Source organism: Streptomyces sp. NPDC003393 (assembly GCF_053589015.1).
Map to the genome: position 1 here is coordinate 1 of NZ_JBSFRB010000019.1, position 55189 is coordinate 55189.

50 protein-coding genes and 4 pseudogenes are annotated in these 55189 nt (G+C 72.8%); 15 read left to right on the top strand and 39 right to left on the bottom strand.

Annotation, left to right across the window (positions count from 1 at the left end):
* Positions 1 to 632 (bottom strand): cellulose-binding domain-containing protein (locus tag ACWDUZ_RS19625; protein ID WP_451633057.1); only part of this gene is annotated, 632 nt, incomplete at its 3' end.
* A 41-nt stretch (positions 633 to 673) separates the two neighbouring features.
* A pseudogene (locus ACWDUZ_RS19630) lies at positions 674 to 1541 on the bottom strand (cellulose binding domain-containing protein).
* Positions 1542 to 1898: 357 nt separating this feature from the next.
* Here ACWDUZ_RS19630 and ACWDUZ_RS19635 point away from each other — a divergent pair.
* Positions 1899 to 4811, top strand: a pseudogene (locus ACWDUZ_RS19635) (glycoside hydrolase family 48 protein).
* Between the two features lie 85 nt (positions 4812 to 4896).
* Here ACWDUZ_RS19635 and ACWDUZ_RS19640 read toward each other — a convergent pair.
* A complete protein-coding gene (locus tag ACWDUZ_RS19640) occupies positions 4897 to 5649 on the bottom strand; it encodes a class I SAM-dependent methyltransferase (RefSeq protein WP_451633058.1) in 753 nt (250 codons plus the stop codon).
* A 25-nt stretch (positions 5650 to 5674) separates the two neighbouring features.
* Positions 5675 to 5980, bottom strand: coding sequence for a 4a-hydroxytetrahydrobiopterin dehydratase (locus tag ACWDUZ_RS19645; protein WP_451633059.1), 306 nt, complete (start codon positions 5978 to 5980; stop codon positions 5675 to 5677).
* A 276-nt stretch (positions 5981 to 6256) separates the two neighbouring features.
* Here ACWDUZ_RS19645 and ACWDUZ_RS19650 point away from each other — a divergent pair, with 276 nt between their 5' ends.
* The 3 genes from ACWDUZ_RS19650 to ACWDUZ_RS19660 are packed head-to-tail and all read left to right on the top strand — an operon-like array spanning position 6257 to position 8889.
* The gene (locus ACWDUZ_RS19650) at positions 6257 to 7099 is read left to right on the top strand and encodes an MmyB family transcriptional regulator (protein WP_451633060.1); all 843 of its coding nucleotides are present in this window, start codon (positions 6257 to 6259) and stop codon (positions 7097 to 7099) included.
* 52 nt (positions 7100 to 7151) lie between these two features.
* On the top strand, positions 7152 to 8015 hold the full coding sequence (locus ACWDUZ_RS19655; protein ID WP_451633061.1) for a helix-turn-helix domain-containing protein: 864 nt from the start codon (positions 7152 to 7154) through the stop codon (positions 8013 to 8015).
* 58 nt (positions 8016 to 8073) lie between these two features.
* Complete coding sequence (locus ACWDUZ_RS19660; RefSeq protein WP_451633062.1) at positions 8074 to 8889, top strand: SAM-dependent methyltransferase; 816 nt, start codon at positions 8074 to 8076, stop codon at positions 8887 to 8889.
* 190 nt (positions 8890 to 9079) lie between these two features.
* On the opposite strand, the gene dnaK is transcribed toward ACWDUZ_RS19660, so the two are convergent.
* The 4 genes from dnaK to ACWDUZ_RS19680 all read right to left on the bottom strand — a co-directional run bounded on the left by dnaK (position 9080) and on the right by ACWDUZ_RS19680 (position 14564).
* Positions 9080 to 10951, bottom strand: a complete 1872-nt coding sequence (dnaK, locus tag ACWDUZ_RS19665) for a molecular chaperone DnaK (RefSeq protein ID WP_451633063.1) — start codon at positions 10949 to 10951, stop codon at positions 9080 to 9082.
* A 230-nt stretch (positions 10952 to 11181) separates the two neighbouring features.
* Positions 11182 to 11607 carry an OsmC family protein gene (locus ACWDUZ_RS19670; protein WP_451633064.1) on the bottom strand — a complete coding sequence of 142 codons (426 nt, stop codon included), beginning with the start codon at positions 11605 to 11607 and terminating at the stop codon, positions 11182 to 11184.
* Between the two features lie 245 nt (positions 11608 to 11852).
* Positions 11853 to 13991 carry an alkaline phosphatase family protein gene (locus tag ACWDUZ_RS19675; RefSeq protein ID WP_451633065.1) on the bottom strand — a complete coding sequence of 713 codons (2139 nt, stop codon included), beginning with the start codon at positions 13989 to 13991 and terminating at the stop codon, positions 11853 to 11855.
* Between the two features lie 135 nt (positions 13992 to 14126).
* Positions 14127 to 14564 carry a hypothetical protein gene (locus ACWDUZ_RS19680; RefSeq protein ID WP_451633066.1) on the bottom strand — a complete coding sequence of 146 codons (438 nt, stop codon included), beginning with the start codon at positions 14562 to 14564 and terminating at the stop codon, positions 14127 to 14129.
* Between the two features lie 85 nt (positions 14565 to 14649).
* Between ACWDUZ_RS19680 and ACWDUZ_RS19685 the strand changes: the two genes are divergently transcribed.
* Both ACWDUZ_RS19685 and ACWDUZ_RS19690 read left to right on the top strand, forming a co-directional pair.
* On the top strand, positions 14650 to 15432 hold the full coding sequence (locus tag ACWDUZ_RS19685) for an MBL fold metallo-hydrolase (RefSeq protein ID WP_451633067.1): 783 nt from the start codon (positions 14650 to 14652) through the stop codon (positions 15430 to 15432).
* Positions 15405 to 16070 (top strand): DedA family protein, encoded by a 666-nt coding sequence (locus tag ACWDUZ_RS19690; RefSeq protein WP_451633068.1) that lies wholly within the window; start codon positions 15405 to 15407, stop codon positions 16068 to 16070. Before ACWDUZ_RS19685 ends, ACWDUZ_RS19690 begins: the two co-directional genes overlap by 28 nt.
* Before the next feature lie 18 nt (positions 16071 to 16088).
* On the opposite strand, the gene ACWDUZ_RS19695 is transcribed toward ACWDUZ_RS19690, so the two are convergent.
* From ACWDUZ_RS19695 to ACWDUZ_RS19710, 4 genes and pseudogenes are all read right to left on the bottom strand, one after another.
* The gene (locus ACWDUZ_RS19695; protein ID WP_451633069.1) at positions 16089 to 17186 is read right to left on the bottom strand and encodes an MBL fold metallo-hydrolase; all 1098 of its coding nucleotides are present in this window, start codon (positions 17184 to 17186) and stop codon (positions 16089 to 16091) included.
* Positions 17183 to 18439 (bottom strand): aminotransferase class I/II-fold pyridoxal phosphate-dependent enzyme, encoded by a 1257-nt coding sequence (locus ACWDUZ_RS19700; protein WP_451633070.1) that lies wholly within the window; start codon positions 18437 to 18439, stop codon positions 17183 to 17185. The genes ACWDUZ_RS19695 and ACWDUZ_RS19700 overlap by 4 nt, the downstream gene beginning before the upstream one ends.
* Before the next feature lie 202 nt (positions 18440 to 18641).
* The gene (locus ACWDUZ_RS19705) at positions 18642 to 19484 is read right to left on the bottom strand and encodes a hypothetical protein (RefSeq protein WP_451633071.1); all 843 of its coding nucleotides are present in this window, start codon (positions 19482 to 19484) and stop codon (positions 18642 to 18644) included.
* A gap of 156 nt (positions 19485 to 19640) precedes the next feature.
* Positions 19641 to 20069 (bottom strand): annotated as a pseudogene (locus ACWDUZ_RS19710) (sigma-70 family RNA polymerase sigma factor); the annotation flags it as partial.
* Positions 20070 to 20155: 86 nt separating this feature from the next.
* Here ACWDUZ_RS19710 and ACWDUZ_RS19715 point away from each other — a divergent pair.
* The 3 genes from ACWDUZ_RS19715 (at position 20156) to ACWDUZ_RS19725 (ending at position 21657) form a co-directional block, all read left to right on the top strand.
* Positions 20156 to 20557 carry a DUF2795 domain-containing protein gene (locus tag ACWDUZ_RS19715; protein WP_451633072.1) on the top strand — a complete coding sequence of 134 codons (402 nt, stop codon included), beginning with the start codon at positions 20156 to 20158 and terminating at the stop codon, positions 20555 to 20557.
* A gap of 61 nt (positions 20558 to 20618) precedes the next feature.
* Positions 20619 to 21062 carry a CBS domain-containing protein gene (locus ACWDUZ_RS19720; RefSeq protein WP_451633164.1) on the top strand — a complete coding sequence of 148 codons (444 nt, stop codon included), beginning with the start codon at positions 20619 to 20621 and terminating at the stop codon, positions 21060 to 21062.
* A gap of 52 nt (positions 21063 to 21114) precedes the next feature.
* Complete coding sequence (locus ACWDUZ_RS19725) at positions 21115 to 21657, top strand: type 1 glutamine amidotransferase domain-containing protein (protein WP_451633073.1); 543 nt, start codon at positions 21115 to 21117, stop codon at positions 21655 to 21657.
* Between the two features lie 166 nt (positions 21658 to 21823).
* Here the strand turns inward: ACWDUZ_RS19725 and ACWDUZ_RS19730 are convergent, their stop codons facing one another.
* Positions 21824 to 22102 (bottom strand): DUF6158 family protein, encoded by a 279-nt coding sequence (locus ACWDUZ_RS19730; protein WP_451633074.1) that lies wholly within the window; start codon positions 22100 to 22102, stop codon positions 21824 to 21826.
* Between the two features lie 57 nt (positions 22103 to 22159).
* Between ACWDUZ_RS19730 and ACWDUZ_RS19735 the strand changes: the two genes are divergently transcribed.
* Positions 22160 to 23275 (top strand): baeRF2 domain-containing protein, encoded by a 1116-nt coding sequence (locus ACWDUZ_RS19735; RefSeq protein ID WP_451633075.1) that lies wholly within the window; start codon positions 22160 to 22162, stop codon positions 23273 to 23275.
* 9 nt (positions 23276 to 23284) lie between these two features.
* Here ACWDUZ_RS19735 and ACWDUZ_RS19740 read toward each other — a convergent pair whose 3' ends face one another.
* The gene (locus tag ACWDUZ_RS19740; protein WP_451633076.1) at positions 23285 to 24937 is read right to left on the bottom strand and encodes an ABC-F family ATP-binding cassette domain-containing protein; all 1653 of its coding nucleotides are present in this window, start codon (positions 24935 to 24937) and stop codon (positions 23285 to 23287) included.
* A gap of 86 nt (positions 24938 to 25023) precedes the next feature.
* A complete protein-coding gene (locus ACWDUZ_RS19745) occupies positions 25024 to 25716 on the bottom strand; it encodes a histidine phosphatase family protein (RefSeq protein WP_451633077.1) in 693 nt (230 codons plus the stop codon).
* 88 nt (positions 25717 to 25804) lie between these two features.
* Here ACWDUZ_RS19745 and ACWDUZ_RS19750 point away from each other — a divergent pair, with 88 nt between their 5' ends.
* The 3 genes from ACWDUZ_RS19750 (at position 25805) to ACWDUZ_RS19760 (ending at position 28497) form a co-directional block, all read left to right on the top strand.
* Positions 25805 to 27298, top strand: a complete 1494-nt coding sequence (locus ACWDUZ_RS19750) for a phosphatase PAP2 family protein (protein WP_451633078.1) — start codon at positions 25805 to 25807, stop codon at positions 27296 to 27298.
* 140 nt (positions 27299 to 27438) lie between these two features.
* On the top strand, positions 27439 to 28266 hold the full coding sequence (locus tag ACWDUZ_RS19755) for a class I SAM-dependent methyltransferase (RefSeq protein ID WP_451633079.1): 828 nt from the start codon (positions 27439 to 27441) through the stop codon (positions 28264 to 28266).
* A 60-nt stretch (positions 28267 to 28326) separates the two neighbouring features.
* Positions 28327 to 28497: a hydrophobic protein gene (locus ACWDUZ_RS19760; RefSeq protein WP_451633080.1), complete on the top strand. Its 171-nt coding sequence runs from the start codon at positions 28327 to 28329 to the stop codon at positions 28495 to 28497.
* A 47-nt stretch (positions 28498 to 28544) separates the two neighbouring features.
* On the opposite strand, the gene ACWDUZ_RS19765 is transcribed toward ACWDUZ_RS19760, so the two are convergent.
* The 13 genes from ACWDUZ_RS19765 to ACWDUZ_RS19825 all read right to left on the bottom strand — a co-directional run bounded on the left by ACWDUZ_RS19765 (position 28545) and on the right by ACWDUZ_RS19825 (position 38519).
* A complete protein-coding gene (locus ACWDUZ_RS19765; protein WP_306187836.1) occupies positions 28545 to 28826 on the bottom strand; it encodes a gas vesicle protein K in 282 nt (93 codons plus the stop codon).
* A complete protein-coding gene (locus ACWDUZ_RS19770) occupies positions 28823 to 29020 on the bottom strand; it encodes a gas vesicle protein (RefSeq protein WP_451633081.1) in 198 nt (65 codons plus the stop codon). The genes ACWDUZ_RS19765 and ACWDUZ_RS19770 overlap by 4 nt, the downstream gene beginning before the upstream one ends.
* Positions 29017 to 29793, bottom strand: coding sequence for a GvpL/GvpF family gas vesicle protein (locus tag ACWDUZ_RS19775; protein ID WP_451633082.1), 777 nt, complete (start codon positions 29791 to 29793; stop codon positions 29017 to 29019). Before ACWDUZ_RS19775 ends, ACWDUZ_RS19770 begins: the two co-directional genes overlap by 4 nt.
* On the bottom strand, positions 29790 to 30134 hold the full coding sequence (locus ACWDUZ_RS19780) for a gas vesicle protein (RefSeq protein ID WP_451633083.1): 345 nt from the start codon (positions 30132 to 30134) through the stop codon (positions 29790 to 29792). Before ACWDUZ_RS19780 ends, ACWDUZ_RS19775 begins: the two co-directional genes overlap by 4 nt.
* Positions 30131 to 31327, bottom strand: coding sequence for an SRPBCC family protein (locus ACWDUZ_RS19785; RefSeq protein ID WP_451633084.1), 1197 nt, complete (start codon positions 31325 to 31327; stop codon positions 30131 to 30133). The genes ACWDUZ_RS19780 and ACWDUZ_RS19785 overlap by 4 nt, the downstream gene beginning before the upstream one ends.
* Entirely contained in the window at positions 31324 to 32097 is a 774-nt protein-coding gene (locus ACWDUZ_RS19790; RefSeq protein ID WP_451633085.1) for a hypothetical protein, read from the bottom strand. The genes ACWDUZ_RS19785 and ACWDUZ_RS19790 overlap by 4 nt, the downstream gene beginning before the upstream one ends.
* Positions 32094 to 32357, bottom strand: a complete 264-nt coding sequence (locus ACWDUZ_RS19795; protein WP_451633086.1) for a gas vesicle protein GvpG — start codon at positions 32355 to 32357, stop codon at positions 32094 to 32096. Before ACWDUZ_RS19795 ends, ACWDUZ_RS19790 begins: the two co-directional genes overlap by 4 nt.
* A gap of 4 nt (positions 32358 to 32361) precedes the next feature.
* Positions 32362 to 33132, bottom strand: a complete 771-nt coding sequence (locus ACWDUZ_RS19800) for a GvpL/GvpF family gas vesicle protein (protein WP_451633087.1) — start codon at positions 33130 to 33132, stop codon at positions 32362 to 32364.
* Positions 33129 to 33560, bottom strand: a complete 432-nt coding sequence (locus ACWDUZ_RS19805) for a gas vesicle structural protein GvpA (RefSeq protein ID WP_451633088.1) — start codon at positions 33558 to 33560, stop codon at positions 33129 to 33131. Before ACWDUZ_RS19805 ends, ACWDUZ_RS19800 begins: the two co-directional genes overlap by 4 nt.
* 70 nt (positions 33561 to 33630) lie before the next feature.
* Positions 33631 to 34071 (bottom strand): gas vesicle protein GvpO, encoded by a 441-nt coding sequence (locus tag ACWDUZ_RS19810; protein WP_451633089.1) that lies wholly within the window; start codon positions 34069 to 34071, stop codon positions 33631 to 33633.
* Between the two features lie 52 nt (positions 34072 to 34123).
* Entirely contained in the window at positions 34124 to 35068 is a 945-nt protein-coding gene (gene ligD / locus ACWDUZ_RS19815; RefSeq protein WP_451633090.1) for a non-homologous end-joining DNA ligase, read from the bottom strand.
* Positions 35065 to 36912, bottom strand: a complete 1848-nt coding sequence (locus tag ACWDUZ_RS19820) for a transketolase (protein WP_451633091.1) — start codon at positions 36910 to 36912, stop codon at positions 35065 to 35067. Before ACWDUZ_RS19820 ends, ligD begins: the two co-directional genes overlap by 4 nt.
* The gene (locus tag ACWDUZ_RS19825) at positions 36909 to 38519 is read right to left on the bottom strand and encodes an NAD(P)/FAD-dependent oxidoreductase (protein WP_451633165.1); all 1611 of its coding nucleotides are present in this window, start codon (positions 38517 to 38519) and stop codon (positions 36909 to 36911) included. Before ACWDUZ_RS19825 ends, ACWDUZ_RS19820 begins: the two co-directional genes overlap by 4 nt.
* A 222-nt stretch (positions 38520 to 38741) precedes the next feature.
* On the opposite strand from ACWDUZ_RS19825, the gene ACWDUZ_RS19830 reads away from it, so the two are divergent.
* Positions 38742 to 39698, top strand: a complete 957-nt coding sequence (locus tag ACWDUZ_RS19830; RefSeq protein ID WP_451633092.1) for an LLM class F420-dependent oxidoreductase — start codon at positions 38742 to 38744, stop codon at positions 39696 to 39698.
* A 37-nt stretch (positions 39699 to 39735) separates the two neighbouring features.
* A complete protein-coding gene (locus tag ACWDUZ_RS19835) occupies positions 39736 to 40083 on the top strand; it encodes a VOC family protein (RefSeq protein ID WP_451633093.1) in 348 nt (115 codons plus the stop codon).
* A 21-nt stretch (positions 40084 to 40104) separates the two neighbouring features.
* Here ACWDUZ_RS19835 and ACWDUZ_RS19840 read toward each other — a convergent pair whose 3' ends face one another.
* The 11 genes and pseudogenes from ACWDUZ_RS19840 to ACWDUZ_RS19890 form a co-directional block, all read right to left on the bottom strand.
* A complete protein-coding gene (locus tag ACWDUZ_RS19840) occupies positions 40105 to 42060 on the bottom strand; it encodes a DUF5107 domain-containing protein (protein ID WP_451633094.1) in 1956 nt (651 codons plus the stop codon).
* 40 nt (positions 42061 to 42100) lie between these two features.
* Positions 42101 to 42664, bottom strand: coding sequence for a GNAT family N-acetyltransferase (locus tag ACWDUZ_RS19845; protein WP_451633095.1), 564 nt, complete (start codon positions 42662 to 42664; stop codon positions 42101 to 42103).
* A 34-nt stretch (positions 42665 to 42698) separates the two neighbouring features.
* Positions 42699 to 42956: pseudogene (locus ACWDUZ_RS19850) on the bottom strand (peptidase S15); the annotation flags it as partial.
* A 149-nt stretch (positions 42957 to 43105) separates the two neighbouring features.
* Complete coding sequence (locus ACWDUZ_RS19855; RefSeq protein WP_451633096.1) at positions 43106 to 44029, bottom strand: S66 peptidase family protein; 924 nt, start codon at positions 44027 to 44029, stop codon at positions 43106 to 43108.
* Complete coding sequence (locus tag ACWDUZ_RS19860; protein ID WP_451633097.1) at positions 44026 to 46101, bottom strand: dipeptidyl-peptidase 5; 2076 nt, start codon at positions 46099 to 46101, stop codon at positions 44026 to 44028. Before ACWDUZ_RS19860 ends, ACWDUZ_RS19855 begins: the two co-directional genes overlap by 4 nt.
* 4 nt (positions 46102 to 46105) lie before the next feature.
* Positions 46106 to 47410, bottom strand: a complete 1305-nt coding sequence (locus ACWDUZ_RS19865; protein ID WP_451633098.1) for a M20/M25/M40 family metallo-hydrolase — start codon at positions 47408 to 47410, stop codon at positions 46106 to 46108.
* A complete protein-coding gene (locus ACWDUZ_RS19870) occupies positions 47403 to 48236 on the bottom strand; it encodes a M55 family metallopeptidase (protein ID WP_451633099.1) in 834 nt (277 codons plus the stop codon). The genes ACWDUZ_RS19865 and ACWDUZ_RS19870 overlap by 8 nt, the downstream gene beginning before the upstream one ends.
* Before the next feature lie 225 nt (positions 48237 to 48461).
* Positions 48462 to 49331, bottom strand: coding sequence for a class II glutamine amidotransferase (locus ACWDUZ_RS19875; protein ID WP_451633100.1), 870 nt, complete (start codon positions 49329 to 49331; stop codon positions 48462 to 48464).
* Between the two features lie 15 nt (positions 49332 to 49346).
* Positions 49347 to 50777, bottom strand: coding sequence for a glutamate decarboxylase (locus tag ACWDUZ_RS19880; RefSeq protein WP_451633101.1), 1431 nt, complete (start codon positions 50775 to 50777; stop codon positions 49347 to 49349).
* A gap of 167 nt (positions 50778 to 50944) precedes the next feature.
* A complete protein-coding gene (locus tag ACWDUZ_RS19885) occupies positions 50945 to 52075 on the bottom strand; it encodes a glycosyltransferase (protein ID WP_451633102.1) in 1131 nt (376 codons plus the stop codon).
* A complete protein-coding gene (locus tag ACWDUZ_RS19890; RefSeq protein WP_451633103.1) occupies positions 52072 to 54948 on the bottom strand; it encodes a bifunctional glycosyltransferase/CDP-glycerol:glycerophosphate glycerophosphotransferase in 2877 nt (958 codons plus the stop codon). The genes ACWDUZ_RS19885 and ACWDUZ_RS19890 overlap by 4 nt, the downstream gene beginning before the upstream one ends.
* Positions 54949 to 55189 lie beyond the last annotated feature (241 nt).

Genomic DNA, 55189 nt, shown 5'->3' on the forward strand with positions numbered 1-55189 from the left:
GCGGCGATCCGGTCGAGCCACACGGCGGTCGGCTGGTCGGCGATGGCGCTGCCGCCCGGCTCGGCCGCGGCGTGCGCCGACCACTCCGGGTTCACATAGGCCTTGGCTCCGACGTAGGGGTTGTCGGCCTTGCCGCCGGGGGGCGGGGTGGTGGGGGGCGGTGTGGTCGGGGGCGGGGTGGTCGGGGGCGGGGTGGTGGGATCGCCGCCACCGCCGTCGACGTTGCAGGTGACGCCGTCGAGGGTGAAGGTGGCGGGAACGGCGTTGGTGCCGCTGTAGGTGCCCTGGAAGCCGAAGCTGGTCGAGGCGCCGGTGGCGAGGGTGCCGTTGTAGCTCTCGTTGGTCGCGGTCACGGCGGTACCGCTCTGGGTGATCTTCGCGTTCCAGCCGCTGGTGACCTTCTGGTCCCCGGCGTAGGACCACTTCAGCGACCAACTGGACTTGGCGGCACTGTTGTTGGTGATGGTGACGGCGGCGGTGAAGCCGGTGTTCCACTGGTTCTGCACCTGGTAGTCGACGGTGCAGGGCGCGGCGGAGGTGCCGGCGTCGGCGGGTGCGACGGCGAGGGCCATGCCCGTGCCCCCGGCGACGAGGGTCAGGGCGGCGAGCATCGCTGTTCTTCTGCGGCTCATGATGGGGGGTTTCCTCCTGTTGGGGAACGTGCCTCGGTGACTTACGGGTTGAGGGCGCGCAGATGGTCGCGCAGCCCGGCGCCGTACGCCGTGGGCGTACCGTCGTAGTCGGAGATCAGGGACGGACCCGAGGAGCAGTCCCAGGTGTTCCAGGTCCATCCCAGGTAGGACAGGTCGTGGTCGTCGAACCACTTCATGACCTGGTCGACGAACCCGTGCGAGCAGGTGTTCTCGCCGATCTCCCCCGCGACCAGCGGCACCTGGGCCGCGACCGGGGCGATCATGGAGTTCCAGCAGCTCTCGTTCGCACGGGTGTTGAAGTTGTAGACGTGGTAGGCGGCGACGAGATTGCCGGCCGGGTCGGTCGGCTCGTACGTCAGCCATTGGCTCAGGTCGTTGGAGTACGCGAGCCCGCCCGGTTGACGCCGAGCAGCCGGCGGTTCCTGCCGTCGGCGTCCACCAGCTTGTCGCCCGAGACGTGCAGCGCGGGGGCCGCGCCGTTCGCCGGGGGTCCGGCGGCGGCGTCGACGAGGGCGGTGTCGTCGGCTCGACATCCACGTTGCACGAGGTGCCGTTGAGCCGGAACGCCGCCGGCACGGCGCCGGCGCCGGCGCCCGACCAGGAGCCGAGGAAACCTCCGCCGACGCTCGCGCCGGTGCCGAGGGAGCCGTTCCAGCTCTCGTTGGCCGCGGTCACCGTCGTGCCGGACTGGGACCACTCGGCGTTCCAGCCCTGGGTGACCTTCCGGCCGTCGGCGAGATCGAAGGTCAGGCTCCCACCGTCGCGCGGCGCACGGTTGTTGGTGATGTTCACCGCGGCCTGGAAGCCGGTCGACCACTGGTTGGTGACGGAGTACTCCACCGTGCAGGCGGGCGTGGCTCCCTGTGCCGTGACCGCCGGAACCACCACGCTCCCGAGGAGCGCGACCGGCGACGGCTAAAAGTACTGAACGCGGGGGGTGTCGCATGAGCGACTCCTTGCAGTTCGGGCGCGCCGTGACGGACGCGTCGACTGATGGAACCGCTCCCACTGGTGCGACCGAAGGTAGCGCCAAGTGACGGCGAAGAACAGGGGGTCACGAATTTTCGCCGGCCTTTCCGTCAACCGTGCAGCACAGGAGGGGGTCGGCCGGCGGGCGAATCATTTCGACCTTTCAAGTACTTGACCGACCCCACCCCCGTCCGCACTATGGGAGCGCTCCCACTGGTTCACGGCTTGTTGCTCCTCCCCCACCTTCTTCTCCGAGCCGCAAGGAGGAACCAGCACATGCACTCACGACGCAGACGCCGCGTGACGCGGTGTCTGTGGACCGCCGTCGTGGCGGCCCTCGCGCTTCCGACGACCATGCTGGCCACGGGTTCCACCGCCGCCCACGCGGCGGGACTCCAGTGCAGCGTGGACTACAGGACCAACGACTGGGGCTCCGCCTTCACCGCGGACCTCACCCTCACCAACCGCGGTACCGACGCCATCAACGGCTGGACCCTGACGTACGACTACGCGGGCAACCAGAAGCTGTCGAACGGCTGGAACGGCAGCTGGTCGCAGTCCGGGCAGTCGGTCACCGTGAAGAACGCCTCCTACAACGGGACGATCGCGGCTGGGGCCGCCGTGAACACCGGCGCCCAGTTCAGCTACAGCGGCACCAACACCGCGCCCACCGATTTCGCGGTCAACGGCACCACCTGTGCCGGGGCGCACCAGCCGCCGATCACCTGCTGACCAGCCCGACCGCGGGCGCCACCTACTCCCAGGGCGAGGCGGTGCCCCTGGCGGCGACCGCGGCGGCGGCCGACGACGCGACCATCAGCAAGGTCGAGTTCTACGACGACACCACTCTGCTGGGCACGGACACCAGCGCGCCGTACACGTTCTCGGCCTCTGGCTTGACCGTGGGCAGTCATTCTCTGGTGGCGAAGGCGTACGCCAGTCTGGGCGCCTCCGCGGAGTCCACACCGGTCGGCATCACGGTCGCCTCGGGTCCCGCCGTGGTGCCTCGCCCACCCAACTGGGCGTCCAACAGGGCACGTCGGGCACCTTCGACGTGAAGCTGTCGACGCAGCCGAGCGCGGACGTGACGGTGACCGTGGCCCGCACGGACGGCAACACCGGCCTGTCCGTGACCGGCGGCTCCTCGCTCACCTTCACGCCGTCGAACTGGAGCACCGCGCAGAAGGTGACCATCACCGCCGACTCCTCCGGCACCGGCGCGGCGACCTTCACGGTCTCGGCCCCGGCCACTCCGAGGCCACGGTCACCGTGACGGAACTGGCCGCCTCCAAGGCGTACGACGCCCGCTTCCTGGACCTCTACGGGAAGATCACCAACCCGGCGAACGGCTACTTCTCGCCGGAGGGCATCCCGTACCACTCGGTGGAGACGCTGATCGTCGAGGCGCCCGACTACGGGCATGAGACCACCTCGGAGGCCTACAGCTACCTGCTCTGGCTGCAGGCGATGTACGGCAAGGTGACGGGTGACTGGTCCAAGTTCAACAACGCCTGGGGAATCATGGAGAAGTACATGATCCCCACCCACGCGGACCAGCCGACCAACTCCTTCTACGACGCCTCCAAGCCGGCCACGTACGCGCCCGAGGAGGACACCCCGGACCAGTACCCGGCCAGGCTCGACACCTCGGTCCCGGTAGGTTCCGACCCGATCGCGGGTGAGCTGAAGTCCGCCTACGGCACCGACGACGTCTACGGCATGCACTGGATCCAGGACGTCGACAACGTCTACGGCTACGGCGACGAGCCCGGCGCGTGCGAGGCGGGCCCGACGGCCACCGGACCGTCGTACATCAACACCTTCCAGCGCGGCCCGCAGGAGTCGGTCTGGGAGACGGTGCCGCAGCCCACCTGCGACGCCTTCAAGTACGGCGGCACGAACGGCTACCTGGACCTGTTCACCGGCGACTCCTCCTATGCCAAGCAGTGGAAGTACACCGACGCCCCGGACGCCGACGCGCGCGCCGTGCAGGCGGCGTACTGGGCGGACGTGTGGGCCAAGCAGCAGGGCAAGGGCGGCGACGTGTCGGCCACCGTCGCCAAGGCGGCGAAGATGGGCGACTACCTGCGCTACGCGATGTACGACAAGTACTTCAAGAAGATCGGCAACTGTGTCGGGGCCTCCGCCTGCCCGGCCGGCACCGGCAAGGACGCCTCGCACTACCTGTTGTCCTGGTACTACGCCTGGGGCGGCGCCACGGACACCTCGGCCGGCTGGGCCTGGCGCATCGGCTCCAGCCACGTCCACGGCGGCTACCAGAACCCGCTGGCCGCGTACGCCCTGAGCTCCTACGCCGACCTGAAGCCGAAGTCGGCGACGGGCGCGACCGACTGGAACACGTCGCTCCAGCGGCAGCTGGAGTTCTACCAGTGGCTCCAGTCGTCCGAGGGCGCCATCGCGGGCGGCGCGACCAACAGCTGGCAGGGCCGGTACGCCACCCCGGCGTCCGGCACGCCGACCTTCTACGGCATGTACTACGACGAGGCGCCGGTCTACCACGACCCGCCGTCCAACCAGTGGTTCGGCTTCCAGGCCTGGTCGATGGAGCGGGTCGCCGAGTACTACCAGCAGACCGGGGACACCAAGGCGAAGGCGGTCCTCGACAAGTGGGTGACGTGGGCGCTGTCGGAGACCACCGTCAACCCCGACGGCACCTTCCGGATCCCCTCCACCCTCCAGTGGTCGGGCAGGCCCGACCACTGGAACCCCTCCTCCCCCGGCTCCAACAGCTCCCTGCACGTCACGGTGACCGACTACACCGACGACGTCGGCGTGGCGGCGGCCTACGCCAAGACGCTGACGTACTACGGCGCCAAGTCGGGTGACGCGCAGGCCAAGGCGACGGCCAAGGCGCTGCTGGACGGCATGTGGGACAACGACCAGGACAGCCTGGGCGTGGCCGTCCCGGAGACCCGCACCGACTACAGCCGGTTCGGCGACAGCGTGTACGTGCCGAGCGGCTGGACCGGCACGATGCCGAACGGCGACAGGATCGACTCCTCCTCGACCTTCTCCTCCATCCGGTCCTTCTACCAGAACGACCCGGCCTGGTCGAAGATCGAGTCCTACCTGAAGGGCGGAGCCGCGCCCACGTTCACGTACCACCGGTTCTGGGCCCAGGCGGACATCGCCCTCGCCGTGGGCTCCTACGCGGAGCTTCTCGAATAAGTCCCCGCTGCTTCGCGTAGCGCGCCGGGTGGATTCCGGGCAGGGCCCGGGTCCACCCGGTCGTCGCGTCCGGCGAAGGGCGGGGTCAGGCGCCGCCCGGCCTGCGGAACGCCCGCAGGGTGAACACCGGGTCGGGGCGCGGGCGGTCCTGATCGGGGAGGGCCGCGAGGCGTGCGGCGATGGTCTCGGCCAGGGGTTCGCCGGGCGGCAGCGAGACGAACCAGCCGCGGCTGAGGTCGGCGATGGTACGGCGCGGGCTGCGGCCCTGCCCGAGGCCCGTGAAGCGGGCCTGCCCGGCCGGAACCAGACCGTGCTCGGCGGCGTATCCGGCCACGCGGTCCGCGGCGTCGCGGGCGGCCGGGCTGGGCGGCCGGGCGGAGAGGACGACGTCGACGTCGCTGCCGACGTTGTGCGCGGCGGCCTTGTCGACCGTCGTGACGTACACGCCGCCCGGCCCGAGCACCCGGGCGCACTCGGCCACGACGGCCCGGGCGTCGGCGGGAGTGGGTGCCAGATGCAGCAGCCAGACACTGGTGACCGCGTCGAACCGGCCGTCGGGGAAGGGCAGGCGGCGGCTGTCGGCGAGGACGACGGCACCGGGCAGCCGGGCGCCGGCCCGCCGCGTCATCTCGGGGGCCCGGTCCACGCCGGTCACCCGCAGTCCGGCACGGGCGGCGGCCAGGCGGCGAGTGACGATACCCGTGCCGCAGCCGACGTCCAGCAGTTGCCGCGTGCCCTCGGGCAGCAGGCCGAGCACCGCCTCGGCCGCGGCGGCGGCGCGGGGCTCGCCGCCGCGGGAGGCGTCGTAGCGTTCGGCTTCCTTGTCGTAGTCCAGCACGCGGGCTCCCCCCTACGGGCGCGGCTCAGCTCGCCCCGTGGACCCCTGCCAGGTCCTGGACGCGGCGGGCCAGTTCGAAGTCCTTGTCGGTGACGGCGCCGCCCGCGCTGTGCGTGTTCACGGCCAGGGCGACGGTGTCGTACCCGAGGGTGAGGTCGGAGTGGTGGTTCAGCTCCTCCTGCACCTGCGCGATGTGCACCACCATCGCGGTCGCCGCGAAATGCGAGCCGAGCCGGAAGGAACGGGTGAGGCGGTCGCCCTCCACGGACCAGCCGGGCAGCTCGGCCAGACGGTCCTCTATCTCCTTCTGCGACAGCGGTTCCACGGGCATGGGCGCGTTTCCCTTCCTGGACGTCATGGCACCTGCGCGGTTTCGTTCAGACTGCCACAGGACCGGCGGGGCGTCGCCCGCCGGAGGGGCCGCCTCCCCCTCGGGGCGCGGTCGGGCGCGCATTCGGCGGCCAGGTCGTCCGCCGGTGCGGTGACCCGGTCCAGGCCCACGGCCGGCCGCACCCGGACGCGGGGCGGGCCGCGGTCGCCGGGCCGGGCCGAGTCCGGCGCGTTCACGCGCGCCCTCGTCGACGGGTGTTCGACTACGGTCGTCCTCATGACCACGACCACTGTCGCGACCGGTGCCCCCGTGCCTCCCACCACCCCCGCCGGTCAGGGCGTGGGCCCGCTGCTGCGGGCCTGGCGGGAGCGGCGGCGGGTCAGTCAGCTCGAACTCGCCCTGCGCGCCGACTCCTCGGCCCGGCACATCAGCTTCATCGAGACCGGCCGGTCACGGCCCAGCGAGGAGATGGTGCTGCGGCTGGCCGAGCACCTGGACGTGCCGGTGCGGGAGCGCAACGCGCTGCTGTTGGCCGCCGGTTACGCCCCGCACTACCCGGAGACCTCGCTGGACGACCCGGCGCTGGGCGCGCTGCGGGAGGGCCTGGAGCGGCTGATCCGGGGCTACGAGCCGTATCCCGCGCTGGTGGTCGACGCCGTGTACGACGTGGTGGCGGCCAACCGGGGCATCACCATGCTGCTGGAGGGCGTACCCGAGGCGCTGCTGGCCCCGCCGCTGAACGCGATGCGGCTGACTCTGCACCCGGAGGGCCTCGCGCCGCGGATCCGCAACCTGCGCGAGTGGCGCGGCCACCTGCTGGCACAGATGGAGCGTCAGATCGCGCTGCACCGCTCGGGGGCGCTGCGCGCGCTGTACGAGGAGGTGTCGGCCTACCCGGTGCCGGAGCCGGACGGCACGCTCGAGGAGGAGCCGGACGAGGACGTGCCGTACTTCGCGCTGCCGATGCGGATCGGGCACCGGGGGCGGGTGCTGTCGTTCGTCTCGTCGATCTCCACCTTCAACACTCCCATGGACGTGACGGTGGCCGAACTGGCGATAGAGACGTTTCTGCCGGCCGACCCGGCCACGGTGAAGTACCTTCTTTCCATGGTGTCTTGAGACACCGTGAGAGACTGCTGGCTGGGTTTCGGCGCGTTCGTGGAGGCGTGGCGTGAGTGAGCGACGGCCGGCGCCCACCGTGGGCCAGGTGGTGCTCGGCAGACGACTGCAGGAACTGCGGGAGGCGGCCGGACTGTCCCGTGAGGAGGCGGCGCGGGTGCTGCGGGTGGCCGCGGCGACCGTGCGGCGCATGGAGCTGGCCGAGGTCACGCTGCGTATCCCGTACGTGCAGGTGCTGCTGCCGACCTACGGGGTCGGCGAGGAGGAGGCGGCCGCGTTCGTGCGGCTGGCCGAGGAGGCCAACCAGCCGGGCTGGTGGCAGCGGTTCCACGACGTGCTGCCGGACTGGTTCAGCCTCTATGTGAGCCTGGAGGGCGCCGCTCGGCTGATCCGCTCCTACGAGCCCCACTTCGTGCCCGGACTGCTGCAGACGGAGGAGTACGCGCGGGCCGTGCTGGAGGCCGGGACGGTCGGGCAGACCGACCCGGAGGCGATCGAGCGGCATGTGTCGCTGCGCATGGCCCGGCAGGAGCTGCTGGAGCGGGAGGACGCGCCGCACCTGTGGGTGATCGTCGAGGAGACGGTGCTGCGGCGGCCGGTGAGCATCCGCGGCGCGGTGATGCGCGGGCAGCTGGACAAGCTGCTGGAGTACACCGAGCGGGACCGGGTGACGGTGCAGATCGCCGAGTTCGCGGACGGCCCCCATCCGGGGACGTACGCGCCGTTCTCGCTGTTCCGCTTCGCCGAGCCGGAGCTGCCGGACATGGTCTACACCGAGTATCTGACCGGCGCGCTGTACCTGGACTCCCGCAAGGAGGTCGCCGCCCACCTGGAGGTGCTCGACCACATGACGGCGCGCGCCGCGTCGGCGGAACGCACCCGCAAGCTGCTGCGGGAGTGCCGCGAGAACTTCTGAGACCGCCCGTTCGCCGTCCGTCTCTCCACGCCCGACCGAGCCGAGGAGCAACTGCCGTATGACCGGATCCGACGCCGCGCCCGTCCGTATCGACACCAGCCGCCCGCACCCGGCACGGGTCTACGACTGGTGGCTGGGCGGCAAGGACAACTACCCGGTGGACGAGGAGCTGGCCCGCCGGATCCTCGCCGTCGACGAGACCGCCGAGCGTGGGGCCCGCGCCAACCGCCGGTTCATGCAGCGGGCGGTCCGGGTGGCGGCCGAGGCCGGGATCCGGCAGTTCCTCGACATCGGCACCGGCATCCCGACCGAACCGAACCTGCACCAGGTCGCCCAGCGGATCGCGCCGGAGTCGAGGGTCGTGTACGCCGACAACGACCCCATCGTGCTGCGGCACGCGCAGGCGCTGCTGCGCGGCTCCGCCGAGGGCGCGACCGAGTACGTGCACGCCGACGTCCGCGACCCCGACGCGATTCTGCGGGCGGCCGCGGAGTCGCTGGACTTCTCCCGACCGGTCGCCCTGTCGCTGGTCGCGCTGACGCACTACCTGGGGGACGCGGCCGACGGGGACGACGTGCACGGTCTGCTGAAGCGGTACGTCGGCGCCCTCGCGCCGGGCAGCCATCTGATCCTGTCGCAGGTGACGCCGGACCTGAACCCGGAGGCCGTGGCGAAGTCCGCCGGACTGTTCCGCCGGGCCGGCACACCCTTCCACCCGCGCTCCCTGGCCGAGTTCTCCCGCTTCTTCGACGGCCTGCGGCTGCTGGGTCCGGGCGTCATCCCGGTCACCGGCTGGCGTCCGGACCCGGAGGACGTGGCCGCGCAGACGGAGGGCATCGTGCCCGTCTACGCGGGCGTCGCCGTCAAGCCCTGACCTGCGGCCACCACCCCTGCCCGGCCGGCGTCCGGCACGCGGCCATGCCCGACTCGCTGTCCCGCGGGCCGACCGGACCGTGCGGGCCGGTGCCCGTGCGACGAGGACGTGGGTGTACGCCCGCCCGCATGCGGGCAGGCCCTCGCGTTCGACCCGCCGCCTGACCTCCTCCCGGCCCGGGTGGAGCAGGTCAGGCGGCTCCGCCCTCGGTGCCGCGTTCGTCGTCGACGATCTCGGCGTCGACCACGCCCTCGTCCTCCTGACCGGGCCGGCCGCCCTGCTGCTGCTCGCCGCTCTCCGTCGAGGTGGTTTGGGCCTGGGCGTACATCGCCTGGCCCATCCTCTGGCTGACGGAGGCGAGTTTCTCGACTCCGCTGCGCAAGGGAGCGGTGTCGGCGTTCTGTTCCAGGAGGGTCTTCAGCTCGGCGGCGGCTGCCTCCACCTCGGTCTTGGTGTCCGCGGGGATGCGGTCCCCGTTGTCGCGGATGAACTTCTCGGTCTGGTAGACGAGTTGCTCGGCCTGGTTGCGGGTCTCCGCGGCCTCGCGGCGCTTGCGGTCCTCCTCGGCGTACTGTTCGGCCTCCCGCATCATGCGGTCGATGTCGTCCTTGGGCAGGGCCGAGCCGCCGGTCACCGTCATCTTCTGCTCACGGCCGGTAGCCAGGTCCTTGGCGGAGACGTGCATGATGCCGTTGGCGTCGATGTCGAAGGCGACCTCGATCTGCGGCACCCCGCGCGGCGCGGGCGGCAGGCCGGTCAGGTCGAAGACGCCCAGCTTCTTGTTGTACGCGGCGATCTCCCGCTCGCCCTGGTAGACCTGGATGCCCACCGAGGGCTGGTTGTCCTCGGCCGTGGTGAAGATCTCCGAACGCCGGGTCGGAATGGTGGTGTTGCGCTCGATCAGCTTGGTCATGATGCCGCCCTTGGTCTCGATGCCCAGGGACAGCGGGGTGACGTCGAGCAGCAGGACGTCCTTGACGTCGCCGCGCAGCACGCCCGCCTGGAGGGCGGCGCCGACGGCGACCACCTCGTCGGGGTTGACGCCCTTGTGCGGGTCCTTGCCGGTGAGCTCGCGCACCAGGTCGGTGACGGCGGGCATGCGGGTGGAGCCGCCGACGAGGATCACGTGGTCGACGCCGGACAGCTTGATCCCGGCGTCCTTGACCGCTTGGTGGAACGGCTGCTTGCACCGGTCCAGCAGGTCGGCGGTGAGCTCCTGGAACTGGGCCCGGGTGAGCTTCTCCTCCAGGTGCAGCGGGCCCTCGGCGGAGGCGGTGATGTAGGGCAGGTTGATCGAGGTCTCCGAGGACGACGACAGTTCGATCTTGGCCTTCTCGGCCGCCTCGCGCAGCCGCTGCACCGCCATCTTGTCGGCCGCCAGGTCGACGCCGTACTGCCCCTTGAACCGCTTGACCAGGTGGTCGACGATCCGCTGGTCCCAGTCGTCGCCGCCGAGATGGGTGTCGCCGTTGGTGGCCTTGACCTCGATGACGCCCTCGCCGATCTCCAGCAGGGACACGTCGAAGGTGCCGCCGCCCAGGTCGAAGACCAGGACGGTCTGCTCCTCGCCCCGGTCGAGGCCGTAGGCGAGCGCGGCGGCGGTGGGCTCGTTGATGATCCTCAGCACCTTCAGGCCGGCGATCTCGCCCGCCTCCTTCGTCGCCTGCCGCTGGGCGTCGTCGAAGTAGGCGGGCACGGTGATCACCGCGTCGGTGACGTCCTCGCCGAGATAGGCCTCCGCGTCCCGCTTCAGCTTCTGCAGGACCCGCGCGGACAACTCCTGCGCCCGGTAGCGGGTGCCGTCGACGGAGCCCTGCTCGGGGAAGCGCCACTGCGCCTCGCCCATGTGACGCTTGACGGAACGGGCGGTGCGCTCCACGTTCGTCACGGCCTGCCGCTTGGCGACCTCGCCGACCAGCACCTCCCCGCTCTTGGCGAACGCCACCACCGACGGTGTGGTCCGCGCGCCCTCGGCGTTGGCGACGACGGTGGGCTCGCCGCCCTCCAGGACCGCCACCACCGAGTTCGTCGTCCCGAGATCGATCCCGACCGCGCGTGCCATCTCCGTCCCCTTTCCACCGCCGGTGGTTCCGCCGGTTCCAGCAGGGCACCGTCCCGTACTCCAGCACAGAACCTGAGCAGGGCCTTGTCAATGCCGGGTCGCGACGCCGGTCGCCGTCCCCGCACGACGCCCGGCACCTGCGCTCCGGGTACCCCGGTGGCCGGGAACGACGACGCCGCGCCCCGGATCGGGGCGCGGCGCGCAGGGCTGGCCGGGCCGCCCGTGGCGGGTCAGGCCAGCTTCGCCTCCAGGGTGATCGTCGTGCCGGCGAGGGCCTGGCTGACCGGGCAGTTCTTCTTGGCGTCCTCGGCGGCGGCGACGAACGCGTCGTTGTCGATGCCGGGGACCGTGCCCTCGACGGTGAGGTGGATGCCGGTGATGCCCTCACCCGGCTGGAAGGTGACGTCGGCCTTCGTCTGGAGCCGGGTGGGCGGGGTGCCGGCGCCGGCCAGGCCGTGCGACAGGGCCATGGAGAAGCAGCTGGAGTGGGCCGCGGCGATCAGTTCCTCGGGGCTGGTCTTCCCGTTCGCCTGCTCGGCGCGCGACGGCCACGACACCGGCTGCTGGCCGATGCCGGAGGAGTCGAAGGTGACGACGCCGTTGCCCTCGAGCAGATTGCCTTCCCAGACGGTGTGAGCGGTGCGCGTGGTTGCCACGGTGTGTTCCATACCTTTCGCCTAGATTCCCGCTTCCGGGGTTTGCCTGGCCTCCATCCGATCACATCGACGCCGCGACCACCCGCCGAACGGGCCACGACCTGCCGGAGAAGGCCGGCGAATCCCCGGTCCTGCTCTTCGGCGGCGGGCCGGCGGGTGCGTCACGGACTCGGCGCGATCCGGGGCGAGTTCCACGTACCGACGCCTGCGCCCGGTGCGCGCGCCGCTGCCCGCCGACGCACCGGTCAGGCGGCCCGCTCCTCCGGCGCCGGTCGCGGCTCCGCCTGCGCGGGGAGCGGCACCTGCGGGCCGTTGCCCTCACGCAGCCAGCGGCGCAGGACGCGGTGGATCTGTTCGGCGCCGACGAGTTCCCCGCCCTCCGCCACGGGCGGGGAACAGGCGAGCGGAGCCAGCAGGAACGGGCGGGTCTGCGCCCCGCCGAGGCCGCCGTGGGAACCGATCTGCTCCTCGAAGGCGAGGACCTCGCCGTCGGCCGGGTCGTGGAAGGAGTTGACCAGGATGTCGGGGGCGTGCGGGAAGGAGTGGGTGCGGCGGACTGCGTCGGCGGCGCCCGGGCCGAAGGCGGCGAGAGGGCCGGGAGTGCGGTCGAGCTCGTCCAGCGGGATCTCGGCGCCGCGTGCGCCGAGCACCAGGCCGCCGTGCTCCTCGCTGCGCACCAGCAGGAAGCCGATGCCGGGGTGGTTGGCGAGGGTGGTCAGCAGCCCGGGGTGGCGGGCGTCGAGCTCCTCCCGGCTCATCCGGTGCGGCACGTCCGGGAAGGAGACCAGGCCGAGGTTGCCGGAGGCCAGCACCAGCGGCTCCGAGTGGCGGGCGGGCCGGCGGTCCCCGCCGCCCTCCTCGACCGGGCGGCGCAGGGCCGCGCGCACGGCGGCCCGTGCCTCGGCGCCGCTGCGGCTCCTCCCCCGGGGCTGAACGCCTGGGGGCACCCCCGTCGCCCGGCGCGGCACGTGCAGCCCGCAGCCGGCGCGCACCAGGTCGCCGAGGGTCAGGCCGTAGCGGGCGCGGAAGGTCTCGCCGGGGCTCTGGCCGTGGTCGGACAGGACGACGATCCGGTACGGGCGTGGGGCGTGCTCGGCGACCTTCTCGATCAGCGCCAGCGCGCGGTCCAGGCGCTGCAGCACCTTCGCCGCGTCCTGGCTCCACGGTCCGGAGTGGTGGGCCACCTCGTCGTAGGCGACGAGGTCGGCGTAGACGGCGGTGCGCCCGGCGAGCAGGTCGCCCGTCACGGCGGCGACGACGACGTCCCGTTCGACAACGGTCGCGAAGGCGCGCACGAGCGGGTACAGGCCGCCCCGGGAGACGCGCGGGCGCTGCCTGCGGATCCGGGCCCGCAGGGACTGGCCGATCTCGCGGGCGACCTCGGCGACGAAGGACAGGGCGGTGCGGACGGCGTTGGCGGGGTCGCAGAAGTAGGCGAAGTAGCCGGCGCGCGACCGGTTGCCGGGACCCCGCCGGGCGGACACGGACAGCACGAGGGCGGACTCGCCGGCCCCGCCGCTGAACAGGTTGCCGCGGCTGGCGCCGTCGACGGTGAGCAGTCCGCCGTCACGGGCGCGGGCGACGGCGCGGCGCTGGAGTTCGACGGCGCTGGTGGGGCGGTTGCAGACCATCACCTCGCCGGTGTCCTTCTCGTACCAGCGGAAGGCGGGGACGTCGTGGTTGGTGCCGTGCAGGATGGCGAGCTGGCTGGCGCCGGTCTGGCTGGACCAGTCGGTCCGCCAGGGCACGAGCCGGTGAGTGGGTTCCCGCCGGTGCTGGTCCTCCCGGCCGGGCGCGGCGCCGAGCCAGCGCCCCACGGTCGGCATCAGGCCTTTGTCCACGGCGTCCTGCAGCACGTCATGGCCGACGCCGTCGAGCTGGACGACCAGGGTGCCGGGCGTGGAGTCACAGGGTGGTCGGCGCCGCCGGCGGCGGTCCGCGAGCCGGGCCAGACGGCGCCGGTAGGCGTCGTCGTCGCGGACGGCGAGGGCGGCGCCGGTGGCGGAGGCGACCGCGGACATCGCGGCGGCCACGATGACGGCGGTCTCGGGAGCCGCCTCGGGCTGACCGGACGGGTTGACGCGCAGGGCGAGCAGGAGCAGCGAGCCGTTGAGGAAGAACACCAGCAGCCCGAGGACCAGCGCGGGCACGAGCAGCAGCAGCCGCACCAGCAGCGGCCAGACGACGGCCGAGAGGACACCGAAGGCGCCGGCGCCGAGCGCGGCGGTGACGGCGATGGTGGTGGCGCTGTCGCCGTCGGCGGACTGAAGCTGGAAGTCCGGCAGGATTCCGGCGAGCACCAGCATCGTGACCGTGGAGACGCCCCACACGGCGACGCTCCGCCCGACCTGACTGGCGGCCCGCCGCCACCACCCGCCACGCACGCCGACGCTCCTCACGTTCCGACCCGGTTCTTTGCACGAACCTGCCCCAGCTTGTCACACGCATGACGGGGCCCCGCGGCGGAGCGGCCCGGCGCGCGCCCGGCGCGCGCCCGGCGGGTGGCCCGCGCCCCGGCGCTATCCGCCGTCGTAGCCGGCCGTGGGCATGGACAGGCGGCGGTGCACCCGAGCCTTCATCTGGGCGTCGTAGGACGGCTCGGCCTGGCCCACGGTCTCCACCCGGACACCGCGTCGCGCGCACTCGGCGGTGAACTCCTCGACGGAGGACAGCGCCCGCTCCAGCACCCGCCGACTGGGCGCGACGAACACGTCGACACCGGGCCGGACACCGTCCCACAGGGCGCGGTGGTCCGGGCGCAGGCCGCGGACCAGGAGCTCCCGGGCGACCACGTAGCCGTGCTCGGCCGCCCAGCGAGCGCACATCGCGTGCTGGCCCCGGGAGTCCACGAGGAACGGCTCGTCGTTCAGCTCCTCCAGGGGCGTCAGGCTGGCGATCGCGGTCACGCGGACCGGCGTCGCGGCGGCCTCGCCGCGGGCGCCGCGCACTTCTCCCATGGCGTCCCCCTCACCTCCGGGCTGCGCCGCCGACCCTACCGCCGCACGTAGGCTCGGGGGGAGTCGCGCGAAGGAGGCAAAGAAGGTGCCGGTGGACATCACCTGGTGGGGTCACGCGACGTGCACGGTCGAGGATTCGGGCGTCCGTGTGCTGACCGATCCGCTGTTCGCCCGCCGCCTCGCGCATCTGCGGCGCCGCCGGGGCGCACTGCCCCCGCCCGGCGCGTGGCACACGGACGTGGCGCTCGTCTCCCATCTGCACGCCGACCATCTGCACCTTCCCTCGCTGGACCGCCTCGCCCCGGGCACGCGCCTGCTGGTGCCGCGGGGCGCACTGCGGGCGGTGCCGGGGCTGCGCCGGCTCGGGCGGCCCGGGCGGCTGCGGATCACCGAGGTGGCGCCCGGGCAGCGGGTCGAGGTCGGCGCCGTCACGGTGCGGGTGGTCTCCGCCCGGCACGACGGGCGGCGGCTGCCGCTGGGCCCGCACCGCTCGCCCGCCCTCGGCTACGTCGTCGAGGGCGTGGGGAGGACGTACTTCGCCGGTGACACCGGCCTGTTCGAGACGATGGCCGAGGAGGTCGGACCGGTCGACGCGGCGCTGCTGCCGGTGGGCGGCTGGGGTCCGTACCTCGGCGAGGGGCATCTGGACGCGGGGCGGGCGGCGCAGGCGCTGGCCCGGCTCGCGCCGCGCTGCGCGGTGCCGGTGCACTACGGCACGTACTGGCCGATCGGGATGGACGCCGTGCGCCCCCACGAGTTCTATGCGCCGGGCGACGAGTTCGTGCGCCTCGCCGCGCTGCACGCGCCGGGTGTGGCGGTGCACCGCCTGGGACACGGGGAATGTGTGCGCCTGGAGGTCGCCCGGTGATACGACTGGCCGCCGCCGCGGCGACCGTGGTGCCGACGGAGTCCACCCAGCAGGCGATCGGCTATCCGTCGCTGTTCCTCCTGGTGCTGATCGGGGCGCTGGTGCCGGTGGTGCCGACGGGTGCGCTGGTCAGTTCGGCGGCCGTGGTGGCGGTGCATCAGACGGCGCCGTTCTCGCTGGCGCTGGTGTTCGCGACGGCGTCGCTGGCCGCGTTCTGCGGGGACGCCGCCCTGTACTGGCTGGGGCGGCGCGGGCTGGGCTCGAGGAACGGCTCGCGCTGGCTGGAGGCGATCCGCTCGCGCGCGCCGCAGGACCGGCTGGAGCAGGCCCAGGGGAAACTGGCCGAGCACGGAGTGGCCGTGCTGGTGCTGTCCCGGCTCGTGCCGGCCGGCCGGATTCCGGTGATGCTGGCCTGTCTGCTAGCGAAGTGGCCGCTGCGCCGCTTCTCCCGCGGCAACCTTCCCGCCTGTCTGGCCTGGGCGGCGACGTACCAGGTGATCGGCATCCTCGGGGGCTCCCTGTTCCCGGAGCCCTGGGAGGGAGTGGTGGCCGCCGTCGTCCTGACCGTGCTGATCGGTACGGCTCCGGGCCTCTGGCGCCGTGTACGGCGTTCGGCCGCGGTCCACCGCTCCGGCTGACCACGGCCCTGCCGAGGATCACTCCATGATCCGGGAGCCGCCCACCGGGAGGTCCCACAGGTCCTCCCGGGGCAGGCCCGCCTTGTCCCAGGCGGCGCGGACGCGGAGGAGGGGTTCCAGGACCGGCTCGGCGGACAGCACGAACGTGCCCCAGTGCATGGGCGCCATGCGGCGGGCGCCGACGTCCTGGGCCGCCCGCACCGCTTCCTCCGGGTCGCAGTGGACGTCGCGGAGCCACCAGCGCGGGTCGTAGGCGCCGATGGGCAGCAGGGCGAGGTCGATGCCGGGATAGCGGCGGCCGATGCGGGAGAACCAGTGCCCGTACCCGGTGTCGCCGGCGAAGTACACACGCCGTCCGCCGGGGTCGGTGAGCACCCAGCCGCCCCACAGGCTGCGGCAGGTGTCCGTGAGGGTGCGCTTGGACCAGTGGTGCGCGGGCACGAAGTCGAGGCGGACCCCGGAGAGTTCGCACGCCTCCCACCAGTCCAGCTCGGTGACGCGGGTGAACCGGCGGCGCCGGAACCAGCGGCCGAGTCCGGCCGGCACGAACACCGGTGTGTCCCGCGGGAGTCTGCGCAGGGTGGGCGCGTCCAGGTGGTCGTAGTGGTTGTGGCTGATGACGACGGCGTCGACCGGCGGCAGCGCGTCCCAGGCGACGCCGACAGGGGTGATCCGGGCCGGGGTGCCGATGATGCGCCGGGACCACACCGGGTCGGTCAGCACCGTCAGCCCTCCGATCCTGACGACCCAGCTGGCGTGCCCCGCCCAGGTCACGGCGACGGTGCGGGCGTCCACCCGGGGCAGCGGTCCCGGCTCGTAGGGCAGCAGGGGGATGTCGGCCAGGCCCTCCTTGCCGGGGCGTACGGCGCCCTCGCGGGCGAACCGGGCGAAGGCCTTCAGGCCGGGCAGCGGGGCGGTGAGCCGGTCGTGGAAGGTGCGCGGCCACAGCCGCCGCTCCGCCGGCGGCCGCGGCTCGGCCTGCGGCGGGAACGGGGCGGCGGTCCGCCCGGACGTGCGGGAGGCCGGGGCCGCGGCGGCGGCCTCCCGGGCGTGCGTGGTCGTGGACTCGGTCACGCCGGTGTACGGGGACCCGGGCGGCTCTGACTGCTGCGTCATCGAGGAGGCTCCCATCGCTGAGCGTCGTCGCGGAGATCGTCGAAGACGGACCTCAAGGAGATCAACGCGCGTTGCAGGTGTGGCAGTTCCAACGGCGTGGGCGACAGGAGGCATTCCGTGCGCTGCTCCTCGGTGTCGCCGAGCAGCTCGGTGGTGGACAGCCGCACACGCAGCGCGGCGAGGTCGTCGCCGAAGCGGTGGCCGCCGGGTGTGGGCATGCCCAGCACATGGCCCAGAAAGTCCTCCAGTTCCTGCGCGTCGCCGACGCCACGTGCGGCAAGGGCGGGGCGCAGCGGGCCGAGGTCGGCGTAGAGGTGGCGGCCGGCCTGCGGCGGCAGGGCCAGCGCGCCCGCCGCGACGACGGCGGTGTGCAGGGCGTGGGCCACCTGGGCGTGCAGTCGCACGGTGGCGGTCAGGCGCGCGGTCACCGGCCCGGGTTCGTCGAGGGCGTAGGCGGCAGCGGCGGCGACGGGCTCGGCTGTCCGCGCGTCCAGGGCGGTGAGGATGTCGAGCACGCGCGCGTGCAGCGCCTCCCCCGTGGCTCCGGCGGGGAAGCGGACGATCGCGGCGGGCCAGCCGCTGGGCAGGAACGCGCCGGCCAGGTCGGTGACCACGGTGACCCGTTCGGGCAGCATCTCGGCGGGGCTGAGCAGCATCGTCTCGTGCGGGTCGTGCCAGGTGTCGCGCCAGGTCTCGTCGCTGACCAGGTGCAGGCCCTCGGCCGCGGCGGCCTCCACGGTCTCGTGCAGCATCTCCGGCGGCGCGACCGTGCCGGTGGGGTCGTCGGCCACGGACAGCACCAGCAGCCTGGGGTCGCCGCCCTCCGCACGGACCCTGCGGACCGTCTCCAGCAGGGCGTACGGGTCGGGTATGCCGCCGCACTCGGCCGGGGTGGCGACGGGGAAGGCCGGTCTGCCGAGCAGACGCGCGTAGGGCGCCCACCAGGCGGCGCAGGGCCTGGGGACGAGGACGTCGCCGCCCAGCGCGGCCGTCAGCGCCAGCAGCAGGCAGGGCGCACCGGGTCCCGCCGCCACCTGGCCGGGCCGGGTGGGCAGGCCGCGCCGCCGCCAGTAGCCGCCGGCCGCGTCCAGGAGCATGGCGGCGCCGCCTATCGGTCCGTCCCGGCCCCGGGTCCGGCGCGCGGCCGCACCGAGCTCGGCGGCCAGCTCGGGCAGCACCGGCAGTCCGTCGTCGGGGAGGGCCGACGGCCCGTAGCGGACGGGGCCGTGCCCTTCCGGGTCCGTCCGCCGCATGGCAACCTCCGCGCAGTCCTCGCCGCCGTGTCGTCTCACCGTCGGACCTCGGCTCACCGCGTCCGGCCTTGCGCGTGCGGGTACCCAGGCGGGCGTCGCCCCATGGGTGCCCTGGCTGGTCGCGACGGTCACCCGAGGGTGCGGACCCCAGGTCGGGCACCGGGGTTGGATCCCGCGGTCCGGGCGCGAGGAGCGGCGCGGGTCAGCAGCCGGTGCTCCGGCGGCGCCACATCCGGTGCCCGGCGGCGCCCAGGGCGGACGCGATCAGCGCACCGCCGCCGATCAGTGGTGGCAGCGACCCGGTGAACGACCCGCCCGCTCCGGCCTGCACACCGTGCTGGGTCGGGCTGTCCGACCCGCCGAAGTCGCCGGACGCCGAGTCGTGGGACGAGGTGTCCGAGCTCTCGTGGCCGTCCGACTCGCCGGTGTCCCGGCCGCCGGAGGCGTCCTGCGCGCTGTCGCCCCGGGACGGGGCGGTGTCGGAGGATCCGGTGGAGTCCGCGGACCCGGCAGGACCGAGGGGGGCGGAGGGGCGCGACGGGTCGTACGGCGTGTCGGAGGTGCCGGTCGAGTCGAGCGAGCCGTTCGGAACGAGCCCGCCGTTCAGCTCGGTCCTGCCCGTCGGGTCCGTCCCGCCCGTCGTGCCGTTCGGTCGGACGGGGTCGGCCGGGTCGGGGGCCGGGAGGTGGCCGCCGGATTCGAGCGGGTAGCCGCCGGAGTCGCCCTGCGGCTGACCCGGGGTCGGAGGCAGCAGGGGCCGGATCTGGGCGAGGGACGGCGGGCCGAGCAGGAGGGGGTCCTCGGAAGGGCCGGGGAGCACCGTACCGGGGACGGCCGCGTCGGGGACGGCCGCATAGGGGGACGGGGCCGGCTGCGGCCGGTCTCCCGGGTCCGGAAGGTCTCCCGGGCCGCGTGCCTGCCGGAGGGTGTGCGGGGGCGGGCCGGCCTCCGTCGCCTCCGCCGCGACGGCGGCCGCCGCGGCGGTGCCCGTCATCAGGCCGGCCAGGACGGCGGCGGACAGGGTATGGCGGGTACTGCGGCGCATCGCGGTGCTCCTAGGGCCGGTGGGGCGGCTTACGTACGGCGTTCGTGCCGTCCCAGCCATCACAGCCCCCGGCGCCCCGGGCCGCGCGATGCCGAGCCCCATTCGCGGGACGCCAACGGCCTATCGGGTGACGCCGGGGCGCCGCCGGGCCGGCCCTTACGGCATGTCCCGCATCACCTGGTCGCGGAGCCGGTCGCAGCACCGGGTGAGGAGGCGGGAGACGTGCATCTGGGAGATGCCCAGCCGCTCGGCGATCCGGCGCTGCGTCATGTCGTCGAAGAAGCGCATGTACAGGATGGTCCGCTCGCGTTCGGGCAGCGCCGCCAGGCGCGGCCTGACGGCCTCGCGGTCCACGACGGTGTCCAGCGCGGGATCGGGTGAGCCGAGCGCGTCGACGAGCCGGTGGCCCTCCTCGCCGCCGGGCAGCTCCGCGTCGAGGGAGAGGGCGGCGGTGCTCTCCAGACTCGCGCGCCGTTCCCACGGACGGGCCTGAGGTCCGAAGCACTGGGGCTGCGCCTGCCCCCGGCCTCCGACGCCAAACGCCCGCCCGGTGCGGTGCGGCGCGCGGCGTGCGGCGTGCGGCGTGCCGGGCACCATCCCTTGCGGAAAAGCCGTGTCGGCTCGGCGTGCACGGGTACGCGGTCGCCACCGCCGACGATGTGGAGGGAGACATGCAGCGAGGCAGCGACCGGCTGAGTGTCCACCGTGACGACGAGATGAAGCACGAGCTGCAGGGCCTGCTCAGGTCCGGCCATCCCACGCGGACCGAGGAGTGGCACGACCCGGAACCGGCCGCCGAGGACGACCCGGAGGTCTGGGGCGGACCGGTGGTGCCGGGTGCGTCCCGGGCCTCACTCGAGACCGTGCGCCTGGAGTTGGCCAGGATCCTGGGCCGCAGCGCCTTTCCCGCGGGCCCGGGCGAACTGGCGCGCACCCTGCGCCGCAAGAACGCGCCCGACGCGCTGATCGAGGCACTGGAGCGGCTGCCGCGCAAGGCCCAGTACGCCAACGTGCAGGAGTTGGCGAAGGAACTCACCCACACCGAGCGGCCCGCCCGGGAGGACCGGGCGTAACCCCGGAGCGGGGCGGAAAGGCAGGTAGGGCCTGGTGAGGGCGGAATACGTCGGGGACGTCATGACCCCGGGCGTGGTGGCCGTCCGCCCCGACGCCTCGCTCGTCGAGGCGGCAAGGCTGATGCGCGCCCAGGACATCGGCGACGTGGTGGTGGCCGACGGTCAGGACGTCGTCGGCATGCTCACCGACCGCGACATCGCGGTGCGGGCCGTGGCGGAAGGTCTGGATCCGCACGCGGTGAGCGCGCGGGCCATGTGCACGTCCCAGCCGCTCGTCGTGGGCCCGCACGACCCGGTGTCGGCGGCCGTCGCGCTCATGCGCGAGCATGCCGTACGGCGGCTGCCCGTCGTCGAGGACGGCCTGCCGGTCGGCATGGTCAGCCTCAGCGACCTGGCCGAGGCCCGGGACCCGCGATCGGCGCTCGCCGACATCAGCCGGGCCGAACCGGGGGGCGGCCCCGACGGATCGGAGGCACCGGACGTACCGGAGGCACCCGGCGGCTGACCGGGTGGGGAAGACGAAGGACGAGAGGACGACGAAAGGACGTCGAGACATCATGCGCATCGCATTTCTGGCCGCACCCGAGGGCGTCGAGCAGGTGGAGCTGACCGAGCCCCGGAAGGCGGCACGGGACGCCGGGCACGAGACCGTGCTGGTGTCCACCCGGTCCGGTGAGATCCAGGCGTTCGACCATCTGGACAAGGCGGACACGTTCCCCGTCGACGAGGTGGTCGGGGACACCTCCGCCGACTCCTTCGACGCGCTGGTCCTGCCGGGCGGCGTGGCCAACCCCGACTTCCTGCGGATGGACGAGAAGGCCGTCTCGTTCGTGCGGGACTTCTTCGAACAGGGCCGGCCCGTGGCCGCGATCTGCCATGCGGCGTGGACGCTGGTGGAAGCCGATGTCGTACGCGGCCGCGTGCTGACCTCGTGGCCGAGTCTGCGCACGGACATCCGCAACGCGGGCGGCACCTGGGTCGACGAGCAGGTGAAGATCTGCGAGAACGGCCCGAACAAGCTGGTCACCAGCCGCAAGCCGGCCGACCTGAAGGCGTTCTGCCAGGCGTTCCTGGACGTGTTCGCGCAGAAGGCCGGCTGAACCAGGGCCGTGGGGTGCCCGTCGGAGTGCCTCAGGAAGCACGCCGGCGGGCACCTTCACGGGCACGGGCGAGCGATGTCCGGGGGTCCGCGACCGGGCACGGGCGAGCGATGTCCGGGGGTCCGCGACCGGGCACGGCAGCGGGGAGCCGGGGGGCGGCGGCGCCTCACCCGCGGGGTGACGCCGACTCGCCGCAGCAGCGTTCCCGGGCCCCTTCGCGGGTGCGGCCCGCGGCGACGGTGCGGCGGGGGTTGCGGCGCAGGTACTCGCCCTCGAGTTGCGCCATGCGTTCGTTGTGAGCCCGCAGCGCGTCGTTCGAGCCGTACAGCAGCGCGTCGTGGCGGGTGCGGTGGATGGTCTCCAGCTCCTTCATCAGCTGTTGGTCGTCCAGCCGGCCCGGGTCGACTCCGGTCATGGTGGTGCCCCGCTCGTCGTGTTCGTTCATGCGGTACGGGTACCCGCCCGGCGTGCACTACCACCGAGCGGCATCCGGGAGGGAGCCATGGATCTCGCCCATCTGCATCCACTGTACGAACAGCCCGGGCCCTGGGCCTCGGTGTACGTCAACACCTCCCGGAAGGCGGAGGACACCGCGCAGGAGATACGCCTGACGGCCCAGGCGATGGCCCGCGAGCTGGCGCGGCAGGGTGCGGACGAGGCCACCTGCCGGGCCGTGGAGACCGCGATCGACGAGATGCGCCACTCCCCCGACCCGCACGGGCGGGCCCTGTTCGCCCGCGACGGCAGGGTCGTCCTCGACCCGCCCCTGGCCCGCCCGCCCCGGGGGGTCAGCTGGGCGGAGTGGGCACCGCTGCCCCGTGTGACGCCGCTGCTGGAGCTCGCCGGCGAGGATCCGGTGGCGATCGTGGCGTACGTCGACCGCAGGGGTGCCGACTTCGAGTTGCGCAGTGCGCTGGGCCGCAAGGAGGCCGGCACGGTGGTCGGGCAGCAGTGGCCGATCCACCGGACGAGCAACGTGGACTGGTCCGAGCGGCACTTCCAGCTGAAGGTGGAGAACACCTGGGAGCACAACGCGGCGGAGATCGCCGACGCGCTCAGCGTGTGCCAGGAGGAGACGCGCGCCGACCTGCTGGTCCTCGTGGGTGACGACAGGGAGCGGCGTGAGGTGCGCGAGCGGCTGCCGCGGCGGCTGGACGGCCTCGTGGTGGAGGCCACCCGCGGCGCCGGCAGCCGGCTGCTGGACGAGGACGTGGAGCGGATCCGCGCCGAGCACGTGCGGCAGCGTGTCGAGGAGGAGCTGGACCGGTTCCGGGCGGCCCGCGCCCCGGACGACGAGGGCCGGGCGGCGGCCGTGGAGGGCGTTCCCGCGCTGGTCGAGGCGGCCCGCGAGCACCGTCTGGAGGAACTGCTGATCGTCCCGGACGGCGCCGACGCCCACCGCGAGGTGTGGATCGGCGAGGACCCGGACCAGCTGGCGGTGCGCCGCACGGATCTGAAGATGCTCGGCGAGCAGGACGCCCGGCCGGCCCGCGCCGACGACGCCCTGATCCGCTCCGCGGTCGCCACGGACGCCATCGCGCTGTCGCTGGAGCCCGTGGCCGCCACGGCCGAGGGCGCGCCGTCGGGTGGTCTGGGCGCGATCCTCCGCTGGAGGTGACCGCAGGCCCTACCGGGCCCGCTCCACCCGGCGCTCGTCCCAGACCGGCTCGGAGGTCTCGCGGACCCTGCCGTCGGCCCCGAAGACGAGGTAACGGTCGAAGGAGCGCGCGAACCAGCGGTCGTGGGTGACCGCGAGGACCGCGCCCTCGAACGCCTCCAGCCCTTCCTGGAGCGCCTCGGCGGACTCCAGGTCGAGGTTGTCGGTGGGCTCGTCCAGGAGCAGGGCCGTGACCCCCTGCAGTTCCAGCAGCAGGATCTGGAACCGGGCCTGCTGACCGCCGGAGAGCCGGTCGAAGCTCTGTTCGGCCTGACCGGTCAGCTCGTAGCGGCGCAGCCGGGACATGGCGGCGCCGCGGTCCTGCGCGTGCTCCTTCCACAGGATGTCCAGCAGGCTGCGGCCCTGGAGTTCGGGGTGCGCGTGGGTCTGGGCGAAGTGGCCGGGCACCACCCGCGCGCCGAGCTTCCAGGTGCCGGTGTGCGCGACGTCATCGCCGGCCAGCAGCCGCAGGAAGTGCGACTTGCCGGAGCCGTTGGAGCCGAGGACGGCCACCCGTTCGCCGTAGAAGACCTCCAGGTCGAAGGGTTTCATCAGGCCGGTCAGTTCCAGGTTCTGGCAGGTGACGGCCCGTACGCCGGTGCGGCCGCCCTTCAGCCGCATCCGGATGTCCTGCTCGCGCGGCGGCTCGGGCGGCGGGCCGGCCTCCTCGAACTTGCGCAGCCGGGTCTGGGCGGCCCGGTAGCGGGAGGCCATGTCGGCGCTGTTCTCGGCGGCCTGGCGGAGGTTGAGCACCAGCTTCTTCAGCTGCGCGTGCTTCTCGTCCCAGCGTCTGCGCAACTCCTCGAAGCGGGCGAAGCGTTCGCGCCGGGCCTCGTGGTAGGTGGCGAAGCCGCCGCCGTGCACCCAGGCGTCGGCGCCGGCCGGACCGGGCTCGACGGAGACGATCTTCTCGGCGGCGCGGGCGAGGAGCTCGCGGTCGTGAGAGACGAAGAGGACGGTCTTGCGGGTCTCGCGCAGTCGCTCCTCCAGCCAGCGCTTGCCGGGTACGTCGAGGTAGTTGTCCGGCTCGTCGAGCAGCAGCACCTCGTCGGTGCCACGCAGCAGCGCCTCCAGCACCAGTCGCTTCTGCTCACCGCCGGACAGGGTCCGCACCTGGCGCCACTGCGCCCTGTCGTAGGGCACGCCGAGCGCCGCCGTGGTGCACATGTCCCACAGCGTCTCCGCCTCGTAGCCCCGCGCCTCGGCCCAGTCGGCGAGGGCCTGCGCGTAGCGGAGCTGGGCGGCCTCGTCGTCTGGGGGCACCTCCCGGGCCGTTGAGACACCGGGGGACGTCATGATGGCGTGCTCGGCCGCGTCGACGGCGCGCGCGGCCTGCCGGATGCGCGGCGGGGCGACGGAGACGAGCAGGTCGCGTACAGTCGTCTCGTCCCGCACCGACCCCACGAACTGCCGCATGACGCCCAGGCCACCGCTGACGGTGACGGTGCCGCCGTGCGGCTTCAGCTCGCCGGAGATCAGCCGGAGCAGGGTGGTCTTGCCGGCGCCGTTCGGCCCGACGAGCGCCACCGCGGCGCCTTCGCCCACCCGGAAGGAGACATCGCCGAGCAGCGCCCTCCCGTCGGGAAGGTAGTACTCCAGGTGCGCGGCTTCCAGATGTCCCATGGTCGGGCATTCTCATGGCGCCCCCGGGATCCCGGCAAACGCTTATTCGGCGTGACAGGGAGGTCGCGGCCGCACCGGCCGCCGCGTCAGGTCCCCGGTGGGGCGTCGGGCCGGGTGGCGTACGCGGTGTCCACCGGCTGTCCCGCCGGGCCTCCCTCGCCGGCGGGGGACACCAGGGCGCCGGCCCAGGAGAGGGCCTTCCAGCCGTCGGTGGGCGAGCCTTCAAGGATCACCACGCCCGTGTTCCGCAGCGGGTGCGTGGCGGCGAAGTCGGCGTCGAGGTTGTGGGCGCGGACCGCGGTCCACAGGCGGATGGCCGCGCCGTGGCTGACCATGGCGACCGTGCCGGCCCCGCTGCGGGCGGCCTCCTCGACGACGGCGTCGAACCGTGCCAGTGCATCGGTCCCGGTCTCTCCGCCCGGACCGGGCATCCGGCGTTCGCGGTCCCCGGCGGCCCAGGCCAGGAACGTCCGCAGGTAGGCCTGACCGCGCTCGGAGTCGCCGGGCTCCCCCTCCAGCCCGCCCGCGGACAGCTCGCGGATGCCGTCGCGGACGATCACGTCGAGCCTCCGGGCGGCCGCCAGCGGCGCGGCGGTGAGCTGGGTGCGGACCAGGGTGGAGGCGTAGACGGCCTCGATGTCCTCCTCGGCGAGCGCCTCGGGCAGCGCGGCCGCCTGTCGCCGGCCGAGTTCGGTCAGCCCCGGTCCCGGCACGGCCGTGTCCAGCAGGGAGGCCAGGTTGGACGGGGTCTCGCCGTGGCGTACGAGGAGCAGGCGCATAGGGGTTCCCGGGCGAAGGAGGACACGTCGGTGTCGTCCCGCGCGCCCCGCGCGCAGGAAACGGCCACTTCAGGGTAACGGTGCCGGTATGAGCCCAGACGTCGACCTCACCGCCCCGCGAGCGGGCGCCCACGCCACCCTGACCCGGCTGCTCGCCCTGGACACCCGGCTGTTCCGGGTCGCGGCCGAACGCCACTGGCCCGGCGCAGGACCCGTGCTGCCCCGGCTGAGCCGGACCGCGAACCACGGTGTGCTGTGGTTCGCGGCCGCGGCCGCCATCGCGGCGAGCCGGACACCGCGCGCCCGCCGGGCCGCGGCCCGCGGCCTGGCCTCCCTCGGCCTGGCGTCGCTGACCATCAACACGCTCGGCAAGCGCTCGGTGCGCCGCCCCCGCCCCCTGCTGGACCCGGTGCCGGACGTCCGCCGGCTCCGGCGTCAGCCGATCACGACGTCCTTCCCCTCGGGCCACGCGGCCTCGGCCGCCGCGTTCGCGACCGGGGTCGCCCTGGAGTCCGGGGGCTGGGGAGCGGCCGTGGCGCCGGTGGCCTTCTCGGTGGCGGTATCCCGCGTCTACACCGGTGTCCACTTCCCGAGCGACGTGCTGGCGGGCGCGGCGCTCGGCGCGGCGGCCGCGTTCGCCGTGCGGGGCCTGGTGCCGACGCGCGCGCAGATCACGGCGCCCGCCCGGCCGCGGGCCGCCGTGCCGGCGCTGCCCGAGGGCGAGGGCCTGGTCCTCGTCACGAACAACGCCTCCGGCACCGCGGACCGGGCCCGGGCGCTGCACGACGTGCTGCCGCGGGCGGAGGTCGTCGTGTGCGACCCGGAGGACTTCAACGCCGAGGCGGAGAAGGCCGCCAGCCGGGCTCGGGTGCTCGGGGTGTGCGGCGGCGACGGCACCGTGAACACGGCCGCCGAGGTCGCCCTGCGGCACGGCCTGCCGCTCGCGGTGCTGCCCGGGGGCACGCTGAACCACTTCGCCTACGACCTGGGCGTGGAGGACGTACGGGACCTGGCCGGAGCGCTGGAGCGGGGCGAGGGCGTCCGGGTGGACGTGGGCCGGTTCAGCTCGGAGCACCGGCGGGGCATCTTCCTGAACACCTTCAGTCTGGGCGTGTATCCGGAGCTGGTGCGCGAACGTGAGCGCTGGGCGGACCGGATCGGCGGCTGGCCGGCCGGGGTGCTGGCGGCGCTGCGGGTGCTGCGCGCGGACCGCCATCCGTTGGAGGCGGAGTTCCGCGGGGGCCGGCACCCGCTGTGGCTGCTGTTCGCCGGCAACGGCACCTACCACCGCATGGGCCTCGCGCCGGGCCGTCGGCTGGACCTGGCGGACGGGGTGCTCGACGTGCGGGTGGTGCACGGTGGCCGGAGGCCGGCCCTGCGGCTGCTGTCGGCGGCCCTCGCGGGCCCGCTCACCCGCTCCCCGGCGCATGCGGCCGTACAGGTGGGCCGGCTGCGGCTGACCGGCCTGGCGCCCGGCACCCTGCTCGCCTACGACGGCGAGGTCACGGAGGTGGAGGGCGAGGTGCGGCTGGAGAAGCTGCCGGAGGCGCTGACCGTCTACCGGCCGCTGCCGGCCGGCTGACACCCGTTGTCCCCCGCGACCACCGTCGGTCCACATGATGAAACAGGGGTCTCAACATTCGACATACGCGCGTACCGTGATCCTCACCGCCCCGGGGCCGCGGGCCCGTGCGGGGCCAGGTGACGAGGAGGGGTACAGCCATGCCCGAACCGCGGGAGACGGCCGTCTACACGCACGGCCACCACGAGTCCGTGCTGCGCTCGCACACCTGGCGCACCGCCGCCAACTCGGCGGCCTACCTGCTCGGCTCGCTGAAACCCCACATGAAGATCCTGGACATCGGCTGCGGGCCGGGCACCATCACCGCCGACCTGGCGGAGCTGGTGCCCGACGGGCACGTCACGGGTGTCGACCGGGCGCCCGGCGTCCTGGAGCAGGCCCGCGCCACGGCCACCGCCCGGGGCCTGGGCAACGTCGACTTCGCGGTCGCCGACGTGCACGCCCTGGACTACCCGGACGACACGTTCTGCGTGGTCCACGCCCACCAGGTGCTCCAGCACGTGGGCGACCCCGTAGGGGCGCTGCGCGAGATGCGGCGGGTGACGAAGCCGGGCGGCTTCGTCGCCGTACGGGACGCGGACTACGCGGCGATGACCTGGTACCCGCGGGTGCCGGGCCTGGACGACTGGCTGGACCTGTACGAGCGCGTGGCCCGCGCCAACGGTGGCGAGCCGGACGCGGGACGCCGGCTGCGGTCCTGGGCGCTGGCCGCGGGCTTCACGGAGGCCGCCGTCACGGCCACCTCCAGCACATGGACGTACGCGACCCCGGCCGAGCGCGAGTGGTGGAGCGGCCTGTGGGCCGACCGCACCCTGGCGTCGGCCTACGCCGAGCGCGCCACCGGCGGCGGCCACGCGACCGAGGAGCGGCTGCGGGCCGTGTCCCGGGCGTGGCGGGAGTGGGGGGAACGACCGGACGGCTGGTTCGCCGTACTGCATGGGGAAATCCTGTACCGCAAAGCCGACTGACGTCCGGTTCACCGGAATGATGTCTCGCTTTCGGGACACCCGAGGAGCAGGAGGTTCAACATGGTTCCCATCCTGCTCGTACTGCTTCTGGCGCTGATTCTGTTCGGGGTCGGATTCGCGGTGAAGGTGCTCTGGTGGATCGCCTTGGCGGTGTTCGTCGTCTGGCTGCTCGGTTTCCTGATCCACGGCACGGGCACAGGCGGACGCCGGGCTCACTGGTACAGGTGGTAGGCCGGAGCACACGCACACCGTCCCCAGGGAAGCACGGGTCGTTCCCGTCATTCCCTGGGGAGCAGCGGTCCCAGCGGCCCGAGGTCCAGATTGAGGTCCTCGGGCCGCAGTCCGTAGCGGTCGCGCAGCTCGGCCATGCGGTCCTCCAGGAGCATCAGCGTCAGTCCGATCCGCTCCTCCTGCTCCTCGGTCAGATCACCCTCGTCGAACCGGCGCAGCGCCTGGCGTTCCATGAGCTGGCGCAGCAGTTCCACGACGGTCAGGACGAGCTTGACGAGGTCGCGCTCCACCGTGTCCGGCTCCAGGTCCACACGCCTGCGCGGGGTCACGACGTCACCTCCGGGATCTCGAAGGGGGACGGCACCTGCCGGTTCACCGAGCTGATCAAGGCGTTCAGGTCGATCCGCACGAGGTCGACGTCAGCGATGCGCAGGGTGATGTCCCCGGTGATGACCACCCCGCCGGCCAGCAGCCGGTCGAGCAGGTCGACCAGGGCGATCTCCCGGCGTTCGACGACCGTCATGTCCCCTCCCCCGGCAACTCTCCCGCGAACGAATACGCGGCCCAGGGCCCGGTGAGCTCCACGCGCAGCCCCGGCGCCTCGTCCTTCGTGCGGTCCACGACCTCCACGAACTCCTCGGAATGGGCGCGCGGCACGAGATAGGCGGCGTTGAGCACGTTCCGCCCGGCGGTGCCGGAGAGGGCGGCGTTCTGCGGCGCGTGCAGCCTGGAGTCCTCGGCGAACGCGGAGAGCTTCTCGTGCAGCCGGGTCGCGAACGCCTCGGCCCTCTGCCACACGTCCTCGCGGGCCAACGTCTGCTGCCGGCGCCGACGCAGATAGTCCCGGCCGGACGCGGCCATCGGCTCGGGCTCCCGCACCATCGCCTCCTGCGGCTGCTCCGCCTCCAGATAGACCTTGACCCCCCACTCCACCCGCCCCTGGAGCCGGTCGAGGGTGGCGCGGAAGTGCTCCTCACGGGACTCGATCATGGTGCGCACCCCGCTGTCGTCCCGGAAGACGGTGGCCATCCGCAACGGCAGCGGGGTGGTGACGACGGTCAGCGCGTCGACCACGCCCTGATGGGCGCGGGCGGTGGCGGAGAGCCAGTCCAGGTCCTCCAGACGGGCGCGCAGCGGCTCCTCGGCGAAGTCCCGTTCCGGCACCTCGCTGACGACGGCGATCAGGCCGTGGTGGAGCAGTTGCTTGACCGGCGCGCCGCCCACACCGGTCAGCTGTGCCTGGAGGGGTGCGCCGAGGGGGCGGCAGACGGCGTAGACGTACCGCAGTCCGGTCATGGTGCCTCCTTCGGGTGGGTGCGGCCGCTGCCCTGCTCCAGTTCCTCCAGCCGGGCCAGCCGCTCGCGCAACTCGGCGTTCTCCCTCGCGAGTTCGTCACGGCGGGCCCGGGAGGAGAGCGCGGGGTCGCTCTCCCACCAGTCGATACCCATCTCCTTGGCCTTGTCGACCGAGGCGACGATGAGCCGGAGCTTGACGGTGAGCAGTTCGATGTCGAGCAGGTTGATCCGGATGTCACCCGCGATGACGATTCCCTTGTCGAGCACCCGCTCGAGGATGTCGGCGAGGTTGGCGCCACTGCTCGGGCCGTACGGTTCGGGCAGCCGGCTCGGTGTCGTCATCGGCGGCTCCCGCCCTCGGAGTACTCCTCTTCCTCGTACTCCTCGTCACCCTCGTCGTCCTCGGGATACTCGTCGTCCGCGTCCGTCCCTCGGCCCCGTGTCCGCTCCTGCCCTTCGTCCTCTTCGTCCTCGCCGTTCTCTTCCTCGCCGTTCTCTTCCTCTTCGTCCTCGTCCTCGGCCTCCTCGTCGCCCTCGTCCTCTTCCTCTTCTTCCTCGCCCTCGTCTTCCTCGTACGCGCCGTCCTCCCGGTCCTCGTCCTTCTCGCGGCCCTCTTCCTCTTCCTCGTGCTCGTCGCCCTGTTCCTCCTCGGCGACCGCGTCCTCGTGGCTGCGTACGACCTCGCCGTCGCGGATCTCTCCACGCCAGCTGTCCTCCGCCTCCCCCTTGAGGGTGATGAAGCGGGCGAAGTGCTTCAGGTCGAGCCGGACACGGCGGCCCTGGGCACGCCAGATGTTGCCGGTCTTCTCGAAGAGGCCGCTCGGGTAGTACTCCATGACCAGCAGGACGCGGGTGAGGTTCTCCTCCAGCCGGTGGAAGGAGACGACGCCCTTCGTGCTGCCCTTCGCGCCCTCCGACGTCCACTGGATGCGGTAGTCGGGCACCTGCTCGGTCGTCGTGGCCTTCCAGCTGCGGCTGGACCACCAGATCTTCGCCTGCCAGTCGGACGTGGTGTCGTCGGCGCGACTGGCGCTCTTGACGCCCTTGGCGAAGGTGCTGAAGTCCTGGAACTGGGTCCACTGGTCGTACGCGGTGCGCAGCGGAACACCGACATCGATGTGCTCCATGATGACGGTGGGCTTGTTGCCTCCGCGGCCCTTGCGTTTGCCCTTGCCGCCGCCGAGGTTCTTCAGCGCGCCCATGACGTTGTCCTTGGCGCGCGAGGCCCCGAGCTCCAGCGCGGAGCGCACCGGACTCTTCCCCTCGGCGAGTTTGCGGCCGGCGTCGAGGGCGAGCCGGGCGAAGCCCGGGCTGTTGCCCTCGGCGATGTCGTTCAGCTTGCCGGTGGTCTCGCCGAGCTTGTGGCCGAGGCCGGCCAGCAGGCGTTCGGCCTGGGCGGCCAGGTAGTCCTGCGCCTCCCCCTTGAGCCGATCGGCGGCCTCGCTGTGGGCCAGGCCCGCCAGCGGGCTCTCCTTCGTCGCCGCGCCGGCCGCGCGGCCGGCGGCCTTTCTCGCGGAGCCGAGGGTCTCGGTCATCGGTCACCGCCGCCCTTCGAGGTCCGGGACCGCTCGGGACGGTGTGCGCCACCGGCCGCCGCGGTCTCCTTCTCGGCCGGCTTCTTCTCCGCCGTTTCGCGCGCCGAGGTCTTCTTCGCCGTCCTCGCCGCCTTCTCACCGGGGGCCTTCTTCGCCGGTTTCCTGCCGGGCGCGCGGGCCCGGGCCTTCTGGCCGGTCTCCGCGGGGGCCTTCCGCATGCGCTGCCGCCGCCGGCCGCCGGACTCGTCGCCCTCGCCGGACGCCTCGGTGCTCTCCGCCTCCTCGTCGGCCTCGCGGCCCTCCCCCCAGTCCTCGTACTCGTCGTCGTACTCTTCGTGCTCCGCCTCGGCCCCTTCCTCGTGCTCGTCCTCGGCGTGCTCGTCGTCCTCGCGTCCGCGGCGCCGGGCCGACCGCTCACCGCCGCGCCGTTTCTCCTCGCCGGTGTCGGGCACGACGCCGGCCAGCTGGTCGCGGACCTGTGCGGTACGACCCTGCAGCCGGTCGGCGAGCGTGGCCATCTGCCGTTCGACCATGGCGCCGGAGGCGGCCTTGCCGACACCCCGCAGATCCTGGCGCAGCTGGTCGCCGATCTCCTTGAACTGCGGGTTGTCCTTCAGCTGCTGGTTGAGCAGGTCGGCCATCGCGCGCGGGCTCAGATTCAGCTTCTTGCCCGCCGCCAGGCTGCCCAGCGCCATGGCCAGTTTGAGTTTCCTCGTACGTCCCAGCAGGTATCCGGCCCCTACCGCGAGGCCGAGTCCCATCCTGTTCATCGTGTCGTCCCCTCACCTGTCCCCGGTCCCCCGCGCATGCCGACCTCCAGCCGGTCCAGAAGCTCGTCCTCCTGGCGGTCGAACTCCTCCTCGGTGATCTCGCCCGCTTCCAGCCGCTCTTCCAGCCGAGCGAGTTCGGCCTTGACGGTCGCCGGGTCGTAGTAGATGCGCTCCGCTTCGCGCACCACCTGCTTGATCGCCCAGCCGCTGCCGCGTGCGGGTGCGAACGGCAGCAGCAGCACTTCCGAGATCAGTCCCATGACGTCATCCCGTTCCCGCACCGGCTCCCGCCGCGCTGGCCGTCGGCTCGGACGGGCCGGGCTCGACGAAGCTGTAGGGCGGCAGCGGTCCGTTCACCCGCAGCTCGAGGTGCGGCGTGTCCTTGCGGACCTGTTCGGCCGCGTCCAGGAACCGCGCCGCCTCCTCCCGGTCCACCAGGAACGACGCGTTGACGAGCCAGCCGGAGGATTCCGGGCCCGCGCTGACCGCGGCCGCCATGGGCTCCAGCGCCTGCACCACCTGGGCGCCGTCCGCGGCCTCGCGGGCCTTGACCGCGCCGGCGACCAACTCGCCGAGCCGCAGACGGTCGTCGTAACTGCCGCCGCCCGCCTGCCGGTTGGCCTCGGCCTGTGCCCTGATGTCCGGATTCTCGGCCATCACCTGGTGCAGTACGGCCTCCTCGACATGGCTGGCCTTGACGTTGTACTCGACCTTGCCGTCCAGCGCGCGCAGCCGTTCGGTGTAGTGCTCGGCGCGCTCGGTGAGCACTCCGGTGACGGTGGTGTCGTCCGGGGAGACGCTGCCGAACCGCATGGGCAGCACACAGCCTGTGGCACCGATCTCGCTGAGCACGTTCTGGTGGGCGAGCAGGTCCCTGCGCTTGGGCCGCAGGTTGTCGGGCGCGTCGCTGACGACGGCCGCCAGTTCGCCCGCCTTCAGCACGCGGACCGGCCGCGGCGGCTCGCCGACACCGACCGTGCCCTCCGGGGGCGAAGGATGCGAGGCCGTCGTGATTCCGTAGACGTACGTGCTCACTCCTGCTCCTCCCTCCTGCGAGACGACGTGGCCTTACGAGGACGCGGCCGGGACTCGCTCTCCTCCGAGTGCTCCGACCGTCCCTGCTTGAAGGCCTCGGAGATGGTCTCGGCGGCGCCGGACAGCGCGCCCTTGGACTTGCCGCGCGCACCGGACTCGGTGACCTCGCCGACGATCTCGGGCAGGCCCGGGCTCTTGCGGGGGCCCGCCTCCAGGTCGAGCCGGTTGCACGCCTCGGCGAAGCGCAGATAGGTGTCCACGCTGGCCACGACCACCCGTACGTCGATCTTCAGGATCTCGATGCCGACCAGGGACACCCTCACGAACGCGTCGATCACGAGCCCCCTGTCGAGGACGAGTTCTAGTACGTCGTAGAGGCCGCTGCTGCCGCCGCCTCCACCGGACGTCTGTGCCGGGACAACGGTCATGCCGACCGTGCCTCCTTCTCTGAGTCTCGGATGGGTGATGTCCTCACGTACGAGCGGCCCAGCGGCCGCCCTACCGGTGTGCGTCGGACCGGCCGCGTTCGTAGCGGCGCCCGCGCCGGTAGCCGGTGAGCTGGCCCTCGGTGTCGAGTTCGACCAGGTAGCTCGCCATGAGGCTCATGGTGTCGGGCACACGGGCGAGTTCCAGGACCTCGACCTCCAGCGCCCAGCCGTCCTGCGTCTGCTCGAAGGTCGTCACCGACTCGACCGTCAGGCCGGTCAGCTCCGCGAACTGGGCGCGGGCCTCGCGCAGCACCTCCAGGGGCCGGGGCCGCCGGGGTGCGGCGGGCCGGTCGTCCGCCCGGGTGTCGTTGTCGTCGATGTCGTCGTTGGTGTCGTTGTCGGTGTGGGCGCGTGGCTCCTGCGGTTCTCGGGATTCCTGCGACTTCCGCGAATGCTTCGGCCTTGCGGTGTCATGCGCGGAGTCCTGTGCTGTGTCGTCCTTGTTCGCCATGACCACCCCTCCCTCTCCGTGTGGCCGCAGCTTCCCCGGCCAAACCTGCGCATCAGCCGCGCAGTGCGTCCAGGCGCCGCCGCGCGGGTCCCAGCGCACGACCGCGGGCGGGCAGGCCGGCCCAGGGGCGGGTACGGGCCTGATCGGCGGCGTCGGCCATGGTCCAGCGCCGCGAGCCGACGTCCGGGGCGTCGAGCTGGTCCCAGGACAGGGGGGTGGCGACGGGCGCGCCGGGCCGGGCACGGACGCTGTAGGGGGCGACCGCGGTCTGGGCGTAGCCGTTGCGCCGCACGTCGAGGTAGAGGCGGTCGCCACGGTCCTTCTTGAAGAAGGCGGTGGTGAGCCGGTCGGGACGACCGGCGGCCAGCAGCTCGGCCACCGCCTGGGCGAACTCCCGCACCTCGTCGAAGCCCTGGCGCCCGTCGAGGGGCACGACCACGTGCAGGCCGCGCGAGCCGGTCGTCATCGGCGCCGAGGGCAGCTCCAGCGTGTCGAGCAGCTCGCGCAGCTGCCGGGCCGCCTCGCGCACCGGCTCGAAGTCGTCGTCGGGAGGGTCGAGGTCGAAGACCATCCAGTCCGGCCGGTCGGGGTCTCCCGCGCGGGACAGCCAGCGGTGCAGGGTCAGACAGGCCTGGTCCGCCAGGTACACGAGGGTGGCGGTGTCGTCGCAGACGGTGTGCGTGACCGTGCCGCCCTCCTTGGCGACCTCGGCCCGGGTGATCCAGTCGGGGTAGTACTTCGGGGTGTGCTTCCGCATGAACATCGGCCCGCCCACGCCGTCCGGGTGCCGCTCCAGCATCAGGGGGTGGCCGCGCAGGTGCGGCAGCAGATACCGCGCCACCGAACGGTAGTAGTCGACCAGGTCGCCCTTGGTGTACTCCTCCCCGCTGTTCCCCTCGCCGTCGTGGCCGTCGCCGGACGGGAAGAGAACCTTGTCCGGCCGGCGCACCTCCACGGTGCGCCGGCCGGCCCGTACCGTGCGGGTATCACCGCTCACGGCACCACCGCCTCCTCCACCAGCAGCCGGGCGGAGGCCACGATGGACTCGGCGTCGATGCCGGCCGCGTGCAGTTGCTCGGCGGGCGAGGCCGAGCCGGGCATCGTACGGACGGCGAGCCGGACCAGGCGCGGCACCGGACGCCCGTCGAGGAAGGCGTCCAGGACCGCGTCGCCGATGCCGCCCTCCTCGTGGTGGTCCTCGACCGTGAGCAGGCACCCCGTGTCCTCGGCGGCCTGCCGCAGCGTGGCCCGGTCGACGGGCTTGACGGAGTAGAGGTCGATCACCCGGACCGCGATGCCCTCCCGGCCGAGGCTGTCGGCGGCGGCCAGCGCCTCGTGCAGGGTGACCCCGGCGGCGACGATCGTCAGCCGGTCCGCGGCGGAGGAGCGCAGCACCTTGCTGCCGCCGACGGGAAACTCCTCGTCCGGACCGTAGATCACCGGACTCGCCCCGCGCGAGGTGCGCAGATAGCCGATGCCGTCCAGGTCGGCCATCTCCACGACGAGCTTCGCGGCCTGGTTGGCGTCGCACGGGTACAGCACGGTGGAGCCGTGCACGGCGCGCATCATCGCCAGGTCCTCCAGGCCCATCTGGCTGGGGCCGTCCTGCCCGATCGCGACGCCCGCGTGGGAACCGTTGAGGTTGATGCCGGATCCGCTGACGGCGGCCATCCGCACGAAGTCGTGGGCCCGGGTGAGGAAGGCGGCGAAGGTGGAGGCGTACGGCACCCAGCCGCGCCGGGCGAGGCCGACCGCCGTCGCGACCATCTGCTGTTCGGCGATGTAGCACTCGAAATAGCGGTCCGGGTGCTCCTTGTGGAAGAGCTCCGAACGGGTGGAGTCGCCGACCTCGCCGTCGAGGGCCACCACGTCGCCGCGCGCGGTGCCGAGCGCGGTGAGCGCCTGCCCGTAGGCGTCGCGGGTGGCGACCTCGTCGCCCTCGTCCCAGCGGGGCAGTTCGAGGCTGCCGTCCCCGACGGCGTGCAGCGAGCTGGTGGACGGCGGTTCGTGCACGCGCACCCGGATGTCGCGGACGCCGCCGAGTTCCTCGACGGCCTCGTCGGGGTCCTTCAGCGGCTTGCCGTGCAACCCCTCGCGGTCCTCGGACTCCTTGGCGCCCTTGCCCTTGATGGTGCGGGCGATGATCGCGGTGGGCTGCCCCTTGGTGGAGATCGCCTCGCCGTAGGCGCGGTCGATCGCGTCCACGTCGTGGCCGTCGATCTCGACCGTGTGCCAGTCGAAGGCGCGGAAGCGGCGGGCATAGGCGTCCAGGTCGTGGCCGTGCCGGGTGGGGCCGCGCTGTCCGAGCCGGTTGACGTCGACGATCACGGTCAGGTTGTCCAGGTGCTCGTACCCGGCGGCCTCGGCGGCCTCCCAGATCGATCCCTCGGCCATCTCGCTGTCCCCGCACAGCACCCACACCCGGTGGTCGGCGTGGTCGAGCCGCTTGCCGGCGAGCGCGATGCCGACGCCGATCGGCAGGCCCTGCCCCAGGGATCCGGTGGCGGTCTCCACCCACGGCAGCCGCTGCGGTGTGGGGTGACCCTCCAGGCGGCTGCCCAGCTTGCGGAAGCTCAGGAGTTCGTCGTCGTCGATCGCGCCGGCCGCCTTGAACGCGGAGTACAGCAGGGGCGAGGCGTGCCCCTTGGACAGCACGAAGCGGTCGTTGCCGGGATGCTCCGGCCGGTCGAAGTCGTAGCGGAGGTGGTTCGCCAGCAGTACGGCCATCAGATCGGCGGCGGACATGGAGGACGTCGGGTGCCCCGAGCCCGCCGCCGCCGAGGCCCGCACGCTGTCGACACGCAACTGCTGCCCGAGGTCGACGAGTTCGGCGGTGTTCATGAGTCTCCTTCCTCAGGAATGTCGTCCCGCTTGACCGGGCCGGGGGCGGGATGGTGTTCGTGATGCCCTGGGCCGGGCTGCTTCCCGGCGGGCTCCGGGCTCGGCCGGCTCTCGGCGGGTCCGGGGCCCGGCTGCTTCTTGCCCCGCTCCCCGCCCGGCTGGTCCCGTCCGGGGTCGGCGCCCGCCGACTGGGCCTTCTCGGTGTTCTCGACGATCTCGGTGGCGCCCTTGCCGGACGTCTGGGAGCCGGTACTCGTGCCGTCCGTCGCCTCCGGTCCGGTTCCGGCGCCCACCTGCGCTCCCGCCCGCGGCCGCTCCGGCCCGCCCGCCACTCGGGCCAGCTCCGGGGAGGCAGACTCCAGCGGCACCGACCAGGACCGTACGAGACCCAACTGGACGGCCTGGCGCGGCAGTACGGCGTTGAGCAGCCAGTCCGCCGCCACCCGTATCCGGTTGTCCGGCATCGCCGCGAGGTGGTATCCGCGGGTGACGGCGCCGGCCACCGGGCCGGAGAGCGGGATGCCGAGCGGGTTGGCGGCGGCCTGCGCGCCGCCGAGGTCCACGACGAAGCCCAGGTCGCGGTGGCGGTAGGGGCGCCGCGCGCAGGCGCCGCAGGAGGCGGCGACGTTGATGGCGGCCACCTTGCCGTGACGCCAGGCGTGCTGGGCGGTCATCGGCGTGTACGCGCCGGGATTGTTCAGGTCGGGCACGGCGGCGGCGTCGCCCGCCGCGAACACCTCGGGCCGCCCCGGCACCTGGAGATAGGGGTCGACGACGATCCGCCCGCGCTCCAGCGGGTGCCCGGTGCTCTCCACGAGCGGGTCGGGCCGTACGCCCACACACCACACCAGCGTGCGGGTCGGGACGAACTCGCCGTCCGTCAGGAGCACCCCGTCGTGCGTGGCCTCCTTCACGGAGGTGCCCATGCGGACGTCCACGCCCCGTTCCCGCAGCACCCGGTCCGCGGTGCGCGAGAGCCGCTCGTCCAGTTCCGGAAGGACCCGGTCGGCGATGTCCAGGAGCATCCAGCGCGGCCGCATGCCCTGCCGGAGCGGACGCCGGCGCACCTGCGAGTCGGTGTACATCTTGCCGTGTGCCGCGACCTCGGTGCCGGTGTAGCCGGCCCCGACGACGACGAAGGTGCAGCGGGCGGCGCAGCCCTCACGGTCGGCGGCGGCAGCGGCGAGTTCCACCTGGCGGGTCACGTGGTCGCGCAGGTAGAGCGCCTCGGGCAGCCCGCGGAAGCCGTGCGCGTACTCGGCGACGCCAGGGATCGGCAGCAGCTTGTTGACGCTGCCGACGGCCAGCACCAGCCGGTCGTACTCCAGCGTCCCGCCGACGCCCTCGGGGTCGGTGTAGTGCACGGTGCGCGCGTCCATGTCGAGGGTATCGGCCTCGCCGAGGACCAGGCGTACGTCGGGCAGGGTGCCGGAGAGGGAGACGGCGACCCGGCGCGGCTCCAGGATGGCCGCGGCCACCTGGGGCAGCAGCGGCACGTACAGAAAGTAGTCGGTCGGATTCAGCAGGGTGATGTCGGCCTTGTTCCGGGACATCCGGGACAGGGTCTGGGCCGCACGGTACCCGGCGAAGCCGGCACCGACGATCACGATACGGGGTCGACTCACGGTTCGCCTCCGGCGCTGTCGCGTCCCTCGTACAGAACACTCGTACGGAACTAACCGCGTCCCCCCGGCGGCCCCGCCCAAACCCGGCCGACACGGCCGCGGCTCCCACGGGGCCCCCGGCCGGTCGGACACCGCGCCGGTTTCCGGCAGCCGCGTCGGGTACCCGACAGCACGATCGACCCGCCCCCGTCGTGGAGGAGCCTCATGCCCGAGTACGGCTACCACCTGTCATGCGAGCAGTACGGCCCGGCGGAACTCGTCGAGCAGGCGCGGATGGCCGAGCAGGCCGGGTTCCAGGCGCTGTGGATCTCGGACCACTACCACCCGTGGAACGACGCGCAGGGCCAGAGTCCGTTCGTGTGGTCGGTGATCGGGGCGCTGTCCGAGGCGGTGTCCCTGCCCGTGGAGACGGCCGTGACCTGTCCGACCGTGCGCATCCACCCGGCCGTGGTGGCGCAGGCCGCCGCGACCAGCGCGGTGATGGCCGAGGGCGGGTTCCGGCTCGGCGTCGGCACCGGCGAGGCGCTCAACGAGCACATCCTCGGCGACCGGTGGCCGCCCGCCCAGGTGCGCATGGAGATGTTGGAGGAGGCGGTGCAGGTGATACGCCGGCTGCTGACCGGGGAGGAGGTCAGCCACCACGGCACGCACTACACGGTGGAGAACGCCCGGCTCTACACCGTCCCCCGCGAACCCGTGCCGATCGACATCTCCGGCTTCGGCCCGAAGGCGACCTCGCTCGCGGCGCGCGTCGCCGACGGCTACATCACGATGATGCCGGACGAGGAGATGGTCACCCAATACCGCAAGGGCGGCGGCGGCACCAAACTCGTCAGCGGCGGCACGAAGGTGTGCTTCGGCCAGGACCGCGACGAGTGCGTCCGTACCGTGCACGAACTGTGGTACAACGAGCAACTGCCGGGCGAGACGGGCCAAATACTGCCCACACCCCGTCACTTCGAGCAGCTCGAGCCGCTGGTCACCGAGGACGCGATCCGCGAGAACGTGGTGTGCGGCGACGACGTCGACCAGCACGTGACCGCGTTGAAGGCGTTCGCGGACGCGGGCTTCGATCGGGTCTACGTCAACCAGATCGGCGCCGACCAGCGCGGCTTCTTCGACTTCTACCGCACCAAGGTGCTGCCGCAACTGCCGCGGTGACCCCACCTCTCACACCGCGCCAACTACCCTCGTGCGCATGGAGATTCTGGGAGCCAGCCTGCGCGTCTGCGTCGACGACCTGGAGACCGCCGTCCCCTTCTACGAACGCCTGGCGGGCGGCAGAGCCCTGCGTTTCGAACGCGGCGGCGTCCAGGTGGCGGCCGTCGGCTGCTTCCTGCTGATGAGCGGCCCTGAGTCGCAGCTGGAGGTGTTGCGCAAGGTGGCGGCGACGATCGCCGTCGAGGACGTCGACGAGGCTCACCGGGTCCTGACCGAACTGGGGGCCCGCATCGTGGCGGGCCCCGTCCCGACCCCGGCGGGCCGCAGTCTGATCGCCGTGCACCCGGACGGCGCGGTGTACGAGTACGTGGACCGCCGCGGCTGAGCGGCGGCCCCGTGACGGCACTCAGGACGAGGGCGGGCGCATCCGGAAGTCGTGGGCCGGTGGCAGCTCTCCACCGCCGGTCCGGTCCCACACACGGCCGATCCGCTCGTCGCCCTCCCGCAGGTCGGCGACCTCGAAGCCCTCGTCGAAGACGGCCCGCGCCTCGGCCGGGCGCCCCTCGGCGAGCAGCAGTTCGGCCTCCAGCAGCCGGAACCGGCCGCGCTCCCGGGTCGCCGGGTGCAGCCGCCGCCACACCGAGCGCGCGTCCGCCGGACGCCCTACCCGCAACAGCGCCTCGATCGCCTCCCGGCCGAGCGCGGCGGTGGCGGCGGTCCAGGTCTCGTCGTCGTCCCGCCGCTCACGGCACAGGTCTTCGAAGGCCTCGGCGTAGCGCTCGGCGGCCCGCTCGTGGTGGCCGGCCTCCTGGTCGGCGACGGCGAGGCAGCGCCGCGACGGCCAGACGGACCGGGCCGCTTCCAGCGCCCGTTCCCAGCTGCGCACCGCCTGCGCCCGGTCGCCGGCGTGCCACTGGGCGACTCCGAGGTGGTACTCGGTGAGCGGTCCTGCCGGGGCGGTCTCCAGCAGGTCCCGCCAGTGCGTGGCGACCAGCGACTCGCCGGGCGGCCCCATCCGTCGCGGTTCCGGGAAGGAGCCGGAGCGCAGCAGTTCCCGCCAGGGCTCCTGCGCCTTGCCGAGGGTGGACTCGGGGAACGGCGTGCCCGGCAGCTTCCACCCGGCCCGCAGCACTTCGAGGGCGCCCCAGCCGGATCCGGTGCCGAGGATCTCGCCCGGTTCGGCGTCGGCGAACGGCTTCCAGGCGGCGTACGCGGCCTCGACGTCGGCGCGGGGCAGGACCGCCTCCAGCCGTTCCTCGGTCCGCCGGACGGCGGCCTCCCACTCCCCCGCGGGCGGCGCCGCGTCCAGCGGGCCGTACGACTCCAGCCACGCCACCTCGCTCTCCGCCTCCAGCCGTACGTGTTCGAGCTGGGTGCGGGCGAGACCGGCCTGGATCTCGCAGTATCCGCCGGGGCCCGAACCCCACACGAACAGCTTGCGGCCGCGCAGCACGTCGGTGGAGGTCTGCACCAGTCCCTCACCGGCCTCGTCGAGGGCGGCGATCCAGCGGCGCCGTCGGTCGGCCACCTCGTAGAAGTAGTCGGCGGCGTAGGTGCTGTTGAGGGGGTAGGTCCGGTCGACGCCGTCGTAGGCCGGGACGGGGACCCGGCGCAGCCGGCGCTCGTGGCCGAGGGGGGCACCTCCCACGCCGTCGAGGCAGTGGGGGAGCCAGGCCTCCTCGGCGGGGGCGAGCACCCGGCGTTCCTCCGGAACGGCGATGTTGGACCACCAGTAGGTGGGTGCCGGACGCTCGTGCGGGTTGCGGATGCGGACGCCCACGTGCAGGAAGTCGGAGCCGTCCGGCAGCCACAGGTCGACCTGGAAGGGCAGGTCGCGCAGCCGTTCCCACTCCCACAGGCGCAGCATCTCGCCGCCGTCGGGGGCGGGCACGCGGGCGGCGTGCAGGGGGGCGCAGGAGAGGGTGGTGTGGCCGGTGGCGCCGATGTTCCACTCGATGCCGCCGGAGTACCAGGCGCCGTTGAGCGCGAAGTTGGCGGGCTGGAACACGGGGTTGCGGTAGAGGAGTTCCCGGCCGGTGGGCTTGTGCACGAGGGAGGCGACGCGGCCGCCGAGGCCGGGGAGCACGGTGGCACGCAACCGGTCGTTCTCGAGGACGAGCGCGTCGATCGGGCGCGGCTCGCGGGCTCTGCCGTAACCGTCGCGGACGTGCACCGGCAGCAGGCTGCGCAGGGGGGCGTAGTCGACCTGCCGTGCCATGTCGTGCGGCAGGTCGTTCCTGTCGCGCTCCTCGATGTGGTGGACCTCGTCGAGCGGGCGCAGCGCGGGCAGCGGGTTGTCCGGCCCGAGCGGTGCGGCGGGCAGCGTCAGTACCTCACGTCGGATCGTCGTCACAACGACCATGGAACCCGGTCGCAGATGACCTGACCAGGGGCGGGGGCGGTCAGGATTGCGCAAAGGCGCCGGGTCGCATCTCGGCGGTGATCGCCCACCGTTCGTGGTCCCGCCAGGCGCCGTCGATGTAGAGCATGTCCGGCGAGTAGCCCTCCAGCCGGAAGCCGCAGGAGCGGGCGAGGGCGATGGAGGCGGTGTTGCCCGGCTGGACGTTGATCTCCAGCCGGTGCAGGCCCATGGGCCCGAAGGCGTGGTCGACGACGAGGCTCAGGGCCTCCTTCATCAGCCCGCGCCCGGCGGCGTGCGCGAAGGCGCCGTAGCCGAGGGCGCCGGACTGGAAGGCGCCCTCGACGATGTTGTTGATGTTGATGTATCCGGCGATGCGGCCGGAGTCCTTCTCGCAGACCAAGAAGCCGGCCCGGGCCGGATCGTCGATCAGCCGTCCCGCGTACGCGGCGTAGGCGTCGGCCGTGGCCGGCGGGTAGAGCCATGGACGGTGCAGTTCCTGACTCTCCCGGACGCGGGCCGTGAACTCTTCGGCGTCCTCCAGCGTGAAGGGGCGGATGCCGACGCGGGCGCCCTCGGCGAGGTGGCGGGATGCGCTGTGCTGCATCCCGCCACTCTATGCGGGCCCGTGCGCCCGTGGCTCAGCCGGCCACGACCGGCAGCCGGAGCACCCCGGTGCCCCCGGGGGAGGCGCTCACCGTGACCGGCTTGACGCCCCGGTTCCCGAAGTAGGCGTCGTCGCTCGCCGCGATCACGAACCGCAGCCGGTGGCCCCGCTCGTAGCGGTGCACGATGCCCGGCAGGGTCACCGTGAAGGACCGGGTCACGTCGGGCACGCGGACCGGTGCGACCAGCCGGTGCACCAGCGTGCGGGTGCCGTCGGGTGCAACGTCGTACACCCATCATGCTGTGACACGTGTCAGACCGCGTCAATCACTCGGACGGCGGTTTGTTGACGGGGATTCAGTGAAGGTCGGACGGCGGTCGGCCCGTCTCCGGCCGGCGGCACGACGAGGGAACGCCCCACGCCGCACCGTCGTCCTGCGGGTCAGCGCAGGGCGGGCGCCTCCAGCGTCAACGTGCCCGCGTCCGCGTCGAGTTCGGCCGCCACGCCGAAGGGCATCGTCAGCGCCTCTTCGCAGTGGCCGAACCCGAACTCCTCGGCGACGGGAACCCCGAGCCCGCCGAGCCGGTCGGCGCACAGGGCCCGCACCCGTTCGGGGCCGTCGCAGTCCTTCCACGACCCGAGCAGCACCCCGCGCACCCCGTCGAGCCAGCCGGCGCGCAGCAACTGGGTGAGATAGCGGTCCAGACGGTACGTCTCCTCGCCCACGTCCTCCAGGCACAGCAGACCGCCGGCCGCCGAGCGCCGCGCGGACGGGGTGCCGAGGTCGGCGGCGAGCAGGGACAGGCAACCGCCGAGGGTGACTCCCCGGGCTCGCCCGGGGGCCAGGGTCGTACCGCCGGAGACGATGGTGCGGACCGCCTCGGGCTCGAACAGGGTCGCCTTCAGGTGCTCCTGCGCTCGTGCGTTCTTGACGAAGTCGACGCCGGCCGCCATCGGCCCGTGCAGGGTGACCAGGCCCAGGCGGGTGGCGAAGGCCTCGTGCAGGGCGGTGATGTCGCTGAAGCCGACGAACACCTTCGGTCCCGCCGCCCGCATCGCCTCCCAGTCGAGCAGGTCGACCATCCGCTGCACCCCGTAACCGCCCCGGGCGCACAGCACCGCGTCCACCGCCGGGTCGCACCACGCGCGCTGGAGGTCGGCGGCGCGGTCGGCGTCGGCGCCCGCCAGGTAGTCGAAGGTGCCGTGCCGGTCCAGCACGTGAGGGGCCAGCACCGGCTCCAGGTCCCAGCCCCGCAGCACGTCGAGACCGGCCTGGAGCCGTTCCTCGGGCACCGGCCCGCTGGGCGCGACGACGGCCACGCGAGCGCCGGGGGCGAGCCGCGCGGGGCGCAGGAGTTCCTTCATATGCCCAGCTCCAGGGTCGGGATGCCGGCCGGGGCCAGGCCGAACACCTGGGCGTACAGCGACAGCTCCGCCTCCAGGGCCCGCACCATGGTCCCGGCCCGCCGGAACCCGTGTCCCTCGCCCTCGAAGGTCAGATACGCGTGCGGCACTCCCCGTCCCTTGAGCCGGGACAGGAACCGCTCGCACTGCACCGGCGGACAGATCACGTCGTCCAGGCCCTGGAGCAGCAGGAAGGGCGCCGTTATCCGGTCGGCGTGCTCGGCGGGCGAGCGCTCGGCGTACCGTTCGGGCACCTCGGCCAGCGGTCCCACCAGGCTCTCCAGGTACTGCGACTCGAAGTCGTGCGTCTCCCCCGTGCCCCAGCCCGTCAGGTCGAGGATCGGGTAGATGATCGTGCCGCAGGCGTAGACGTCGGTGGCGGCCAGGGAGGCGGCGGCGGTCCAGCCTCCCGCGCTGCCGCCCCGGATCGCGAGCCGCGCACGGTCGGCCGTGCCCTCCTCGGCGAGCGCGAGGGCGACGGCCGCGCAGTCCTCGACGTCGACGACGCCCCACTGCTCACGCAGCCGGTTGCGGTACTCGCGGCCGTACCCGGTCGAGCCGCCGTAGTCGACCTCGGCCACGCCGATGCCCCGCGAGGTGAAGAAGGCGATCTCCAGATCGAGTACGAGCGGGGCCCGGCTGGTGGGGCCGCCGTGCGCCCACACGACGTACGGCGGCAACTCGCCGTCGGGCGCCCGGTACCCGGGGTTGCGGGGCGGGTAGATGTGGGCGTGGACGTCACGGCCGCCGGGTCCGGTGAACGTGCGGATCTGCGGCTCGGGACAGTAGGCGGGGTCGACCGCGTCCTCGTGGGCGGCGCCGATCACCCGGGTGCACCCGGTCTTGGTGTCCAGCTCCACGACCTCGTAGGAGGTGTGCGGACCGGCCCCGACCGCCACCACCCTCCCCCGCCCTCCGGGCGGCAGGGCCCCCGTCTCGCTGAGCTCGCCGGGCACCGCGAGCGTGGCGTCGAACTCGCTCCAGGGGCCCACCGCGTCGACGACCTCGCCGGTCTCCGGGTCGAGTATGCCGAGGGCGGCGGCGCCCCGCCCGTGCAGGACGGCGATCAGCCCGCTGTCCAGCGGCGCGAACCAGCGCTGGCCGACCTTCCACAGCGGACCGCCGAACTCCTCATCGCGGGGGCACAGCGGCCGCGAGCCGCCGCCGTCGGGATCGGCCCGGTACAGGTTCCACCAGCCGCTGCGGTCGCTGACGTACAGCAGCGAACCGTCGGCGGCCCACTCGGCCTGGGGGATGGACTCCTCGGGACCACCGCCGCACGTCCGGCTCTCACCGAAGGTGCCGTCCTCGCCGACCTCGGCCATCACCAGTTCCGTGCCGTCCCACGGCATCCGGGGGTGGTCCCAGGCCAGCCACACCGCGCGCCGCCCGTCGGGCGAGAGGCGGGGGCCGGTCACGAACCGGTGCCGCTCGTCGGTGAGTTCGCGCACCGCGGCGCGGTCCTCGGCCGCCGAGCCGTCCAGCGGCACTGCTGCCAGGACGCGCCGTACGTCGCTGGGCCCGTCACCGGTGAACTCCTCCAGCACGCACCAGACTTCGTCCCGGTCCGGAACCAGCTGCGGATCGGCCCAGCGCAATCCGCCGCCGACCGGCGAGACGGGCGTGAGCGGTCGCGGCTCGCCGCCGGGCTCGTACCGGTAGAGCCGCTGGTCGGCGAAGTTCACGAACACCACCAGCGGCGCGCCGTCCCGCACGGTCCCGGCCCAGGGCCGGCCGCCGTACTCGATGACCCGGCTGCGCACGTTCCACGGCGCGGGCAGGACGGATTCCTCGGTACCGCCCGCCCGTCGCCCGCCACCACCCTTCCGGGGAGGGGCTTCGCCCCGCACCTCCTCGTTGCGCCGCCGCACCAGCGTCCGCCGGCCGCCCTCGGTGGGCCGTGGCTCGGTCCACCACACCTCGTCGCCGACGAAGCCCACGAACTCCGGTCTGCCGTCGTGCGCGGCGGCGAGGGCCGCGTCGATCGGCGACGGCCAGGAACCGTACGGCAGGGTCTGCACGTTCTCCCCCATGTGATCAGGCGGTCCGCAGGAAGCGGTCCAGGACACGGACACCGAAGTGCAACGCCTCGACGGGGACCCGTTCGTCCACGCCGTGGAAGAGGGCGTTGTAGTCGAAGCCCTCCGGCAGCTTCAGCGGCGAGAAGCCGTAACCGGTGATGCCGAGCCGCGAGAACTGCTTGGCGTCGGTGCCTCCCGCCATGCAGAACGGCACCACGTGTCCCTCGGGCGCGAACTCCTCCACCGCGGCGCGCATCGCCCGGAAGGTCGAGGAGTCGACCGGCGCCTGGAGTGCCACCTCCCGGTGGTGGAACTCCCAGTCCACGTCCGGGCCGGTCAGCTGGTCGAGGGTGGCGCGGAACTCCTCTTCGCCCCCGGGCAGGTATCGTCCGTCGACATGGGCGACGGCCTCCCCCGGGATGACGTTGATCTTGTATCCGGCTTCGAACATGGTGGGGTTGGCGCTGTCTCGCAGGGTGGCCTCGACGAGCCGGGCGGCCGGGCCGAGCTTGTCCAGCAGCGCGTCCACGTTCCGCAGGTCGGCGTCCACGCCGTACAGGGCGGCGAGTTCGGTGAGGGCCGCCCGGACGGTCGGGGTGAGGCGCAGCGGCCACTCGTGGGCGCCGATCCGGGCGACGGCGGCGGCGAGCCGGGTCACCGCGTTCTCCTTGTTCACCTTGGATCCGTGGCCCGCCCGGCCGCGCGCGGTCAACTTCAGCCAGGCGGTGCCTCGCTCTCCGGCCGCGATGGGGTAGATCTGCCGTCCGGCGCCGTCGTGGAAGGTGTAGGCCCCGGACTCGCTGACGCCCTCGGTGCAGCCCTCGAACAACTCCGGGTGCTCGTCGGCCAGGAAGCCGGAGCCGTCCTCGGCGCTGGCCTCCTCGTCCGCCGTGAACGCGATCACCACGTCGCGGCGCGGCCGCACGCCCAGCCGGGCCCAGCCACGGACCACGGCGAGGATCATCGCGTCCATGTTCTTCATGTCGACCGCGCCCCGGCCCCACACGACGCCGTCGCGGATCTCGCCGGAGAACGGGTGCACGCTCCAGTCCGCGGCCTGTGCGGGCACCACGTCCAGGTGGCCGTGGACGAGCAGTGCGGGCGCCGACGGGTCGGTGCCCTCCACCCGGGCGACCACATTGGTCCGGCCCGGGGTGCGCTCCAGCAGCAGCGGTTCCAGGCCGGCTCCGGAAAGCTGTTCGGCGGCGTACTCGGCGGCCGGGCGCTCCCGGCAGTCGCCGCCGCCCCGGTTGGTGGTGTCGATGCGGATCAGGTCGGACGTGAAACGGACGACCTCGTCCAGCGCGAGCGTGTCAGCCATACTGCTCCTCCACCGCGGACGAGACGATCGTCGTGACCGCCTTGAAGGTCCGGATTCCCTCGTACATGGTGTCGCTGGTGTACGCGACCTTGCGCTCGCCGGCGCGGGCCACGCCGGGGACGACGGTGGCGGCCATGGCCAGGTGCTCGGCGTCGAACTCCAGGGCGATCGTGAACGGTCCGCCGCTCACCGGCTCCTGGCGCACCGCCAGCGAGGTCGCCTCCTTGGCCGCCGCGCGGATGTCGGCGGCGGTCCGGGCCGGCGTACGGCACACGGCCGCGTACCGCGACACGTGGTCCTTCACCGCGACCTTCCGCGCCTCGGGTGCGTACCCGAGCGCGTCCTCGCAGGCCACGTCGTCGCCCGTGACCAGGACGACCGGCACACCGTACTCGGCGACCACATGGGCGTTGAGCAGGCCCTCGCTGGCCCGTACGTCGTTCAGCCACACCCCGGTGATGGAGTTGGCGAGGTAGGTGTGGGCGAGCACACCCTCCATGCCGGCCCCCGCGTGGTAGCCGACGAAGGCGACCCCGTCCACGTCGCCGTGCTGCACGCCCTCCACCATGGACAGCGACTTGTGCCGCCCGGTGAGCATCTGGGCTCGCTCGTCCAGCCGTTCGAGCAGCAGATTGCGCATGGACCAGTGAGCCTCGTTGATGACGACCTCGTCGGCGCCGCCGTCGAAGAATCCCAGCACGGCTGCGTTGACATCGGAGGTGAACATCGATCGGCACCGCTCCCACTGCGGTGTGCCCGGCAGCACGTCGGCGGGCCAGGTCACCCCGGTGGCGCCTTCCATGTCGGCGCTGATGAGGATCTTCATGGCTCGACCGTACGCGCTGCCCGGCCGCCTCGGCCAGAGCTGTGGACAACTGTCGGTGGTCCGGACCACTGAAGACCCTCGTACGGTCTACGACCAGCCATTTCTCCGGAAACGGCCGGTCGTGGAACGGCGGGCTCCGCCGCCGGACGCGGCCGGTCCGCGCCCACCGGCCAACGGCCGGTCCCACAAGCCGATCCGATGTGCCGATCCGGTCCCGCGGTGCGGCTAGGCGGCCTGCTGGGAAGCGGCCGCGGCGGGGCGCAGGTCGGCCAGGGTGAGCCGGTGCGCGGGCGGGCCGGGCAGGACGACACGGCGGGTGGTGTGCAGGTCGGCTCCCACGGCGAGCAGTTCGCCCGGCTTCAAGAGACGCCAGCCGGGGTTGTCGTCCATGCGTTCGCTGGCGACCACCACGGCGGGACGGTCGGCCAGACGGGCGGAGTGCACCCGCAGGCGACCGTGACTGCCGCTGTGGTCCAGGTGCCGCGTGCCGCACGGGCCGCCGGCCGGGCGCTCGAGGACGTACAGCTCGTGCGTGTCGGGGTAGCGCAGCGCCCACAGCCGGTCGGGGGTGACGAGGACGAGGTTGAGGGCGTAGACGGGCAGGTTCCGGGCGATCCAGCGGGTGGCGTGCTCGATGCCGGCGGCGACGTCGCCGCCGTGGCGCCGGACCTCCCGGGTGATGAGGGCGAAGAGCCGCTCGGAGTCGGTGTCCCCGCGGACCAGGGCCCGGTCCTCGCCCAGGTGGTCGTCGAGCCGGTCGAGGCCCTCGACGACCCCGTTGTGCGCGAACAGCCGCCCGTCCTGCTCGAAGGGGTGGGTGTTGCGGGCGTCCAGGCTGCCGGTGGAGGCGTAGCGCACATGGGCGAGGAAGGTGGCGGACTCCACCTGACGGGCGTCCTCGGCGAAGGCGCGGTCCGCGTAGGCCGCGATCGGGGCCTTGTCCACGTGCGGGGTACCGTCGGCGGAGAAGTAGCCGAGACCGGTGCCGTCGGGATCGCGGTGGCTCTGCCGGCTGAGGCTGTCGGGGGCGTCGAGGAGCCAGAACGTGGCGTGCGTGCGCAGCGGGGCGCTGCTGAGGCCGAAGAGGCGGCACATCGGGTCCCTCCTCGGTCAGTGGCGTTCCGGGTGGCCTACGTGCTTCGTCTCCGCGCCGTGTGTGAAGCAGTTGGTGTCGTCGGCGCTGCGGTGCGGCTCGGGCTGCTTCTCCAGCCGGGTCAGGACGCGGCGCAGGTCCTGAAGGAGCAGGTCGGCCAGGTCGTGGCTGAAGCCGTTGCGGATCACGACGCGCAGCACCGCGAGGTCGGTGCGGTCCTTCGGGAAGGTGTACGCGGGCACGAGCCAGCCGCGTTCCCGCAGGGCGGCGGAGACGTCGAAGACGCTGAAGCTGCCGATGCCCTCGCGCACCCGGAAGGCGAAGACGGGAAGCTCGTCGCCGTGGGTGATCAGTTCGAACGGGCCGAGTGCCGCGATCTCGGTTGCCAGCCGGGTGGCGACGTCGCGGGAGGTCTGCTGAACGCGCCGGTAGCCGTCGAAGCCCAGCCGCAGGAAGTTGTAGTACTGGGCGACGACCTGCGCGCCCGGCCGGGAGAAGTTCAGCGCGAAGGTCGGCATGTCGCCGCCGAGGTAGTTGACGTGGAAGACCAGGTCGTCGGGGAGGGAGTCCCGGTCCCGCCACAGGGCCCAGCCGACGCCGGGCATGACCAGGCCGTACTTGTGGCCGGAGGTGTTGATGGAGGCCACCCTCGGCAGCCGGAAGTCCCACACCAGGTCCGGATCGAGGAAGGGGGCGATCATCCCTCCGGACGCGGCGTCGACATGGACGGGGATGTCCAGTCCGGTGCGGGTCTGAAGGTCGTCCAGGGCGGCCGCGATGCCGGCGACCGGTTCGTAGCTGCCGTCGAAGGTGGAGCCCAGCACGGCGACGACCCCGATGGTGTTCTCGTCGCACAGCTCGACGGCCTTCTCGGGGCTGAGGTGGTACCGGTCCCCCTCCATCGGCACATAGCGCGGCTCGACCTCGAAGTAGTCGGCGAACTTGTCCCAGCAGATCTGCACGTTGATGCCCATGACCAGATTGGGCCGGTCGGTGGGCCGGCCCTCGGCTCGGCGGCGGTGCCGCCAGCGCCGCTTGAGGGCCAGTCCGCCGAGCATCGCCGCCTCGCTCGATCCGGTCGTCGAGCACCCGATCGCGTGCCGCGGGTCCTCGGCGTGCCACAGCCGGGCGAGCATGTGGACGCACCGCAGTTCGAGCTCCGCGGTCTGCGGATACTCGTCCTTGTCGATCATGTTCTTGTGGGCGCACTCGGCCATCAGCCGCAGGGCCTGGGGTTCGGCCCAGGTGGAGACGAACGTCGCCAGGTTCTGGCGGGCGTTGCCGTCGAGCATCAGCTCGTCGTGCACCACCTGGTAGGCGGTGTCGGGGTCCATCTGCTCCTGTGGCAGCTCGTAGCGCGGCACCCGCAGGGGTTCCCGGCTGAAGAGGGGATTGACCGCCAGTTCCCGGCTCTCGCCGCGGTGGTCAGGGGAATGCCTCACGGTCATGCGCTCCGTCCTCCATGCGTCGTCGGTGTCGCCGTTGGATCTTCGCGTGGGTGAGTGCCCGGACCGTCCCGGGCGGCCCGCCGCCGGCGTTCGGCCGACGGCGGGCGGGCCGGGACCTGTGACCGAGGCCCGTCTCCCGGACCCAGCGGCCGGGGCCGGCGCCCGGGTCAGCGCTCCAGGAAGTCGAAGAGCTCTTCCCATCGGTCGGTGATCGTCTCCGGGTCGAACCGCCGTGCGCTGCGCAGCGCCTGCTCGCCCATGGCGTCGCGCAGCTGTTCGTCGGACATCAACCGGACCAGGTGCCGGGCGAGTTCGAAGGTGTTGCCGGGCCGGGCCAGCAGCCCGTCCTCCTCGTGGCGGACGATCTCGCGCACACCGGGCGCGCAGTCGAACGCCACGCAGGGCACGCCGCAGGCCATCGCCTCGAGCAGCACCAGCGGGAAGCCCTCACCGCGTGAGGACTGCACGAACACGGAGGAGGCGCACAGCGCCCCGGGCACGTCGTCGGTCTGCCCGGCGAAGTCCACCGAGTCCTCCAGCCCGAGGTCCGCGCACCGCTGCCGCAGCTCCGCCTCCGCCTCTCCCGTGCCGTAGATGCGCAGGGTCCAGCCGGGCTGCCGCTGCACGGCCTCGGCCCAGGCGTCCAGGAGCAGGTCGACGCCCTTCTCGTGGGAGAGCCGGCCGACGCTCGCGACCACCTTCTCGGTGCGCTGCGAGGGCGTGTCGGGCACGATCGGCAGCGGGTTCGGCAGGAACCCGAGGTTGTTCAGTCCCTCGCCGACCCATCGGTCGGCGTCCTCCTGAGTGAGCGCCAGCAGCCGGTCGACGTCCTTGAAGTACTTCTTCACCCGTGCGAACCGGGCGCTCTTGCGGCACGTCTCGAAGGACTCGTGGGTCATGCCGATGACACGGTGCCCGGTGGTGTCCGCGAGCGCCACCCACTCCATCGCCCACACCTGTGTGACGATGATCATCGCGCCGGGCCGGGCGGCGTGGAACAGCGTCGTGAGCCGGGCGGCGGCGGTGCGCATATGGGCCTCGTGCCGGCGTACGGCCGGGTCGGCGGGGCCCAGCAGGCGGCGCGCCCGCGGACGGCCGGGCGGCCGGCGGACGTACAGCGTCTCGGTCCGGAACGGGGGCTCGCCGAGGTCCATCGGATGGTGGGCGGGGGCGATGCCGATGACGGTGACCCGGTGGCCCCGGTCGGCCAGCAACCGGGCCATCTGGGTCTGCCAGCGGCCCACGCCGCCGAGTTCGTCGACCTCGTTGGCCACGAAGAAGATGTCGCGCTGGGTCATCGGGCCTCTCCCGCGGGGCCGAAGAAACGGTCCACGATCTGTGCCGCGGCGTCGCCGCGGTCGTACTCACCGTACTTGTCCACGAACTCCTTCAGCCGCGCCTCGTGGGCCGCGCCCACGGCGCTCAGGTCGCCGAGCACGTCGAAGAGTTCCTCGGCGGTGCGCGGGACGGGGCCCGGCGCCTCGGCGAGCAGGTCGAAGTAGGTGCCCCGGCTGTCCTGGGCGTACTCCTCCCAGTCGTGTGCGTAGAACACGATGGGCCGCTGGAGCAGGGCGTAGTCGAACATCACGGAGGAGTAGTCGGTGATCAGGGCGTCGGCGAGCAGCATCAGCGGGGTGATGTCCGGCTCCGCGCTGACGTCGATCACGCGTCCGGCCACCGACGGGGGCAGGGTGAGCCGGTTGAGGTAGTGCGCCCGCACGAGCAGGGTGCAGTCGTCACCGAAACGGGCGGCGAAGTCCTCGATGTCGAACGGGAACTCGAAGTCCTTCACCCGGCCGTCGGAACGGGCGCGGAACGTGGGCGCGTACAGCAGGACCCGCCGGCCGGCGTCGATGCCGAGGCGTTCGGCGAGCCGGCGCGCCTCGGGGGCGGGCGCGGCACCCTGCCGGGCCCGCACCAGGGCGTCGTTGCGCGGGTAGCCGGTGCGCAGCAGCTTGCCCTCGGGGATGCGGTAGGCGCGGGCCAGGGTGCGTACGTCGTGCTCGCTGCGCACCACGAAGTGGTCGAAGCGGTCCAGGGCCTGCTGGTAGGCGCGCTGCTCCGGCTCGGACAGCATCTTCAGGCCGGGCTCGTCGAAGCCCATCCGCTTCAGCGCGGAGCCGTGCCAGGTCTGGATGTACGTCGTCTCCGGGCGCTTGGTCAGGCGTAGCGGGTAGCCCTGGTTGTCGATCCAGTACTCGGCCTGGGCGAGCGCCTTGAGGTATCCCCACGACCAGCGGCGCACCAGCTGCGCGTCCTTCGGGAAGCCCCGGGGGCGCTCGCCGGCGTAGGACCAGATCGGGGTGATCGGCGTGCCGCGGCGCCGCAGTTCCTCGTAGATCGCGCGCGGGCTGTCGCTGTACTGCTTGCCGAGGTGGCTCTCGAAGACGACGGTGCCCTTGCGAACCGGCAGTCTGGTCAGCATCCGCTCGTAGACCTGGAGTTTGCGGGTGCCGGAGTTCAGGTCACTGCGCAGGGCCCGCAGTTTGCGGTAGGCGCCCTTGGCGGCCCGGGCGGGGCGGCCGTGCAGATTGCGTTCCACGGCGGCGCGCCCGGTGCGGGCGAGCCGGCCGTGCTGGGTGAGCCGGAAGGCCAGATGGCCCTTGGCGGACACCTGGGCCTCCAGACGGTCCGCCATCAGGCGGGTGAGCCGCGGCCGGACGGGGACGTGCTCGGCGTGCTCCAGGTCGACGGCGCCGACGGTGAGCCGGCTGGTGGTCCGCCTGCCGTCGACGGTGAGGTGCAGCCGCACGTCCCAGACGTCGTCGACGATGCCGAGCGGCCTGAGCCGCCGGGCCAGCGGCACCTCGGCCCGCCAGGCGATCGTGTCGCCCTGGTGGCGCGGGGCGGCCACCGGGAACGTGAAGGTCTGAAGGCTGCGGCGGCGGGCTCGGAACTCCAGCTCGGCGCCGAGCCTCGCGTCCGCGGGGATGGTGTGCAGCGGGTTGACGACCTCGCCGGCGAGCACCACCTCGCCGTCGCGCGCGACGTACTCGGTGAGCCGGTTGCGCAGGTACATCTGGTGGAGCTGCTTGGCGTGGTAACCGAGCGCGGTGACGTCCAGGACGGAGCGCATCTCCTCGTCGTCCAGGTAGCGGTCGGTCCAGTAGACGCGACCGTCCCGCTCGGTCAGCGGTGCGGAGATCTTGCTGCGGTTCAGCAGCGTGTCGATGGCCGGCATCAGGTCGGTCCAGTCCTCGCGCAGCAGCAGCTGGGCGCAGATGGCGTGGACGCGGTCGAGCTCGGCGTAGGCCGCCTCGGGGAAGTCGTGGACGTAGCCGCGGGCCAGCTCGGCGAAGCGGTGTCGGTAGTCGTCGTCGAGGAAGGGCAGTTCCCGCAGGTACAGCACCAGGTCGTGCTTGAGGAACTTGATGTCCTTGCGCAGCTTCAGCTCGTCCTGGCCCTGGCGCTTCAGGATGGCGTCGATACGGCGGTGGATCTCCACCCGGTCGGCGAAGTTGCTGATCTCGTTGCGCCGGTTGCTGATGGACTTCACGGCGGTCTTCTGGACCACGTTCCAGAAGTAGACCGTGTTGGGGATGAGCGTGATCCGGCGCGCGGCCAGGTAGGCCTGGGCCGAGAAGAGCAGGTCCTCGTAGTGGATGCCGCGCGGGAAGGCGAGGTCGTTGCCGAGGAGGAAGTCGCGCCGGTAGCACTTGTTCGTCGACAGGGTGTCGAAGACGAACAGGTCCGGCAGTTCGGCGACGGAGTCGAGGGTGCGGGTCTCGCGGTACAGCCAGGGGTACCACTGGACCCGCTTGTCGTGCCGGCTGTCGGTGTGGACCCGGACACACAGGGCGGAGACGAGGTCGGCGTCGGTGCGGTCGGCGGCCTCGACCATGTTGCGGCACGCGTTGCGCTCCAGCGTGTCGTCGCTGTCCAGGAACATCACGTACCGGCCGCGGGCCACCTTCACGCCCTGGTTGCGCGGCTCTCCGCAGCCGCCGCTGTTCTCCGGCAGCCGGATGGCGCGGACCTTGCCGGGGTGAGCCGCGGCGAGCGCCTGCGCGACCTCGTAGGAGCCGTCCGTCGAGCAGTCGTCGGCGATGATCACCTCGACATTGCGCAATGTTTGCTCGAGAACGGAACCCACGGCCGTCGGAAGTCTCTCTTCGTCGTTGTAGACGATGACGACAACACTGACGTCCGGATCGGGCGCGACGGTCGACACGGCCACCTCTCGTCTCTGTTCCGTTCGGCGTACGGCGGGAGTGGACGTAACCCTACAGGCTGTAGGGGACGGCCCGATCACCACCCCCGCCAAACTACGTCAATGCGACAATACGCCGCCTCACAGACACGCAGACCGCCCGCCGGCGGGCATCCCTCACCGGGTCCGGCCGGCCACGTGCCACGTCGAGGGCAGGTCGATGCGGTGGCCGTCGGGTGTGAACTCTGCGGTGACAAGCGGA

Coding starts and splice junctions, on each gene's coding strand:
- ACWDUZ_RS19770 (WP_451633081.1), bottom strand. CDS start 29,020: ATGACGGTCGTCGAACGCCGGGAGATCGCCCTGGTCGACCTGCTCGAC.
- ACWDUZ_RS19785 (WP_451633084.1), bottom strand. CDS start 31,327: ATGACCGAGACCCTCGGCTCCGCGAGAAAGGCCGCCGGCCGCGCGGCC.
- ACWDUZ_RS19795 (WP_451633086.1), bottom strand. CDS start 32,357: ATGGGACTGATCTCGGAAGTGCTGCTGCTGCCGTTCGCACCCGCACGC.
- ACWDUZ_RS19855 (WP_451633096.1), bottom strand. CDS start 44,029: ATGAAGGAACTCCTGCGCCCCGCGCGGCTCGCCCCCGGCGCTCGCGTG.
- ACWDUZ_RS19805 (WP_451633088.1), bottom strand. CDS start 33,560: ATGACCGTTGTCCCGGCACAGACGTCCGGTGGAGGCGGCGGCAGCAGC.
- ACWDUZ_RS19730 (WP_451633074.1), bottom strand. CDS start 22,102: ATGAACGAACACGACGAGCGGGGCACCACCATGACCGGAGTCGACCCG.
- ACWDUZ_RS19745 (WP_451633077.1), bottom strand. CDS start 25,716: ATGCGCCTGCTCCTCGTACGCCACGGCGAGACCCCGTCCAACCTGGCC.
- ACWDUZ_RS19720 (WP_451633164.1), top strand. CDS start 20,619: ATGACCCCGGGCGTGGTGGCCGTCCGCCCCGACGCCTCGCTCGTCGAG.
- ACWDUZ_RS19870 (WP_451633099.1), bottom strand. CDS start 48,236: ATGAAGATCCTCATCAGCGCCGACATGGAAGGCGCCACCGGGGTGACC.
- ACWDUZ_RS19705 (WP_451633071.1), bottom strand. CDS start 19,484: ATGCGCCGCAGTACCCGCCATACCCTGTCCGCCGCCGTCCTGGCCGGC.
- ACWDUZ_RS19695 (WP_451633069.1), bottom strand. CDS start 17,186: ATGACGCAGCAGTCAGAGCCGCCCGGGTCCCCGTACACCGGCGTGACC.
- ACWDUZ_RS19690 (WP_451633068.1), top strand. CDS start 15,405: ATGTGTGCGCCTGGAGGTCGCCCGGTGATACGACTGGCCGCCGCCGCG.
- ACWDUZ_RS19835 (WP_451633093.1), top strand. CDS start 39,736: ATGGAGATTCTGGGAGCCAGCCTGCGCGTCTGCGTCGACGACCTGGAG.
- ACWDUZ_RS19660 (WP_451633062.1), top strand. CDS start 8,074: ATGACCGGATCCGACGCCGCGCCCGTCCGTATCGACACCAGCCGCCCG.
- ACWDUZ_RS19645 (WP_451633059.1), bottom strand. CDS start 5,980: ATGCCCGTGGAACCGCTGTCGCAGAAGGAGATAGAGGACCGTCTGGCC.
- ACWDUZ_RS19680 (WP_451633066.1), bottom strand. CDS start 14,564: ATGGGAGAAGTGCGCGGCGCCCGCGGCGAGGCCGCCGCGACGCCGGTC.
- ACWDUZ_RS19700 (WP_451633070.1), bottom strand. CDS start 18,439: ATGCGGCGGACGGACCCGGAAGGGCACGGCCCCGTCCGCTACGGGCCG.
- ACWDUZ_RS19810 (WP_451633089.1), bottom strand. CDS start 34,071: ATGGCGAACAAGGACGACACAGCACAGGACTCCGCGCATGACACCGCA.
- ACWDUZ_RS19830 (WP_451633092.1), top strand. CDS start 38,742: ATGCCCGAGTACGGCTACCACCTGTCATGCGAGCAGTACGGCCCGGCG.
- ACWDUZ_RS19875 (WP_451633100.1), bottom strand. CDS start 49,331: ATGTGCCGCCTCTTCGGCCTCAGCAGCGCCCCGCTGCGCACGCACGCC.
- dnaK (WP_451633063.1), bottom strand. CDS start 10,951: ATGGCACGCGCGGTCGGGATCGATCTCGGGACGACGAACTCGGTGGTG.
- ACWDUZ_RS19775 (WP_451633082.1), bottom strand. CDS start 29,793: ATGACCGGACTGCGGTACGTCTACGCCGTCTGCCGCCCCCTCGGCGCA.
- ACWDUZ_RS19880 (WP_451633101.1), bottom strand. CDS start 50,777: ATGACCGTGAGGCATTCCCCTGACCACCGCGGCGAGAGCCGGGAACTG.
- ACWDUZ_RS19820 (WP_451633091.1), bottom strand. CDS start 36,912: ATGAACACCGCCGAACTCGTCGACCTCGGGCAGCAGTTGCGTGTCGAC.
- ACWDUZ_RS19840 (WP_451633094.1), bottom strand. CDS start 42,060: ATGGTCGTTGTGACGACGATCCGACGTGAGGTACTGACGCTGCCCGCC.
- ACWDUZ_RS19750 (WP_451633078.1), top strand. CDS start 25,805: ATGAGCCCAGACGTCGACCTCACCGCCCCGCGAGCGGGCGCCCACGCC.
- ACWDUZ_RS19780 (WP_451633083.1), bottom strand. CDS start 30,134: ATGACGACACCGAGCCGGCTGCCCGAACCGTACGGCCCGAGCAGTGGC.
- ACWDUZ_RS19715 (WP_451633072.1), top strand. CDS start 20,156: ATGCAGCGAGGCAGCGACCGGCTGAGTGTCCACCGTGACGACGAGATG.
- ACWDUZ_RS19755 (WP_451633079.1), top strand. CDS start 27,439: ATGCCCGAACCGCGGGAGACGGCCGTCTACACGCACGGCCACCACGAG.
- ACWDUZ_RS19650 (WP_451633060.1), top strand. CDS start 6,257: ATGACCACGACCACTGTCGCGACCGGTGCCCCCGTGCCTCCCACCACC.
- ACWDUZ_RS19760 (WP_451633080.1), top strand. CDS start 28,327: ATGGTTCCCATCCTGCTCGTACTGCTTCTGGCGCTGATTCTGTTCGGG.
- ACWDUZ_RS19860 (WP_451633097.1), bottom strand. CDS start 46,101: ATGGGGGAGAACGTGCAGACCCTGCCGTACGGTTCCTGGCCGTCGCCG.
- ACWDUZ_RS19725 (WP_451633073.1), top strand. CDS start 21,115: ATGCGCATCGCATTTCTGGCCGCACCCGAGGGCGTCGAGCAGGTGGAG.
- ACWDUZ_RS19790 (WP_451633085.1), bottom strand. CDS start 32,097: ATGAACAGGATGGGACTCGGCCTCGCGGTAGGGGCCGGATACCTGCTG.
- ACWDUZ_RS19735 (WP_451633075.1), top strand. CDS start 22,160: ATGGATCTCGCCCATCTGCATCCACTGTACGAACAGCCCGGGCCCTGG.
- ACWDUZ_RS19845 (WP_451633095.1), bottom strand. CDS start 42,664: ATGCAGCACAGCGCATCCCGCCACCTCGCCGAGGGCGCCCGCGTCGGC.
- ACWDUZ_RS19865 (WP_451633098.1), bottom strand. CDS start 47,410: ATGGCTGACACGCTCGCGCTGGACGAGGTCGTCCGTTTCACGTCCGAC.
- ACWDUZ_RS19740 (WP_451633076.1), bottom strand. CDS start 24,937: ATGGGACATCTGGAAGCCGCGCACCTGGAGTACTACCTTCCCGACGGG.
- ACWDUZ_RS19885 (WP_451633102.1), bottom strand. CDS start 52,075: ATGACCCAGCGCGACATCTTCTTCGTGGCCAACGAGGTCGACGAACTC.